The 53802-nt window shown below is 54.4% G+C and carries 66 protein-coding genes and 2 pseudogenes (1 of these 68 cut by a window edge); 55 read left to right on the forward strand and 13 right to left on the reverse strand.

What is annotated here, in order from left to right:
* Nucleotides 1–400: 400 nt before the first annotated feature.
* From HBN68_RS03750 to HBN68_RS03765, 4 genes are all read right to left on the reverse strand, one after another.
* Nucleotides 401–1594 (reverse strand): ATP-binding protein, encoded by a 1194-nt coding sequence (locus HBN68_RS03750; protein ID WP_169962703.1) that lies wholly within the window; start codon nucleotides 1592–1594, stop codon nucleotides 401–403.
* Between the two features lie 205 nt (nucleotides 1595–1799).
* A complete protein-coding gene (locus HBN68_RS03755) occupies nucleotides 1800–1931 on the reverse strand; it encodes a YHYH domain-containing protein (protein WP_095008981.1) in 132 nt (43 codons plus the stop codon).
* Nucleotides 1932–2009: 78 nt separating this feature from the next.
* A complete protein-coding gene (locus HBN68_RS03760) occupies nucleotides 2010–2216 on the reverse strand; it encodes a hypothetical protein (RefSeq protein ID WP_169963038.1) in 207 nt (68 codons plus the stop codon).
* A gap of 34 nt (nucleotides 2217–2250) precedes the next feature.
* On the reverse strand, nucleotides 2251–3018 hold the full coding sequence (locus HBN68_RS03765) for a LexA family transcriptional regulator (RefSeq protein WP_169963039.1): 768 nt from the start codon (nucleotides 3016–3018) through the stop codon (nucleotides 2251–2253).
* 88 nt (nucleotides 3019–3106) lie between these two features.
* Here HBN68_RS03765 and HBN68_RS03770 point away from each other — a divergent pair, with 88 nt between their 5' ends.
* From HBN68_RS03770 to HBN68_RS03830, 13 genes are all read left to right on the forward strand, one after another.
* Nucleotides 3107–3346, forward strand: a complete 240-nt coding sequence (locus HBN68_RS03770) for a hypothetical protein (protein ID WP_047293941.1) — start codon at nucleotides 3107–3109, stop codon at nucleotides 3344–3346.
* Between the two features lie 86 nt (nucleotides 3347–3432).
* Nucleotides 3433–3855: a phage regulatory CII family protein gene (locus HBN68_RS03775; RefSeq protein ID WP_169962705.1), complete on the forward strand. Its 423-nt coding sequence runs from the start codon at nucleotides 3433–3435 to the stop codon at nucleotides 3853–3855.
* A gap of 127 nt (nucleotides 3856–3982) precedes the next feature.
* The gene (locus tag HBN68_RS03780) at nucleotides 3983–4810 is read left to right on the forward strand and encodes a Rha family transcriptional regulator (protein WP_169963041.1); all 828 of its coding nucleotides are present in this window, start codon (nucleotides 3983–3985) and stop codon (nucleotides 4808–4810) included.
* Nucleotides 4810–5766 carry a DnaT-like ssDNA-binding domain-containing protein gene (locus tag HBN68_RS03785; RefSeq protein WP_169962707.1) on the forward strand — a complete coding sequence of 319 codons (957 nt, stop codon included), beginning with the start codon at nucleotides 4810–4812 and terminating at the stop codon, nucleotides 5764–5766. The genes HBN68_RS03780 and HBN68_RS03785 overlap by 1 nt, the downstream gene beginning before the upstream one ends.
* Nucleotides 5767–5831: 65 nt before the next feature.
* Nucleotides 5832–6560 carry a replication protein P gene (locus HBN68_RS03790; RefSeq protein WP_262373442.1) on the forward strand — a complete coding sequence of 243 codons (729 nt, stop codon included), beginning with the start codon at nucleotides 5832–5834 and terminating at the stop codon, nucleotides 6558–6560.
* Entirely contained in the window at nucleotides 6560–6775 is a 216-nt protein-coding gene (locus tag HBN68_RS03795; RefSeq protein ID WP_169962711.1) for a TraR/DksA C4-type zinc finger protein, read from the forward strand. Before HBN68_RS03790 ends, HBN68_RS03795 begins: the two co-directional genes overlap by 1 nt.
* Nucleotides 6768–7586 (forward strand): hypothetical protein, encoded by an 819-nt coding sequence (locus HBN68_RS03800; RefSeq protein WP_169962713.1) that lies wholly within the window; start codon nucleotides 6768–6770, stop codon nucleotides 7584–7586. The genes HBN68_RS03795 and HBN68_RS03800 overlap by 8 nt, the downstream gene beginning before the upstream one ends.
* Complete coding sequence (locus HBN68_RS03805) at nucleotides 7583–7813, forward strand: hypothetical protein (protein WP_169962715.1); 231 nt, start codon at nucleotides 7583–7585, stop codon at nucleotides 7811–7813. The genes HBN68_RS03800 and HBN68_RS03805 overlap by 4 nt, the downstream gene beginning before the upstream one ends.
* Nucleotides 7806–8393: a DUF1367 family protein gene (locus tag HBN68_RS03810; protein ID WP_169962717.1), complete on the forward strand. Its 588-nt coding sequence runs from the start codon at nucleotides 7806–7808 to the stop codon at nucleotides 8391–8393. The genes HBN68_RS03805 and HBN68_RS03810 overlap by 8 nt, the downstream gene beginning before the upstream one ends.
* Nucleotides 8394–8553: 160 nt before the next feature.
* Nucleotides 8554–9156 (forward strand): recombination protein NinG, encoded by a 603-nt coding sequence (locus HBN68_RS03815; protein ID WP_169962719.1) that lies wholly within the window; start codon nucleotides 8554–8556, stop codon nucleotides 9154–9156.
* On the forward strand, nucleotides 9153–9833 hold the full coding sequence (locus HBN68_RS03820) for a hypothetical protein (RefSeq protein WP_169962722.1): 681 nt from the start codon (nucleotides 9153–9155) through the stop codon (nucleotides 9831–9833). Before HBN68_RS03815 ends, HBN68_RS03820 begins: the two co-directional genes overlap by 4 nt.
* Nucleotides 9834–10296: 463 nt before the next feature.
* Nucleotides 10297–10632: an MFS transporter gene (locus HBN68_RS03825; RefSeq protein WP_169962724.1), complete on the forward strand. Its 336-nt coding sequence runs from the start codon at nucleotides 10297–10299 to the stop codon at nucleotides 10630–10632.
* Nucleotides 10622–10966, forward strand: coding sequence for a hypothetical protein (locus tag HBN68_RS03830; RefSeq protein ID WP_169962725.1), 345 nt, complete (start codon nucleotides 10622–10624; stop codon nucleotides 10964–10966). The genes HBN68_RS03825 and HBN68_RS03830 overlap by 11 nt, the downstream gene beginning before the upstream one ends.
* A gap of 47 nt (nucleotides 10967–11013) precedes the next feature.
* Here HBN68_RS03830 and HBN68_RS03835 read toward each other — a convergent pair whose 3' ends face one another.
* Both HBN68_RS03835 and HBN68_RS03840 read right to left on the reverse strand, forming a co-directional pair.
* Nucleotides 11014–11400, reverse strand: a complete 387-nt coding sequence (locus HBN68_RS03835) for a hypothetical protein (protein WP_169962726.1) — start codon at nucleotides 11398–11400, stop codon at nucleotides 11014–11016.
* A 59-nt stretch (nucleotides 11401–11459) separates the two neighbouring features.
* Nucleotides 11460–11666: a hypothetical protein gene (locus HBN68_RS03840; protein ID WP_169962727.1), complete on the reverse strand. Its 207-nt coding sequence runs from the start codon at nucleotides 11664–11666 to the stop codon at nucleotides 11460–11462.
* Between the two features lie 532 nt (nucleotides 11667–12198).
* Here HBN68_RS03840 and HBN68_RS03845 point away from each other — a divergent pair.
* The 9 genes from HBN68_RS03845 (at nucleotide 12199) to HBN68_RS03885 (ending at nucleotide 20085) form a co-directional block, all read left to right on the forward strand.
* Nucleotides 12199–12822, forward strand: a complete 624-nt coding sequence (locus tag HBN68_RS03845) for a putative metallopeptidase (RefSeq protein WP_169962728.1) — start codon at nucleotides 12199–12201, stop codon at nucleotides 12820–12822.
* 31 nt (nucleotides 12823–12853) lie between these two features.
* Nucleotides 12854–13330, forward strand: a complete 477-nt coding sequence (locus tag HBN68_RS03850; RefSeq protein WP_047293917.1) for a DUF2280 domain-containing protein — start codon at nucleotides 12854–12856, stop codon at nucleotides 13328–13330.
* Entirely contained in the window at nucleotides 13305–14627 is a 1323-nt protein-coding gene (locus HBN68_RS03855) for a terminase (RefSeq protein ID WP_169962729.1), read from the forward strand. Before HBN68_RS03850 ends, HBN68_RS03855 begins: the two co-directional genes overlap by 26 nt.
* Nucleotides 14624–16039: a DUF4055 domain-containing protein gene (locus HBN68_RS03860; protein WP_169962730.1), complete on the forward strand. Its 1416-nt coding sequence runs from the start codon at nucleotides 14624–14626 to the stop codon at nucleotides 16037–16039. The genes HBN68_RS03855 and HBN68_RS03860 overlap by 4 nt, the downstream gene beginning before the upstream one ends.
* Nucleotides 16014–17099 carry a minor capsid protein gene (locus HBN68_RS03865; protein ID WP_048375936.1) on the forward strand — a complete coding sequence of 362 codons (1086 nt, stop codon included), beginning with the start codon at nucleotides 16014–16016 and terminating at the stop codon, nucleotides 17097–17099. The genes HBN68_RS03860 and HBN68_RS03865 overlap by 26 nt, the downstream gene beginning before the upstream one ends.
* 82 nt (nucleotides 17100–17181) lie before the next feature.
* Nucleotides 17182–17910, forward strand: a complete 729-nt coding sequence (locus HBN68_RS03870; RefSeq protein ID WP_073842713.1) for a hypothetical protein — start codon at nucleotides 17182–17184, stop codon at nucleotides 17908–17910.
* A gap of 12 nt (nucleotides 17911–17922) precedes the next feature.
* A complete protein-coding gene (locus HBN68_RS03875; protein WP_169962731.1) occupies nucleotides 17923–18885 on the forward strand; it encodes a major capsid protein in 963 nt (320 codons plus the stop codon).
* 46 nt (nucleotides 18886–18931) lie between these two features.
* Nucleotides 18932–19522, forward strand: a complete 591-nt coding sequence (locus tag HBN68_RS03880) for a hypothetical protein (RefSeq protein ID WP_169962732.1) — start codon at nucleotides 18932–18934, stop codon at nucleotides 19520–19522.
* A 59-nt stretch (nucleotides 19523–19581) separates the two neighbouring features.
* Complete coding sequence (locus HBN68_RS03885; RefSeq protein WP_169962733.1) at nucleotides 19582–20085, forward strand: DnaT-like ssDNA-binding protein; 504 nt, start codon at nucleotides 19582–19584, stop codon at nucleotides 20083–20085.
* Between the two features lie 2 nt (nucleotides 20086–20087).
* On the opposite strand, the gene HBN68_RS03890 is transcribed toward HBN68_RS03885, so the two are convergent.
* Nucleotides 20088–20324 (reverse strand): hypothetical protein, encoded by a 237-nt coding sequence (locus HBN68_RS03890; protein WP_169962735.1) that lies wholly within the window; start codon nucleotides 20322–20324, stop codon nucleotides 20088–20090.
* Nucleotides 20325–20399: 75 nt separating this feature from the next.
* On the opposite strand from HBN68_RS03890, the gene HBN68_RS03895 reads away from it, so the two are divergent.
* The 11 genes and pseudogenes from HBN68_RS03895 (at nucleotide 20400) to HBN68_RS22090 (ending at nucleotide 29020) form a co-directional block, all read left to right on the forward strand.
* Nucleotides 20400–20768, forward strand: a complete 369-nt coding sequence (locus tag HBN68_RS03895) for a hypothetical protein (RefSeq protein WP_169962737.1) — start codon at nucleotides 20400–20402, stop codon at nucleotides 20766–20768.
* Complete coding sequence (locus HBN68_RS03900) at nucleotides 20765–21361, forward strand: hypothetical protein (protein WP_169962739.1); 597 nt, start codon at nucleotides 20765–20767, stop codon at nucleotides 21359–21361. The genes HBN68_RS03895 and HBN68_RS03900 overlap by 4 nt, the downstream gene beginning before the upstream one ends.
* Nucleotides 21358–21774: a phage tail terminator-like protein gene (locus HBN68_RS03905; RefSeq protein ID WP_169962741.1), complete on the forward strand. Its 417-nt coding sequence runs from the start codon at nucleotides 21358–21360 to the stop codon at nucleotides 21772–21774. Before HBN68_RS03900 ends, HBN68_RS03905 begins: the two co-directional genes overlap by 4 nt.
* Nucleotides 21775–21845: 71 nt before the next feature.
* Nucleotides 21846–22493 (forward strand): phage tail protein, encoded by a 648-nt coding sequence (locus HBN68_RS03910; protein WP_169962743.1) that lies wholly within the window; start codon nucleotides 21846–21848, stop codon nucleotides 22491–22493.
* 9 nt (nucleotides 22494–22502) lie between these two features.
* Nucleotides 22503–22892 (forward strand): phage tail assembly chaperone, encoded by a 390-nt coding sequence (locus tag HBN68_RS03915; protein WP_095008958.1) that lies wholly within the window; start codon nucleotides 22503–22505, stop codon nucleotides 22890–22892.
* Nucleotides 22893–22945: 53 nt separating this feature from the next.
* Nucleotides 22946–23209 (forward strand): DUF1799 domain-containing protein, encoded by a 264-nt coding sequence (locus HBN68_RS03920; RefSeq protein ID WP_169963043.1) that lies wholly within the window; start codon nucleotides 22946–22948, stop codon nucleotides 23207–23209.
* Between the two features lie 4 nt (nucleotides 23210–23213).
* Nucleotides 23214–26681, forward strand: coding sequence for a phage tail tape measure protein (locus HBN68_RS03925; RefSeq protein ID WP_169962745.1), 3468 nt, complete (start codon nucleotides 23214–23216; stop codon nucleotides 26679–26681).
* 3 nt (nucleotides 26682–26684) lie between these two features.
* Nucleotides 26685–27020 carry a phage tail protein gene (locus HBN68_RS03930; protein WP_047280221.1) on the forward strand — a complete coding sequence of 112 codons (336 nt, stop codon included), beginning with the start codon at nucleotides 26685–26687 and terminating at the stop codon, nucleotides 27018–27020.
* Between the two features lie 12 nt (nucleotides 27021–27032).
* Nucleotides 27033–27785, forward strand: a complete 753-nt coding sequence (locus HBN68_RS03935; RefSeq protein ID WP_169962747.1) for a phage minor tail protein L — start codon at nucleotides 27033–27035, stop codon at nucleotides 27783–27785.
* Between the two features lie 2 nt (nucleotides 27786–27787).
* Nucleotides 27788–28551 (forward strand): annotated as a pseudogene (locus HBN68_RS03940) (C40 family peptidase).
* Nucleotides 28552–28576: 25 nt separating this feature from the next.
* Complete coding sequence (locus HBN68_RS22090; protein WP_262373414.1) at nucleotides 28577–29020, forward strand: hypothetical protein; 444 nt, start codon at nucleotides 28577–28579, stop codon at nucleotides 29018–29020.
* On the opposite strand, the gene HBN68_RS03950 is transcribed toward HBN68_RS22090, so the two are convergent.
* Nucleotides 29013–29267, reverse strand: a complete 255-nt coding sequence (locus HBN68_RS03950; RefSeq protein ID WP_169962749.1) for a hypothetical protein — start codon at nucleotides 29265–29267, stop codon at nucleotides 29013–29015. The genes HBN68_RS22090 and HBN68_RS03950 overlap by 8 nt on opposite strands.
* A 217-nt stretch (nucleotides 29268–29484) precedes the next feature.
* Here HBN68_RS03950 and HBN68_RS03955 point away from each other — a divergent pair, with 217 nt between their 5' ends.
* The 12 genes from HBN68_RS03955 (at nucleotide 29485) to HBN68_RS04010 (ending at nucleotide 38743) form a co-directional block, all read left to right on the forward strand.
* Complete coding sequence (locus HBN68_RS03955; protein WP_169962751.1) at nucleotides 29485–29703, forward strand: hypothetical protein; 219 nt, start codon at nucleotides 29485–29487, stop codon at nucleotides 29701–29703.
* 80 nt (nucleotides 29704–29783) lie between these two features.
* Nucleotides 29784–30371: a hypothetical protein gene (locus HBN68_RS03960; RefSeq protein ID WP_146386659.1), complete on the forward strand. Its 588-nt coding sequence runs from the start codon at nucleotides 29784–29786 to the stop codon at nucleotides 30369–30371.
* 14 nt (nucleotides 30372–30385) lie between these two features.
* Nucleotides 30386–30736, forward strand: a complete 351-nt coding sequence (locus HBN68_RS03965) for a hypothetical protein (RefSeq protein ID WP_169962753.1) — start codon at nucleotides 30386–30388, stop codon at nucleotides 30734–30736.
* 61 nt (nucleotides 30737–30797) lie between these two features.
* Nucleotides 30798–31409: a tail assembly protein gene (locus HBN68_RS03970; protein ID WP_169962756.1), complete on the forward strand. Its 612-nt coding sequence runs from the start codon at nucleotides 30798–30800 to the stop codon at nucleotides 31407–31409.
* A 55-nt stretch (nucleotides 31410–31464) separates the two neighbouring features.
* Nucleotides 31465–35304, forward strand: a complete 3840-nt coding sequence (locus HBN68_RS03975) for a DUF1983 domain-containing protein (protein ID WP_169962758.1) — start codon at nucleotides 31465–31467, stop codon at nucleotides 35302–35304.
* Between the two features lie 4 nt (nucleotides 35305–35308).
* Nucleotides 35309–35698 carry a hypothetical protein gene (locus tag HBN68_RS03980; protein WP_169962760.1) on the forward strand — a complete coding sequence of 130 codons (390 nt, stop codon included), beginning with the start codon at nucleotides 35309–35311 and terminating at the stop codon, nucleotides 35696–35698.
* On the forward strand, nucleotides 35698–36432 hold the full coding sequence (locus HBN68_RS03985; protein ID WP_169962762.1) for a hypothetical protein: 735 nt from the start codon (nucleotides 35698–35700) through the stop codon (nucleotides 36430–36432). The genes HBN68_RS03980 and HBN68_RS03985 overlap by 1 nt, the downstream gene beginning before the upstream one ends.
* 59 nt (nucleotides 36433–36491) lie before the next feature.
* Nucleotides 36492–37040: a hypothetical protein gene (locus HBN68_RS03990; RefSeq protein ID WP_169962764.1), complete on the forward strand. Its 549-nt coding sequence runs from the start codon at nucleotides 36492–36494 to the stop codon at nucleotides 37038–37040.
* The gene (locus HBN68_RS03995; protein WP_169962766.1) at nucleotides 37040–37357 is read left to right on the forward strand and encodes a hypothetical protein; all 318 of its coding nucleotides are present in this window, start codon (nucleotides 37040–37042) and stop codon (nucleotides 37355–37357) included. The genes HBN68_RS03990 and HBN68_RS03995 overlap by 1 nt, the downstream gene beginning before the upstream one ends.
* Nucleotides 37350–37628 (forward strand): hypothetical protein, encoded by a 279-nt coding sequence (locus HBN68_RS04000; RefSeq protein WP_143517914.1) that lies wholly within the window; start codon nucleotides 37350–37352, stop codon nucleotides 37626–37628. The genes HBN68_RS03995 and HBN68_RS04000 overlap by 8 nt, the downstream gene beginning before the upstream one ends.
* A 57-nt stretch (nucleotides 37629–37685) precedes the next feature.
* Nucleotides 37686–38219 carry a glycoside hydrolase family 19 protein gene (locus HBN68_RS04005; protein WP_169962768.1) on the forward strand — a complete coding sequence of 178 codons (534 nt, stop codon included), beginning with the start codon at nucleotides 37686–37688 and terminating at the stop codon, nucleotides 38217–38219.
* On the forward strand, nucleotides 38216–38743 hold the full coding sequence (locus tag HBN68_RS04010; RefSeq protein WP_346010192.1) for a lysis system i-spanin subunit Rz: 528 nt from the start codon (nucleotides 38216–38218) through the stop codon (nucleotides 38741–38743). Before HBN68_RS04005 ends, HBN68_RS04010 begins: the two co-directional genes overlap by 4 nt.
* A 102-nt stretch (nucleotides 38744–38845) precedes the next feature.
* Here the strand turns inward: HBN68_RS04010 and HBN68_RS04015 are convergent, their stop codons facing one another.
* A complete protein-coding gene (locus tag HBN68_RS04015) occupies nucleotides 38846–41470 on the reverse strand; it encodes an SIR2 family protein (RefSeq protein WP_169962770.1) in 2625 nt (874 codons plus the stop codon).
* Between the two features lie 652 nt (nucleotides 41471–42122).
* Here HBN68_RS04015 and umuD point away from each other — a divergent pair.
* The 7 genes and pseudogenes from umuD (at nucleotide 42123) to HBN68_RS22375 (ending at nucleotide 48777) form a co-directional block, all read left to right on the forward strand.
* Nucleotides 42123–42552: pseudogene (umuD, locus tag HBN68_RS04020) on the forward strand (translesion error-prone DNA polymerase V autoproteolytic subunit).
* A 259-nt stretch (nucleotides 42553–42811) separates the two neighbouring features.
* On the forward strand, nucleotides 42812–43030 hold the full coding sequence (locus tag HBN68_RS22095) for a hypothetical protein (protein ID WP_262373415.1): 219 nt from the start codon (nucleotides 42812–42814) through the stop codon (nucleotides 43028–43030).
* A gap of 801 nt (nucleotides 43031–43831) precedes the next feature.
* Entirely contained in the window at nucleotides 43832–44581 is a 750-nt protein-coding gene (locus HBN68_RS04025; protein WP_169962772.1) for a 3-oxoacyl-ACP reductase family protein, read from the forward strand.
* 352 nt (nucleotides 44582–44933) lie between these two features.
* A complete protein-coding gene (locus tag HBN68_RS04030) occupies nucleotides 44934–45281 on the forward strand; it encodes a metalloregulator ArsR/SmtB family transcription factor (RefSeq protein WP_094995355.1) in 348 nt (115 codons plus the stop codon).
* Nucleotides 45282–45430: 149 nt separating this feature from the next.
* Nucleotides 45431–45901: an arsenate reductase ArsC gene (locus HBN68_RS04035; protein ID WP_169962775.1), complete on the forward strand. Its 471-nt coding sequence runs from the start codon at nucleotides 45431–45433 to the stop codon at nucleotides 45899–45901.
* A gap of 12 nt (nucleotides 45902–45913) precedes the next feature.
* Nucleotides 45914–46615, forward strand: coding sequence for an arsenical resistance protein ArsH (arsH, locus tag HBN68_RS04040; RefSeq protein ID WP_094995354.1), 702 nt, complete (start codon nucleotides 45914–45916; stop codon nucleotides 46613–46615).
* A 398-nt stretch (nucleotides 46616–47013) separates the two neighbouring features.
* Nucleotides 47014–48777: a PAS domain S-box protein gene (locus tag HBN68_RS22375; protein WP_169962777.1), complete on the forward strand. Its 1764-nt coding sequence runs from the start codon at nucleotides 47014–47016 to the stop codon at nucleotides 48775–48777.
* 164 nt (nucleotides 48778–48941) lie between these two features.
* On the opposite strand, the gene HBN68_RS04050 is transcribed toward HBN68_RS22375, so the two are convergent.
* Together HBN68_RS04050 and HBN68_RS04055 are read right to left on the reverse strand one after the other, a co-directional pair.
* A complete protein-coding gene (locus HBN68_RS04050) occupies nucleotides 48942–49106 on the reverse strand; it encodes a DUF2986 domain-containing protein (RefSeq protein ID WP_094994430.1) in 165 nt (54 codons plus the stop codon).
* A 116-nt stretch (nucleotides 49107–49222) separates the two neighbouring features.
* A complete protein-coding gene (locus HBN68_RS04055; protein ID WP_094994429.1) occupies nucleotides 49223–49609 on the reverse strand; it encodes a GFA family protein in 387 nt (128 codons plus the stop codon).
* Between the two features lie 116 nt (nucleotides 49610–49725).
* Here HBN68_RS04055 and HBN68_RS04060 point away from each other — a divergent pair, with 116 nt between their 5' ends.
* Nucleotides 49726–49902 carry a hypothetical protein gene (locus HBN68_RS04060; protein WP_169962779.1) on the forward strand — a complete coding sequence of 59 codons (177 nt, stop codon included), beginning with the start codon at nucleotides 49726–49728 and terminating at the stop codon, nucleotides 49900–49902.
* Between the two features lie 130 nt (nucleotides 49903–50032).
* A complete protein-coding gene (locus HBN68_RS04065) occupies nucleotides 50033–50728 on the forward strand; it encodes a tRNA (adenine(22)-N(1))-methyltransferase TrmK (protein ID WP_094994428.1) in 696 nt (231 codons plus the stop codon).
* A 91-nt stretch (nucleotides 50729–50819) separates the two neighbouring features.
* On the opposite strand, the gene proP is transcribed toward HBN68_RS04065, so the two are convergent.
* Together proP and HBN68_RS04075 are read right to left on the reverse strand one after the other, a co-directional pair.
* A complete protein-coding gene (gene proP, locus HBN68_RS04070) occupies nucleotides 50820–52325 on the reverse strand; it encodes a glycine betaine/L-proline transporter ProP (RefSeq protein WP_094994427.1) in 1506 nt (501 codons plus the stop codon).
* A 278-nt stretch (nucleotides 52326–52603) separates the two neighbouring features.
* On the reverse strand, nucleotides 52604–52984 hold the full coding sequence (locus tag HBN68_RS04075; protein WP_169962781.1) for a RidA family protein: 381 nt from the start codon (nucleotides 52982–52984) through the stop codon (nucleotides 52604–52606).
* Nucleotides 52985–53160: 176 nt separating this feature from the next.
* Between HBN68_RS04075 and HBN68_RS04080 the strand changes: the two genes are divergently transcribed.
* A protein-coding gene (locus tag HBN68_RS04080; RefSeq protein WP_094994425.1) for an MgtC/SapB family protein crosses the window boundary here: on the forward strand, nucleotides 53161–53802 show its 5' portion. 33 nt of this gene lie beyond the right edge of the window; the window shows 642 of its 675 coding nt (coding positions 1–642); its start codon is at nucleotides 53161–53163; its stop codon lies off the right edge, out of view.

Raw genomic sequence — 53802 nt, forward strand, 5'->3', positions numbered from 1 at the left:
GAGTCTCCTGCGAAAGCGTTAAGAAGCAAGTCCTTACAGTCTTTTGTAGTTCTACCAGGCTTGATCGTGTGAACAGATAGCAGGGTGGCCTCTATGGACGGTGTTGAGATAAACCGAGAAACCTTATTGGAATTTAGCCATGCATTTACATCTTTAGATATTTGTATGTCTCCGTCGAACACAGCGCCAATCAGGTTATAGTCACCAGTCCGTTTTGCAGATTTTATTGCTTCCACAATCCCTTCTGGGCCTTTGCCCTTGGCGTTTTTTATCGTGACGGAAACTAACGAGTCCCGACCGCAATATATCGACTTCAGGTGTTTGATTAGAGCTTCTTCTGTATACCCTTCAACAGCCATTAAAATCGTGTTGTTAGTACGTCGGATTGGCTTTTTCATGATTAGATATTTGGCACCGCTCCATAAGTACCAGACATGTACTTGGCGTAAAAATTATCATCACTCCTAACTCCACTCATATCGCACAGCCTCCACGCTTCACTGACGCCATTATTTTTTTCAACCAGTAGTATCTGGCATTTTTGTAGCTCATTCAATATTTCTACCGAGTGCGTAGTAAAAACGATCTGCGCATTGTGGGGGTTAGTCTTTGGGTTAAAGAATAAGTCCAAAATGCTGTCTAGCATGTGAGGGTGGAGGTCAGATTCCAGCTCGTCATAAACCATCACGCCACCTTCCTTGAGTACTGGTAGCAATCTACTCAGAAGTACATAAGCAGATTGAGTGCCGCTTGACTCGGTAAGTAGAGGCATCTCAAATGACTCATCGCCAATTGTATGAACGCCAAAAGGCATTGTCATCTCAAACTCTTCACCTTTCTCATCAACATGCTTGAGCTTGGTAAGTTTTATGTCAGATAAGCCCAGGTCCCACTTTTTCAGGCGAGAAACCATTAGCTCACGGTAATCCTCGTGTTGCTCATAGAACTCTGTACCCTCTATAAGGGCATGATAATCGTTTGATATTGCCCTGCCGCTAGCATTTATGTTTGTGTGGAATTTAGAAAAGTAATCCGTCAGCATTAATGCAAATTTATTATCTTGCTGTGCGGCAAAGGATATCAGTGATGAATTTTTCTTTACCTTACTTGCTGTCCGCTTGTCGAAACCAAAACCCTTAAGATTGAAGGAGTACTGTTTTTCCTTGATATTAAGTTCTCTCGAGAAGATGCAGCTCCACTGGCGGCTGGTTTTTTCGTGAAGTGCTTCTTCATGAACCTGTTTTGAATCGATCTTTAAGTTGTATTTGAATAATCTATCATTTACTTCAAAGATCATTTGGAGTGATGATGGTTCGTCCATTTTCAGAAAGTGCTGGCGTGTGTAGGTGCCAGCATCAGGTCGCAGATTTACCGACTTGCATATAAACCAAGAGATAAAAGCAAATGGTTTGATTGCGTTTGTTTTGCCAGCGCCGTTTGCACCTATTACGGCCAAGATTTTACTCGTTCTGCCACCTGCAGCTTTGGATACGCAGCTCTTTTCATTTTCTGCTGCGCGGCCGTCCATGGCGAACGAAACTTCAACTTCCTCCAAAAAGGAATAGAAATTCGAGAAGGTTAGGGAATGCAGCATTTTGACATTGCTCGACAGAATTCAACAAAATTTTGTTGAATATGGGCTGAGTTTTAGTAGAAGTCAACAGCTCAGCGATCTCCGTCAACTCGATAGCAGATCATTTTAGATCAGAGGCGACCCCCTAAAGGTTGCGTTTGAGTTCGTGCTTGGGGTTGGTGAGAGGGTAAGGCGATCTCCTGGCTTTAAATAAACCGGGTAGGGATCAATGACAGTGCCGAGTGCCAGCCTTTTTGTCGTTATGACATCCCTGCTTGTCGGTGCGGCCGCCGTGGGCAATAGCAGATACAGAGGTTATCGCCAGTGCTGCAGCCAGTACCAAAGTGATAATTTTCATATTTAACATCCTGTTATTAATAGAAGTCTTGCTTTTAGAGCAAGCCAGATAACTCGGTCGTTACGGCTTGAGCTGCTCTTAGTGAAGCGTCACAACCCGCCCATTCTCGCCAATCTTGATCCTATCCAGAGCCCGATTTAAAACATCCAGAGCATCGAGCAGAGCTTTTGCCTCGGCTTCACGGCCATTGCCCCAAAGGCGCTCAGCCATTTTGTTCAGCTCTTGAATAGATCTTTCAATATCGGCTGCGGTTACCGTCGCGGTCTGACCAGGCTTTTCGCCCATCATCAATTCGCCTGCAGCGCAACTGCGATACAGCTCAAAGGTCGCCACCTCGCCAAATCACACGGCCGAAAATGCGGTGTTCGTTGATTTCTTCGTCTGAAAGCACTTGGTCCGGGTATTTGAACTTGTCTGGGTTATCGCTGCGGATAATCCAGGCACCGTCCTCCGACCTCACCAGTCGTTTCACAATTTCCCCGTCAAGGTTGCACATAACGAAGATCTGACCGTCAGCCGGATCAATGCATGACTCATCGACGAGCATGACGTCGTGGTCATTGATCGTTGGCCACATGCTGTTGCCGTGGGCATAGATAACCTTGAGGTTTTTTGCTTTGACGCCCTTGGTGCGTAACCATTCGGTTTTGAAGGCAAGGGTGTTGCGCAGAACGACGTGAGGGTTTTCGCAGCCGGTGCCGGCTGCAGCTCGCGCGTCGTACTGATCGATGAATGTGTATAGACCTTCAGTATCGTCTACCAAATCGCACGACATTAGCCCCTGACGTGATGACATCAATTGCGCTGGGGGAGAAGCGGAATGGTTTTTTTGGGGGAGCTCCCCAGGACCTGGCCCTGACCCGTGCTGCAGCCACTCGACAGTAACGTCCAGTGCGGTAGCGAGCGCTAACATCTTGGCAGCGCCAGGAATGGATTCGCCGTTCATCCATTTACTTGCCGCTTTTGGTGTGACCTTTGCCATTTTGGCCAGACGAGCGCCAGCACCCCATTGCGGGATCTCTTTTGCCTCAAGGGCCTTTTTAAGGCGAGCCACGAAGGCCGCCCTCAAATCATCTATATGAACCATAGGTTCAATATCGCATGAGCTTGCATGTACTTTCAGTTCCGACTTAATATGTACCGACAGTTCATATTTAGGGCCGGAGGGCCACGCCATGAGCGCTCTCAAAGAATCAATCACCAAGGTAGGAGGGGTCGCAAAGGCTTCCGCAATTTGTGGTGTCAGCCAGCGAGCTATCTACAAATGGATCGCAGCTGAATCTTTACCTCGCACTGAGTATTCAGGTGAAACCCGCTACGCCCACTTATTGGCAGCTGCATCTTCTGGGCAGTTCACAGCTGAATGGCTCCTGCTGGAACTCATGCCCAGGCAAGCGTTGAGGCTTGCCAGCTAAATCAAGCACTCGCTCTCCGATCCAGTAAGTAAATTCTCGCTCACTCCTGGGCGGGACACTACTGAAACAAAACAGAGGTTTTACGAATGGAAGACTTTCTACGGGCCTGCCAGAGCGCTGTTCTGGATAACGAGGCGAAGACGCTGGCGGCAAAAATGGGTGTTGCGCATGTGAGCCTGCTCCAGCGCGCCAACCCCGACAACGACGCCCACCACCTGACGATTGAGCATCTGTTTGGGATCTTGCTCCACGCCGGGGATATGCGACCACTGGCAGCACTGGCTAATGAATTCGGCTTTGACTTGAGCCCTAAGAGCCCGCCTGAGGCACAGGGGCTTACATCGTCCTTGGCTATCGTCGGCAAGGAAGTGGCTGAGCTGACTATCGCTGTCCATGCGGCTCTCGAAGATAACCACGTCAATAGCCTCGAAAAAAACCTTATTCGCCAAGAGATCCATCACGTCCGGCAGAGCCTGGATGTGATGGATTCGTCGGTTAAGGCTGCCTGATTTTCCGCGCATGCGCGGATCGGTGCCCTACGACTGCGCACTAGTAGATATGCAGAACCAAATCCCAGGCACAAAAAAGCCACCGGGCATGGTGGCTGATTCATTAACACTTTGTGAGGCCGATTATATGCAAACCCAGTCACATATCAATAGCCCCAACAACCCCGCGCCACGTTTTTCGCAATCTGAAAACGTGGCGCGGGGTGTTTCTATGTCCAGTCTTGAGCTGGTCGACTTCATCAATTCGAAGCGCGATAAGAGCGAACCTACCCTGACGCACAAGAACTTGATCGCAAAGGTTCCGCGTGTTCTCGGGGCGGATCAATCGGCTAAATTTTCAGCCGATTACCTCGATACTCGTAGTCGCATTCAAAAGTGCTTCGTCTTCCCCAAGCGCGAAGCCTGCCTTATTGCAATGTCTTACAGCTATGAGCTTCAAGCGCTTGTCTTTGATCGCATGACGGCTCTTGAGGATCGCGAGCGCGCACGTTCGCTACCAAGCAACCCGAAGATCGTCGGCGAGCTGGCAATCCTCGAATGCTTTGATCGTCTGCTGAAACCTGCACCCTCCAGCAAAATGATGATGTTGGCTCAGATCGCCGCAAACAACGGGCTCGACGCCAAGTTTCTGCCGGGCTATGCCATTGATGCTGCATCAGACGCAACTGGTGGCAGCTCTATGCCGACCAAGGCCGTTACCGCATTGATCAAAGAAAACGGCATCAGCAGCACCGCCGCCGCTTTCAATCGCGCATTGGCAGCTCACGGCTTCCTGAAACCATTGACACGCGTGAACTCGAAGCGCGAAACGGTGGAGTTTTGGGGTGTGACTGACAAAGGCCTTAAGTTCGGCAAGAACCTCACAAGCCCTCAGTGCCCACGCGAGACCCAGCCTCACTGGTATGTGGATCGCTTCCTTGAACTGGCCGCATTGGTCGGGAAGGGGGTGAAGTAATGGCCCGTATCCGCACAATTAAGCCAGAGTTCTGGTCGAGTGAGCAGGTCATGGAAAACCGGCCGCTTGCTCGACTGCTTTTCATTGGTCTTTGGAACTTCTGCGATGACGGCGGCAATCACCCGCACGCACCTCGCACGATCAAGGCTCTTGTTTTCCCTGGTGACGACATCACGACTGAGGCAGTCAGCGAGCTACTGGGGGAGCTGGAAGGCACCGGCCTGACCCGTAGCTATACCGTCGACGGCAAGCACTACCTGCATGTGAACGGCTGGAAGCACCAGAAGATCGAAAAGCGCACCTTCAAGTATCCGAAGCCTCCGCAACCAGTCGTCGATGACAAGGGCGATGGTGGCGATGCTGCACCTACAAATCCACAAGAAGTCGTCGACCAGTCGTCGAGTGGTGGGGGAGAAATCGCCGACGACTCGTCGAATGGTCGTCGAGTCCTCACCCCCGGAAGGGATGTAGATGTAGAAGGGAATGGAAGGGATCAACACCACTCTCTCAACGCAGGCGAAGAAACTTCGCAAGCCGGGCCAAAGCAAAAACCAACACCCGAGAAATCCTCGGCAGTTGGGGAAAATCCAACTGAGGCAAAAATTGCCTTGGTTCAGCCCGGTCTTGAATTAACCCCACAACCTGTCGACCCAAAAGCTCCGGTGGAAATGACCCTGGACTGGGAGCCTGACGCCAATCTCCTGAAAACCTACTGCGTTCACTTCGGCGTATCCACCGATCTGTTCACCCAAGAGGCTGTTGCACCATTCACGGCTCACCACGAAACAGCTGGAACCCTGAATACCCAAGCAAAATGGGTATCCCTGCTGGTCAAGTGGGTCAAGGACGACAAGAACCGTGCGAGCAATGTCCGACAGTTCCCGGTTCGCCGACAAGTTAACGGTCCCGACTTTGACGACCTTGCCTGGGCTGACGATTTGGGTGGTGCGCTATGAGCGATAAACCAAAACCACCACGAAGCGCTGCCCGGCTCATGAAGGTTACGGGGGCTGCCGAGGATATGCGTGGTGCCATGGCCGGCTATCAACCCCCACCATCGCCAGTAATCCCGAAGACGCTGGCTCCAGGTACTGCTGGCGTCGTTAACGCCTTGTTCAAAGAGCTGCAGGCTATCTTCCCGGCTTGGAAGCAGGCGTGGCCGACTGACCTTGCCTTGAGCGCAGCCAAGCGCAGTTGGATCAAGGCGTTCATCGTTTCCGGGATCAACACGCTCGAACAGATCCGCTACGGCATTGAGCGTTGCCGCGATCTCGGTACGGACTTTGCGCCGAGCGTGGGTAAGTTCATCAAGCTTTGCCTGCCAACCCCGGAGATGCTCGGCATTCCATCCCACGACAAGGCTTTTCGTGAGGCGCTGGAGAACCTGCATCCAAGTCGGTCGAATGCACGGGTCTGGTCGCATCCCGCTGTGCGTCACGCCGCGCTGCAATGCGAGATGCACAACCTTGGCAGCCTGATCCCCGAGAAGGCCGGCAAGGTGTTCGACCGCGCTTACGACATAACCATTCGCCGTCTGGTGCAGGGGCTGCCTATGGAGGACATCGCTATGGGCATCGCTCACGACGGCCAGAAAAGCGAGCTGGAACGCGCGGAAGAATACGGCAACCGCCGTCAAGCCCGGTTACTGGAAATCCAAGGCATCCCGTCTGCTGGCGGGGCCGCACGCGCCCAGTTGTTGGCACGAATGAATATCAAGCGCGAACCACAGCGCAGCAAGGAGAGTTTCTAATGGCCGATGACGTTGATTTTGCAGAAGAGCGTATTGAAAAAGAACTGGCCTCAGCCCTTGCTGCCCGGGTTGTGTATGCCGGCGAAAGTGCTCATGAGTGCGAGTGTGGCGAAGTGATTTCAGAAGGGCGCCGTCTGGCTGTTCCCGGTGCTCAGGAGTGCATCACTTGTGCCGAGCGTTCTGCTTTGAAAATGCGAGGTGTGCGCCGTGGGTGATCACTCTGAACTGAAGCGGCTAGCCGTCGAATTGGCCGCTGCGAATGATCTATTCAACGAATGTCCGCAGGACAATGAGATTGGCGATGCTTGGAGCTTGGCGAACGACCGCTTTACCGAAGCGGCATCGCCTGAAGTCATCCTGGCCCTGATCGCCGAGAACGAGTCACTGAAAGGTCCGCATGACTGGCTGGCGGAAGACCTGATCAAGGAGCTGGTCGATAATGCCCAAGCGCTTCAGGAAAACTCGGACCTTGGCGAGAGCGACCCGTTCGCCATCGTTCTTCTGGCGGCGGCGTCGAGAATCCGCAGACAGGAAGGGAACATCGACAAGCTCAAGACTGAAAACGAGCAGTTGGCCAAAACCGCCAGCTGCTGGGACAGGCTGAACATCGAGAACAAGGCGCTCAGTGATTCGTTTCGTGCCGAGCGCGACGAGCTCAAGGCCGAGAACGAGGTGCTGCGCGACGATAATGCGCAAAACCAGTACGACGCCAACGCATGGCGTAATCAAGAAGAGTCCGTGTGGATTGAGGTCTTTCACAGCGAAGGCGACGATCCATTCATCAGCGCTATCACCGGCCAGATTACCGTCGAGCAGTTGGCCTTGATCCAAGCTGAAATCCTTGAATATCGGGAGGACTATTTCGAGAAGGGTTCGGGCCTTTACGTTTTCAAGTGCGCCCACTACCAGGCGCATTACGACAACGTAGGCATGAGGGAGCCAGTGCACTGGGAGACTGACTTCGAGTCGCACAGTCCTTTCCCATGGGAAGAAGCCGCCGCCATGGGCAAGGGAGAGCAGTCATGACTCTGGAATCAATCGCTTTGTGGCTTGGCTACGGCCTAATGATCACGGGCGGAATCGTGCTGATTGCGGCGATGCTCTTTGTTATCGGGACCGTACTTGCTGTGATCGCAAACAAGAGCCTTCGCGCACTGATCCGCATCTACGACCTCAAGACCCTGCGCGCAACCATGCGCCAGCTTGAGGCTGAGGGGAAAGTGAGTATGAAGACGGGGGTGAAAAATGGCTGAGGTCGCTCTTATTCGTACCGCCCAAGGCCTCGTGCCAGCCACTGAAGCTGATCGCGAGCTGACCCAGAAGTGGAAGCTGGGCCAGGTCATCCACGGCAAATTCACCAAAATGCGCAACGCAAAATTTCATGGCAAGTTCTTCTCCATGCTGGATCTGGCGTGGGAGTATTGGGAGCCGGTTGGCGGCCTGATTCCTCGGCAAGAGCTCCGCGGGATTCAAGGGTTGGCCAAGTTCTTCGAAGCGCAAAGCGGTAAGCCTGGGCAGCTGTCGGATGCGGTGGCTGCGTATATCTCAGGCCTTGAGTCTTCGCGCGCAGATCGTTTTCCGGCAGTGGACAAAAGTCGTGAAGCATTTCGCGAGTGGGTGACGATCGAAGCAGGACACTTCCACCTGGTGCACACCCCTGAAAGTATCCGCAAAGAGGCCAAGTCGATCAGTTGGTCGAGTATGGATGATCTGGCGTTTGAGCCGCTGTATCGCGACGTTTTCAACGCCTGCTGGCGGTTGGTGTTGTCGGCGCACTTCGAAACGGAGCAGGACGCCTTGAGTGCTGCTGATCAGATCGGGAGCTATGCATGAGCCCCTCAGATCAATTCTGGATAGTTATGTTTCTTGTCGTCCTCCTCGGAGTTATTGCAGGCCACTTCATTGATCGGCGTCGCCAGCGCTCAATTGAGTGCTATGAGCGGAAGCGCCGAGAGCGTAAAGCTGAAGTTGAGCGTGCTGCAAGGAAGGCTCTATGACCATTGCCCGAAAAACTCCAAAGCCGAAAAAATGCAGAGTTGCATCTTGCGGGGCCTCATTCGCCCCCGTGCGTCTTGGTCAAGCAGTATGTAGCCCGGCCTGCGCAGTTCTGGATGCTCCAAAGAATCTCGACCGGGCGCGCAAGTCGCTGGCTCAGGTTGAGCGCCGGGAGATCAAGGTCCGCAAGGAGAAGCTGAAGAGCAGGGCGGATCACCTGCGCGAGGCTCAGGCCGCAGTGAACGAGTATGTGCGCCTGCGTGACGCGCACCTGCCGTGCATCAGTTGCGATTCGACGCCGAACGATAACGACCTTATGACCGGCAGCCGTTGGGATGCCGGGCATTACCGATCTGTGGGTGCCTGCCCTGAGCTGCGATTTGAGCCGCTAAACATCCATCGGCAGTGCGTAAGGTGCAACCGCAACCTGTCGGGCAATGCTGTGGAGTATCGCATTCGTCTGGTACAGCGCGTCGGTGTCGACAAGGTTAATTGGCTGGAAGGGCCTCATTCGGCCCGCAAGTACACCGTAGATGAGATCAAGGTCATTAAGGCCGAATACCGAGCAAAGACCAGAGAATTGAAGAGGGCGGCAGCATGAACTATCAAAACGTCATTTCTGCAGTCGTCCGCGCTCTGGCAGCGGAAACCATCAACTCTGCTGGCGGCTGCGACTTTGAGCCTAAGGTGCAGTGCGCTAAGCAGAAGGGGGAGATCGTAGGCAAAGAGGCGGCTCTGCTTGCTGACTGCATCGTGCACAAGCTTCTGCATGCCCAGCTCAGTCCGCGCCACTGGAACGCATTGGTGGCCAAGTACAGCACCCACCGTGGACGCAAGATCGACTCCATCGGTCGGCTTGTCGCAGTTGTGTCTTCGCCTGCGCCACTGCGCTTTACTCAGCAGGCGGTGTTGGTCTGGGCTGTGCCGCAGCAGTCAAAGGGCATACAGCGTACGGCGGTCGAGGTCAAAGCACCGAAGCACCGGGAGAACAAAGAAAAAGGGCAGTGGGATTGGCGCAACGCTGCGGCTGACGCGGACGTAGACCGAGCCAACAAGCACGCCAAGTCAGTGGCCGAAACGAAGCCGGGAGAGATGATTGTCCTCACTGGGTCGAACTACGACATGACCAACTGGGATTCCCAGGGCCTGACGGAGCGTACCTATCAGCGCTGGAACAAGACCATCAAGGGGGCATTGGAATCGATGGTGGATGAGGCTTTGGTCGATGCGCAACACATGCTTGAGGCGGTTGGAGTGCTGGAGTGCGAGGCGGCGTGAAATAGCCCCTCAAAAGGGCTTGCAAGATCATGTCGCTATGTCGCATTATTTACCCATCCTGTCATTCCTGCGTGTGTAGGAGTGAGCCGAAAAAGCCTCGCCAGAGAAATCTGCCGGGGCTTAGTCGTCTTCGGCCTAGGAGGATTTATGCCAAGAGCACAACGTCGACACGACACATCACGCGTCAAGGCTCGCTTCTATAGAAAGCAGCGACTTCATGCCTGCTGGACGACTAACCAGCGCAATGCCGGGCTATTCGCCAACCACGGCAAGGTCTGCTCCTGTTGGATGTGCGGCAATCCGCGCAAGCAGGGTGATCTAACCATGCAGGAGAAGCGCGCAAACCTGCATAGCCTTGACTGAAGCAGCCCGGCCCTCGCAAGGGTTTTATTGCTAGTAATTTCTCAAGCCTCGCCTTCGTGCGGGGCTTTTTCGTTTAAACATGCCCCACGGAGTCGAGCGCATGGATTTTCTGCACCGCCTTCTCGACAGGCTCGACCTCCTGATAGCGGGTCTGTTTGGAGTGATCGTTGCCAGCTGGTGGCATAAAGACGACCTGACCGATTGGTGGGCTTGGATGATCTTCTTGATCACCGGGGTTTCCTGCTCTCTGTACCTGACGGGAATGGTTAGTGCCTACCTAGGCGTAACTGAGCCGAGCATCGTTGCCGGCATCGGCTTTCTGCTGGGCACCTTCGGCGGCTCACTCCTCGCAGCAATCAACCGAGCCATTAAAGCGGCCGACCTTTGGGCGCTTATCCGTCAGAGGTTCGGGGGAGGCAGAAGCGATGAGCCTTGATCTGATCAACTCCATAACCAGCGGCCTGATTGCCTTGTGGGCGTTCTGGTGCGTGGTAAGCGGGAAGGTGCGAGATGGCATCCTTGGCAAGCTGATCTATTCGGTCATTGCCATCAGCGGCTTCGTCGTGATGGCGCGCAACCAGAACATCTTCCTCGCGCCGACTACCGCAGGCACGACACTTCTTGTGTTCCTGGCTCTGGCCGGTCTACGCCATATCTTCATGGTCATGTACTGGCAGCGAGTAAAAGCCTGGCTGTGCCGGACGCTGAACTGCGAGCACTGCCTGCACTGTGATAAGGCGCCCGGCGGTATCGATCGACGGAGCAAGTAATCCGCGCCACGTTTTGGAATGCGCCAGATTGTGGTGCAGTTCTTAAGCTAAGCGTTTTTCTTGAGGGATCCTTGAATATTGTGAAGCGCGTACGAAAGCTCGTGCTCTACCTCGTGAAGTCCCTGGTTCCACTTTTCGCTATGTGGACTCGTATCGGTTCTCATTCGAAAGTTCGCGGACGTGCTCCTAACAGCTGGGCCAAAGAAGAACTGTTCCAAGTCCGTTTTTGGTGCTTTCCTGCGCGATAGCGTTTCGTGTTTGGCCGCGTCTTTGATCTCATCCTTCAGTTTGGTCAGCCGGGTTTTTAAAAGGTCGACGCTGTTTGGCGAGAGTCTTGATTTATCGGCGACATCATCAATCAGGCTCCAGGCTTCGTCATGCCATCTCTGTAGTTCGGCAATAATTGCCAGAGCTTCGTTGTGGTCCAGTTCCATTTGTTCTTCCATCGTGTGCGCGGGGTAGGTGTGCCGCAGGTGAGTGCGGCACTGGCAGGTCACTTCACTTTCAGCGCTTCCTGAATGCGGTCGGCGTACTCTGACAGCTTCCCAATTTCGCGATCAAGGTTGGTTGCATCGGCGCCAGATGCCTTGGCAGCAATAACTTCAAGAGCTGCCGCTACGGCGTAGGCGCGTTTTTCCGCCTGATCAATCCTGCGGCTCTCGCCAGCACTTGTAACTGCGTTGAAGATTGTCTCGGACATGCTGTATTCCTTGCGTGTGAGTTGAATTACACAAATACCGGCAACCTGCCACTATTTCAACGCCAGCCTTAACTCCACTTGAGACAATTTATGACAACCAAGCCTCCCGACTGGGAGGCGATCGAACGCACCTCTGTCGGGCCGCTGTCAGATGCCTACAGACTGAGGTGCTTGAAGATGCACGGACCAACAGGTTGACCATAGGCTGCGCATTCGGCGTGGATCTCGGTTAACCCCTGAGCGAAGCTTCCAATACACAGCCCTAAAAGTGCCGCAATGATGACATAGGCCCAGACACGATCAGTTGGCATCGGCTGACGCTTCATCCACGAATCTGCTACAGGGCAATAAGCACAGCGACGCCGATTGCCGAGTAAAAGCCCAGCGAAAAGATACTGAGCGGTTTAAGAAACTCCATTGCACATCTCCTTTTTAAAGTGAGGCTCGATTGAAGCACTCTGACATCTCGCCCGCCACTCAACTGCGTGTAGTTACTAGCGCTCGTGTAGTTTGATCACAGGACGCACACCAAATGCACAGGCCGATGCCTCCTGCGTCACCGCTTGAGCTTTCCGACCTATCCGAATTCGGCATACGCTTGACCCCAGCCCCCGAAGTGCGGGAATGGCTCCAGGCCGAGATCCTTGCCAACACCGGCAGCATCCACAACCCAGACCATGCCCACCTATTGGACGCAGACATCCAGATCATGTGGGCATCGTCGAGCTTCGAGAAGCAAGGCCGCACAGTCCTCGGTCAGGCCGAACAGGTAGCGTTCCGCGCCGGTGGCTGGCAGAAAGCCCGGATGGAGCAACAGATGCGTGATTGGTTCGGCGATGTGCCGGCCTTCATCATCACCTTGGCTGCTGACTACTGCGCCCAGTGCAGCGACCTTGAGTTCTGCGCCCTGATCGAACACGAGCTTTATCACCTGGCTCACGCGACCGACAAGTACGGTCAACCAGCATTCACCCAAGACGGTGCACCGAAGATCAAGCTGCAGGGCCACGACGTGGAAGAGTTCGTTGGTGTTGTCCGCCGCTATGGCGCAAGCCCTGATGTTCAAGCGATGGTGGATGCTGCAAACAAGCCCGCAGAGGTGGGTAAATTGAACATATCGAGGGCCTGCGGAACCTGTCTGCTCAAGTCGGCCTGAGGTTAGACAGCAATAGACGGAATCCAAACCTATGGCAGCCCTGAGCAGCGAGGTGAAGGCCTTTATCGTTCAGGCACTCGCCTGCTTCGATACACCCTCCCAGGTGGCCGAGGCCGTCAAGCGTGAATTCAGTGTCGAAGTGAGCCGCCAACAGGTGGAATCGCACGACCCTACGAAGCGATGCAGTAAGACCCTGGCCAAGCGCTGGGTGGAAATGTTTCACGATGCCCGCAAGCGCTTCCGTGAAGAGACGGTAGAGATACCGATCGCCAACCGTGCCTATCGACTGCGCGCTCTTGGTCGTATGGCCGAGAAGGCCGAGAACATGAAGAACATGGCGCTGACTGCTCAGCTACTGGAGCAGGCCGCTAAGGAAGTCGGCGACGTGTACGTAAATCGCCGCCTTGAACCTGAAAAGCCTCTTGGCTCCCACGCGGACCAGCAGCACGCCATTGCTGAGTACACGCTGGAGCCTGATGAGCATGTCCCGACTTCCCCACACCTTTGATCCTCCGGTCAAGCTGACGCCCAAGCAGGCGAACATTTATTGCTGGGGCTTCCAGCCTGAGGCGCGCTTTCGCGACGCGGTGTGTGGGCGCCGGTTCGGTAAGACATTCTTGGGCAAGGCCGAGATGCGCCGTGCTGCTCGTCTCGCGGCCGAGTGGGGTGTAAGCGTCGAGGATGAGATCTGGTACGGCGCGCCGACGTTCAAACAGGCCAAGCGCGTGTTCTGGCGGCGCCTGAAGCAAGCCATCCCTGAGGCGTGGCGTGCGCACCGCCCGAACGAGACCGAATGCTCTATCACCCTCAAGTCCGGCCACGTCATGCGCGTGGTGGGGCTCGACAACTACGATAACCTGCGGGGCTCCGGCCTTTTCTTCGTTCTGGTGGATGAATGGGCGGACTGCCCGTGGGCCGCGTGGGAAGAAGTGCTGCGGCCGATGCTCTCGAGCTGCCAATACACGATTCCGGGTATCGGAGTGCGCAAGGGCGGCCATGCGCTGCGGATTGGCACACCTAAGGGCTTCAATCACTGCTACGACACGTATCTGGACGGCAAACCAGGCGGCGAGCCTGACCACAAGAGCTGGCAGTACACGTCATTACAGGGAGGCAATGTTCCTCCTGAAGAGCTGGATGCGGCCCGCCGCAAGATGGACCCTCGGACGTTTCGGCAAGAGTACGAGGCCGGTTTTGAGAATTACGCTGGCGTCGTTTACTACACGTTTAATCGTGCTGAATGCCGCACCAGCGAGCGGATCAAGCCGGGCGAGGCTTTGCACATTGGCATGGACTTCAACGTCATGAAAATGAGCGCCGTGGTTTACGTGGTTCGCGACGATCTGCCGTTGGCTCTGGATGAGTTCCACGCTGTGCGTGACACGCCGGAGATGATCGAAAAGATCAAGGTTCGCTTCTCGGGACACAACATTGCCGTTTACCCAGATGCTAGTGGCCAGAACACCAGTAGTAAGAACGCCAGTGAGTCAGATTTGTCGCTGCTTAAGAAGGCCGGTTTTTCAGTCATTGTTGATTCGACAAACCCGGGGATTAAAGACCGTGTGAATGCGGTCAACGCCATGTTCTTGAACACCTACGGTGAGCGCCGCTTAAAGGTCAATGTCGATCAGTGCCCGCAGCTCACCTTGTGCCTAGAGCGTCAGACTTATACCGACAAGGGAGAGCCTGACAAAGACCCTAAGAAGGGCCATGACCATATGAACGACGCTGCGGGCTACTTCATCGCCAAGCGTTACCCAATCAAAACGGTTGTCACCTCTATCAAAATGGGATTCGCCCGATGAGCAACGACGTCTCCTACAAGCGGGCTGACTACACCGAAGTGCTGGATCGCTGGGCCACCGTGCGCGATGTTTGCGCTGGCCAGCATCGTGTTGTCTCCCGGCTGCCTTATATCAACTCGCACGACAAATCCCCAGAAAATGCTGATCGCAACAAGGCTTACCGTGAACGGGCGGTGTTCAAGAATGCCACCGGTCACACTCGGAACGGTTTGCTTGGCCTGGCATTCCACAAAGACCCGACGCTGACTGTGCCGAAGAAGCTGGAGTACCTGCAAGACAATGCCAACGGTTCTGGCGTCAGCATCTATCAGCACTCGCAAGGCACGCTGGAAAAGGTGCTTGAGGCCGGGCGTCACGGGCTCTATGTCGACTATCATCAGGATGAAGGTTTGGGCGGGCACTCGGTGATCCTTTCCTACTGCGCGGAAGACATCATCAACTGGCGCACCGGGATGGTTAACGGCCATAACGTGCTGACGATGGTGGTTCTGCGCGAAGCGCCAGAAATTGAAGACGGCTTCGGCTTCAAGGTGGTCGAGCAATATCGGGAGTTGGCGTTGGAGCCGGAGGGTTTTGTTTGCCGTGTCTGGCGCAGGTCGGGGCCCAGAGGTGGCGGGCCATTGGAGGTAGTCGAGGCTTTTGCACCCACAGGCACAGGTGGTCGCCTCAAAGAGATCCCGTTTACCTTTGTCGGCGCGCAGAACAACGACCCGACCATCGATGAGTCACCCCTGTACGACATCGCTATGATCAACCTTGGCCACTATCGAAACAGTGCCGATTATGAAGACAGCGTGTTCTGGTGCGGCCAGGCCCAGCCCTATATCTCAGGCCTTGATGAGCAGTGGCGCGATCACATGGAGAAGAACGGCATGTATGTCGGCTCCCGGGCGCCTATGTTGCTTCCGGCGGGCGGTTCTTTTGCTTACGCGCAGCCGTTGCCAAACACCTTGGTCAAAGAGGCCATGGCAGACAAAAACCAGATGATGATTGAGCTGGGCGCTCGTATGGTGGTGGCTTCGGTATCGTCCAAGACTGCCACCGAGGCCCGCGGCGACCAGTCAGCATCTACTTCAGTGCTTGCGGGGTGTGTGGCAAACGTCAGCGAGGCGTATACCCGGGCCATCATGTGGTGCGGCGCTTACATGGGCATGACTGACAAGGTCGCGTACCAGATCAATCAGGAATTCGTAGAGCTGACAGCTGATCCGCAGATGATCACTGCCCTTGTTGGGCTGTGGCAGAACGGCGGTTTCGCCAAGGCTGACCTGCGTTCGTATTTGCGTAAGCTGGGGTTAATCGCACCAGAGCGCACTGACCAGCAAATCGACGGCGAACTGGAAGAGCAGGGCGACGGCCTGGGCCTAGACGACGAGGACAAATTAGATGGCGGCAAATCAAGCAGTCCTTGACGCCACGATTCGGCACGCGGTCTTCCTCGAAAAGCTGAAGGCAGGTGAGGTCGGCAAGTTCGCTCCCTTCCTGAAGGAGATCGACCGCTCAATCCGCGACCGGCTTACCCAGTCGGATCTGACCGAATACAACACGAAGCGCCTGGAAGCGTTGCTGAAGGAGGTCGACAGCCTGCTGCTGGGTATCTTCGACCGCTACAGCCTGCAACTGAACCTCGACCTGATCGATATCGCCAACTACGAGGCTGAATTTGAGGCGTCGAGTCTGGTCCGGTCAGCGCCGGTGGGCGTCGCGCTGGATGTGGTCGCGCCGACGGCAGTGGCTATCCGCACCGCGGTGTTGACCAATCCCCTCAGTGTGCGCGGCACCGGCGGCGGCAAGCTGATGAAGTCATTCATTAAGGGCTGGACCATTGCTGAGCGCGAGCGCGTCACCGGCACGATTCGACAGGGCTTCTTCGAAGGGCAAACGAACTTCCAGATCATTCGCAACATTCGCGGCACCAAGGCGGCAGGCTACAAGGATGGAGTTCTCGCCACCACCAACCGCAATGCCAGCACGGTCGTGCACACCGCGATTCAGCATGTGTCGTCCCAGGCGCGCATGGAGGTGGCCAAGGCCAATACTGATGTGGTGCTTGAGATCCAGATGATCGCCACGCTGGACAGCAAGACCAGCCAGCTATGCCGCTCGATGGACAAGCGCCGGTTTCCGGTGGATTCAGGCCCAAGGCCGCCATTCCACCCGAATTGCCGAACCACGTTCATCTTGCTGACCAAGCTCAGCGCGATGTTCGCCAAGGGCGCAACGCGTGCCTCGGTGGGTGCTGATGGCGGACAGCAGGTCAGTGCTGCCCTCGATTACTACCACTGGCTCCAGCAGCAGCCTACTTCGTTCCAGGACGTCGCCATCGGTCCTGTCAGGGCCAAGCTGTTCAGGGAGGGTGGGCTGACCGTCGAGCGCTTCGCCGAGCTACAGCTTGATCGCAACTTTGCGCCGCTGACTCTGGTGCAGATGAAGGGGCTGGAGCCGCTGGCCTTCGAGCGAGCAGGGATCTAACCGAACACATTCAATCAACCGCCTCCGGGCGGTTTTTTATTGCCTGCAAAGCGGGCGAAACATACCCAAGGGGTGCATCAACGTGGCAGAAGAAAACGAAATCGACCTGGAAAACCCGGCAATCAAGGCCGCTATCGCGACTGCCGTTGAAGCATCCGTTTCCGGTTTGAAAACCAAGAACTCGGAACTGCTGGGCAAGCTGAAGGAAACCTCCGGCAAGCTGACCCAGTTTGAAACACAGTTTGAAGGCATCGACATCGACGCAGTCAAAGGCCTGCTCAGCCGCGCCGGGCAGGATGAAGAAACCAAGCTGCTGACCGAGGGCAAGGTGGACGAGGTGTTCAATAAGCGCACCGAGCGCCTGCGTGGCGAGCACGACAAGCAACTGAAGACGCTCGCCGGTCGCGCTGAGAAGGCTGAAGCCTTCGCCGCGAAGTTCCAGGGCAAAGTCCTGGGCGACTCGGTACGCGGTGCAGCACTGAAAGCCGGTGCATTGCCGGAAGCAACCGACGACATCATCTTGCGCGCCAAAGGCGTGTTCTCACTGAATGAAGAGGGCGAAGCGGTCGCTGTTGACGAGAATGGCCAGACCATCCTCGGCAAAGACGGCAAGACCCCTCTGACTCCGCTCGAATGGGCCGAGTCTCTGCGCGAAAGTGCACCCCACCTGTGGCCAAGGGCTTCAGGGACACATGCCCCGGGCGGGGGCGGCGGCCAGGCTGCATCGAAGCGCTCCGAAATGACCTCCGAGCAGAAGCGCGATTTCCAGCGCAAGCACGGCCAAACCGCATACCTCGCATTGCCCAAGTAAGGGGAAAGACCCATGGCTACAACTGTCAACAGCGACCTGATCATCTACAACGATGAGGCGCAAACTGCTTACCTGGAGCGCATCCAGGATAACCTGGACGTTTTCAACGCCTCGTCCAATGGCGCGATCGTCCTCGACAACGAACTGATCCAGGGCGACTTCCGCAAACGTGCTTTCTACAAGCTCGGCGGCGGTCTGGAACACCGCGATGTCAACTCCGACGGCAAGGTCATCGCCAAGAAAATCGGCGCTGGTGAAGCTGTAGGCGTCAAGGCGCCGTGGAAATACGGCCCGTACCAGACCACTGAAGAGGCGTTCAAGCGTCGCGGCCGTGCCGTAGATGAGTTCTCCCAGATCATCGGCGCCGACGTAGCTGATGCGACCATCGAAGGCTTCATCGAGTACGCCACCGGCGCGCTGAAGGCTGCTATCGGTTCGAACGCCGCAATGGTGGTGTCTGCCAACATCGAAACCGACGGCAAGAAGACCCTGACCCGTGGCATGCGCAAATTCGGCGACAAGTTCGGCCGCATTGCGCTGTGGGTCATGCACTCGTCTGCCTATTTCGACATAGTTGATGAAGCGATCGCGAACAAGGTCTACGAAGAAGCTGGCGTCGTGATCTACGGCGGCCTGCCTGGGACCCTGGGCAAGCCGGTGCTGGTGACCGACAAGGCGCCGGTGGATGCGATCTTCGGCCTGCTGCCGAATGCCGTGGTGATCACCGAGTCCCAGGCCCCGGGTTTCCGTTCTTACGACGTGAACGACGAGGAAAACCTGGCTATCGGTTACCGCGCCGAGGGTACCGTAAACATCGATGTGTTGGGTTACAGCTGGAAGGAAACCACCGGCGGCACCAACCCAACCCTTGCGGCCGTCGGCTCCGCGGCGAACTGGGTCAAGCACTCGGACAGCAATAAGGTCACCGCCGGCGTGATGATCAACCTCACCACCACGCCACCAGTCGGCGGCTGATAACCACCCCAGGAAGCGGCCAGCGATGGCCGCCACGGAGATTCCGATGGAACTCGTTTATACAAACCAGTTTGACGGCTTTGAGCCTGGCAAGCGTTACCGCGTCCCGGGCCTGTTCCGCAGTATTGAGCGTGATGCAACGGCAGTGACCGTGGTAGGTGACTATCCCGAAATCGTCACGGCATACGAAGATACTGGCGTCGATGTTGAGGTGGTTGCGTTGCCAGAGCTTGTTGTTGTCGGCGCGCAGGCGGTCGCATCTGGAGAGCAGTCCAAGTTGCTTGCCGACCTGCAGGCCGAGAGTGGCGCAATGGTTCTGCTGATCGACGGCCTGGAGGCTGGTGAAATCCATCGTCCAGATTCCGGCGAGCTGGCGTTGCGCTTGTTTGATGTGCTGGGCACCATTCATGCTTCGGTTGGTGAGTTGACCACTGAACGTGACGGCCTGGCCTTGACTGTCGACGCGCTGCGCGCCGAGGTTGAAGCGCTGAAGAAGTTTGCTCTCACGCCGCCAGATGATGAGACCGGTGAAATCTCGGCGCTGAAAGCAAAGCTCGACGAAGCCAAGATTCAGTATAGGGCCAACGCCTCCAAAGAATCCCTGGAAAAGCTCGTCGCCGAGCTGACCAAGGAGTAATACTGCTGGCTGTCGGTCACCCGGCGGCCAATCTACAAACCATTCCAGCGAGTTGACGCATGACACTCATCATCGAGGACGGCAGCGGCAAGCCTGACGCCGAAAGCTACGCGAGCGCCGAGGACCTGGCCATGTATGCAGTGAAGTTCGGCACGGTCATCCCTGCCGGGGTTCCTGAGCAGGAGGCGCTGCTGCGTCGGGCCGCCTTGGCGATGGATGGCATGAGCTGGAAGGGGCGCAAAAGCGCAAGTGAGCAGTCGTTGTCCTGGCCTCGCCGCGAAGTGCACCTGGATGGCGAGAACAAACCAGCCAATTACCTTCCCGCGCGTATTCAGTACGGGCAGATGGCGCTGGCTGCTGAGATCCATCAGGACGATATCGACCCGGTAGAGAAACGTAAGGGAGCGGTGCTGCTGGATCGTGTTGAAGGGGCGGTGACCCGGCAGTACGCGGCGATTCCCAACACCAGCCCCCGGCTTCTGCCAGCTGCACCGGACCGGCCAAGCGCTACGCAGTTTGCTGATTACTTGCAGAGGCGTGGGTTATTTGCGGTACGAGCTTAGTATCAGATCGCAGCGGTCATACGCATTATAAAATCAAAATCACGATAGCCGGGTGTGAAGTCTAGATGGCACTTTTCTAGCATGAAATCCTTCGCTACTACGCTTGGCGTCAGAGAACTGATTTTCGCCTTGATCGTTACCCTATATTCGTCAGGAAGCTTGTAGCGGCGCACCACGAAGTTGGCGATCTGTTCTTTAGCCGTTTTTTCTAGAGCTTCGATTTCGTCCTGAGGGAGCATGGCTCGTCCTTTGAGAGAGTTAATTGGGCGCTAAGAATAACTGAATTGTTTCTTATCACAAATTCTGGAGCCGCCATGGCTTTCTACGACGAAATGGCCGTGATGGCTCTGGATATGATCGCAGAGTTTGGCCAGCCCGTGACCATCAGCAAGACGGAGCCGGGCGAGTACGATCCTGAAACAGGTGGGGACTCACCGGGTGCCACCATCGAGCAGACCGGCCAAGGCATCCTGCGCGACTTCACTGGCCTGGAGTTCCAGAACAACAGCCTCATCAAGCAAGGCGACAAGAAGCTCAAGATCGCTGCCCAGGGACTTGAGTGGGTGCCCGGCCTGCTCGACAAGGTGGTCGTCCAAGGGCGCACCTGGTCAATCGTTCCGCCACTGAAAGAGGTTAACCCCGCTGGCACGCCGATCCTGTATGAGCTGGCGGTGCGGTCGTGAGTCGGTCGGGCGCCGGCCAATCCGGCAGCTTCGCCCTGAGCTTGGCTGCATTCGCCGCTCAAGCCAATGAAGCCATCGACGCAAGCGTGCGCGAGATCATCATCGAAATCGGTAATAGCCTGATCAAGATGTCGCCTGTGGGCAATCCGGAGGTTTGGGCTAAAAACGCTGTAGCAACTCAATACAACAAGGCAGTGGACGAGCACAATTCAGCTCTGCGCAGTGATCCGCAAAATTTGAACAAGGCCGGACGCCTCAAGCCAGGGCGCAAGCTGCATGACGGAATGGATATTGCTGCGCCTGCTGGCTATGTCGGCGGCAGGTTCCGCGGTAACTGGATGTTCAACATTGGTACGCCAGATAGCACTACGACCGAAGAGGTCGATCCCAGCGGCGTTAAATCCATGGCGCGCATCGTCGGCGGCGCTATTGAATTCAACGCGGGCGATACCTGCTTTATCACCAACAGCCTCGGCTATGCGATCCCGCTGGAGTTCGGCCATTCCAACCAGGCCCCCGGCGGCATGGTCAGAGTCACCGTGGCTCGTTTCCAGCAGATCGTGCTGGAGGCCATTAGGAGTAATCAGGTATGAGTCACGCAATCATCGCCTCGATCTACGAGGCAAAGCTCATCGCTTGGAACGCTGCCAGGGCGCAGAAGCTGAAGATCGGCTTTGAAAACATGGCTTATACACCGGCGGTGGGGGAAACTTACCTTCGCGCGTTCACGATCCCGGGCGATACCGCGAGCAACACCCTCGGCGGTGATCACCGGCTGTACACCGGCGTATTTCAGATAAGCATCATTGCCCCGGCGGGAACCGGTAAGACCGAAACCAATCCACTCGTGTCTGAGCTGACGAGCTTATTTCCGCTCTATGCCAGAAGCACGAAGGACGAAGTTACGGTGATCACCATGTCGCCTGTAGATCCGGGCCCAGGCATCACGGGCGATTCCGTTTACACGGTTCCCGTTTCGTTTTCGTATCGCGCCGAAACCAACTAATCCCGCCCACTGGGCAAACCCCCCGAACCCGCCTTGAGCGGGTTTTGTCATTTCTGAGAGAGGTAAAAGCCATGGGCTACAAACTCCCCAACGGCGGAACATTCCAGCATGCCGCCACCTATGCCGCTGCTCTGGCGTTCACTGCGATCAGTAACGCCACTGAAGCCGTGGCAACAGTCGCAGGCGCCGATTTGGAGGTGGGCGATATCGTGCTGGTTGAGTCCGGCTGGAGCACCCTCAATGGGCGTGTTGTACGTGTTAAGGCCGCAACAGCGGTGTCGATCACTCTTGAGGATATCGATACCTCGGACACGCAAAGCTTCCCGGCAGGTTCCGGTGGCGGGACCCTGAAGAAGATCGAAACGTGGGTGCAGATTCCGCAAGTCACTGACGTGGCGTTTTCCGGCGGCGAGCAGCAGTACACGGACGTGGTTTTTCTGGAAGACAAACAAGGTCGTCAAGTGCCAACCGACAAGTCGGCAGCGAGCATGGCATTGACCATTGCCGATGACCCGGGCAAGCCATTCGTGAAAGTACTGGAGGCCGCTGACGCAGGTCGGAAGGTGGAAGCTGCGCGCCTGAACCTACCCGGCAATGACACCATTTTCTACGGTGCCTATACCTCGTTTTCTAAGCAGCCGACGGTCTCGCGTAGCAACGTGCTGACCCGCACCGTTAACTTGGCTTTGCAAGCCGAACCGACCCGTTATCTGGTGTAAGGAGCACTCATGGCCAAGTTCAAAATTCAGCAAAACCCAACGTTCAAGATCACCGTTGAAATCCCTCGCGTTGGCGCTGAGCCCGACAAGGTACCTTTCGAGTTCAAGTATCGAGACCGCAAGGCCTTGGCTGCATTGTTCCTGTCGTGGCAGGAGGCTTTCAAAGCTGATGAGGTGCGATTTAAGGAGATGGGCGCCGAGTTGACCATCGTTGCGCTGACTGAGGCCAATATCGAGCACCAGGTGAGTCAGGTCGAAGCCTTGGTTGTTGGCTGGGGCTATGACGTCAAACTCAGCCAAGAATCCATTCGGGCGCTGGTGGAAACGTCAGCGGGCGCTGGGGATGCAATCGTTAAAGCCTATCAGGGTGCATTCGAAGCGGCACGCCTGGGAAACTGATCGAGGTCGGTCGCGCACTGTACGAACCTTCTGCGTCATCCGAGCAGCTCAGTCTGTTCGGTCTGACCTCGACAGACTACGTCGACACCGTTGAAGTCTGGGCAGATAACTGGCAGGCATTCCGGCTTTTTGAAGCCCTGTCGACGCAGTGGCGCACCGGCGCGTGCGGGGCTACCGGCCTTGATTATTCGGCGATCTACGACACCGCCAGCCTCTCGGGCTTTACCAAAAAACACACAATTAAGCTCTTCCCTGACCTTCGGGTTTTGGAAGCCGAAGCCATGCTCGTCATGTCTGAGCAAATGAATAAAGGATGACGGCATGAGTGGCGATATTGCGAGCCTTGGGATTGCCGTGCAGACCGGCGAAGTCACCAAGGCCAATAACGAGCTGGAAAAACTCGTTCAGGTTGGTGAAAAAGCTGAAAAGGCAGCAGCAGGGATCAGTGATGGTTTCGACAAGGCTTCGGCGGCGGCTTCTGGTTTGTCGAGCGCAGAAACCAAACTGGCTGAAACCACGGAGGATGCCAAGGCTCGCCTGCTTGCCATGGCCAAGGCCTCCCTGGACTCAAGTGAGTACCTGAAGAGCCTCGCTTCCAGTGTGAACTCCAGTACTTCCGCCATGGACGCGGCACGGGCCACGACCACAGACTTTGCGGCGCTCAATCGACGGCTTAAGGCGGATGCTGATGCTCTGGTCGGGACTGTTGAGCAGCAGGCGCAATCTACGCGCCAGGCAGCGGCAGCCACCGGCGTTCAGGCCGATGGTTTGGCTAAGCTGCTGGGTCAGATCAACCCGGCTGTTGCGGCACTGGCGCGTCTTGATGAGCAGCAGACCAAGTTGGAGCAATATCGCAAGACCGGGTTAATCGATGCCGAAACTTTCAAGGACTATTCGGCCCGTATTGATTCCACGCGCAAGAGCTTGAGTGGTTTTGATGATGGCCTGTCGAAAACGGGCATCAGTGCCAGGCAAACCGAACAAGCGCTGCGCCAACTGCCTGCGCAATTCACTGACATCTTCACCAGCCTGGCTGGGGGTCAGAACCCGCTGATGGTGCTGATTCAGCAGGGCGGTCAGATCAAAGACTCGTTCGGCGGGGTTGATAACACCCTAACGGCATTGAGGGACAAGTTCCGATCTCTGTTCTCGGGTGGAGAGGGTGTTGCTGACTTAGGGGCTTCCCTGGCTGGCGCAGCGGCAAACTCCCAAGACTTGGCAGAAAGCGCAGGCGAGGCGGGCGACAGCCTTTCCGATCTGGCAGAAAGCTCGAACACCGCCGCCGAAGCGGCTGAAAATGCCCAGCGCGCGGTAGGTGCAATTCGGCCTGTGGTTAGTGCAGCATCACTCGGTTTTGTCGGCATGACGGCAGTGATAGCGGGCGCAGCCGCGGCGTTGGGTATTCTAATTTATGGCTACTACCAAGGAAGCAAAGAGGCCGACGAATACAACAAATCTTTGGTGTTGACTGGCAATTATGCCGGTACCAGTGCTGATCAACTGGCAGATTTGGCCCGACAAATCAGCGCAACAAATGGTACTACCAGCGAGGCTGCTGTATCACTTGCCAAGCTGGCGAGTAGCGGAGTGATTGCAAAAAGTAGCTTCAAGGGAATAGCCGATGCTGCCGCTGCGATGGAAGACGCCACTGGAAAGTCTGTCGACGCGACAATTGCTGAATTTATAAAAATCGCCAAAGATCCTGTGGCAGCTGCAAAGGAACTCAATGATCAGTATCACTTTCTGACTGCTTCGGTTTATTCGCAAATTGTGGCGCTCAAGGAGCAAGGCAATACCACAGCTGCTGCTGACCTTCTTACCAAGAGCTACGCGGAAACCGTTCAGGAACGGTCACAACAGATAACTGACAATCTCGGAACCATAGAGCGAGCATGGAAAGGCATCAAAGATGCTGCCGCTGGTGCGCTTGATGCAACGCTCAACGTCGGTCGCGCACTTACGATGGAGCAGCGAGCTCAAGAAATCCGAGACCGCCTTGCCACCAATAAGGGACGCGGAGGACGAGCAGCATCGCTTGGTATTGAGACCAGAGACATTGCTAATGATCAGCGTGAGCTGGCTTATCTCGAGCTTCAAATTGATGCGGAGAAATCCAAAAACAGCTATCTCGGCGAGCGAAACCGAATACAAAAAGAAGGTATAGATGCCGGGCAGCGGCTGAAGCAAATTAGTGATGCCAGCCTTACAAATGCAGAAAAGCGCGACAAACTCACCAAGGCTTATCTACGTGATGTAGAAGTGCTGAAGAAGGCCAATCCGGACGATCCTCTGGTCCAGGCAGAGTTTGTGGCTAAATCCCTTCAGAACATCAAAGACAAGTACAAAGACCCGAAAGTCCCAAAAGGAGCGGTCGGCGCCGTAGACCTGACGGAGTTCAACGCCTCTCAAAACGCTATCAAAACAATCCTCGCCGAGTACACCAACGCCCAAAAGGAGTTGGATGCACTGCAAAAGGCTGGCTTGGTTTCGCAGGAAGAGTACGGCTGGAAGCGCGCAGGCCTGATAGGCAATGAGAAAGACGAAATCACCGCGGCGTATGAGGCCGAGATAGCAGCGCTTGAGTCGGCCAAGGCCAGAAAGACCACATCAGCCGCGCAAGCGGTCGAACTGGACAAGAAGATCGCCGATGCTCGCACCGATATGGTTAAGGCCCAGCAGGACGCTGACAGCCAGTTAAAAGTATTGGCAATCAATCAAGAGGGGCGCCTTAAAAAGCAAACCTTGGCGATCAATAACTACACCGATGCGCTGAGTCGGCAGAATCAAGCGTTGCAGCAGGCGGGGCAGCGGGCCGCGCTCGGCGTTGGTCAGGGTGACCGTCAAAACGCCCTCAACGGTGAGCTGAATGGCATTGCTGACCAAGCCAACCAGCAGCGCCTGGATCTGGCCCGGGACAAAGCCGACGCCGCGCGCAACATGAGTGCGGACGAGTACAACCAGAAGCTCGCTGCCATCAATAAAAGCGAATCCGACCTTGCGCAGACCACGCTCAGCAATTATGAGCAGATGTCGGCCGCTCAAAGTGATTGGCGCAACGGGGCAACGGCCGCTTTCCAGAACTACATGGACAGTGCCCGGGATGTGGCAGGGCAAACAAAAAGCCTGTTCAGCAACGCGTTCAGCTCGATGGAAGATGCGGTCGTTAACTTCGCCATGACCGGGAAGCTTTCGTTTGCGGACTTCACCAAGTCGATTTTGGCGGACATGGCGCGCATTGCATCACGGCAGGCAGCCTCAGGGATTCTAAGTTCTCTGGTAGGGGTTGGCGTCTCGGCGGCTGGCGCTTATTTCGGCGGTGGTACTGCATCCGCCGGATCTACTCAGGCCGGATACAGCCCTGAAATCATGGACGGTTGGTCAGGCATCCAGCAGGCCAAAGGCGGGGCTTGGCATGCGGGCGTACAGATGTTTGCTGATGGCGGCGCCTTCACTAACTCCATCGTTAGCAAACCGACCGCGTTCGGTATGGCCAACGGCAAAACCGGGGTCATGGGTGAAGCAGGGGAAGAGGCCATCATGCCGCTGACCCGCACCGCGAGTGGCAAGCTCGGTGTTATGGCGGTTGGTGGCGGCAGTGGAACTTCGATCAGCCTCAATATCCCCTTAATGGTGATGACCGACGAAGAGTCAGGCCGCCCGGATGGGGCTGAACTCGATACCGAAGCTTTCCAGCGCAACATGCAAGACCGGATGCGCGTCGTAGCCAAGGAAGAAATTGCCAAGTCGTGGCGCCAAGGCGGGGTCAGCAGCCGAAACGTAAAAGGATGATTTATGGCAATCGAAACATTCACCTGGCAAACCGAAAAGGGCGAAGGCGAGATCAAACAGCGCGTGCGCACCAAGCAATTCGGCGACGGCTACGCGCAGACGACTACGGACGGGATCAACAACAAATCCCAGTCCTGGCCGTTTATGCACACCGGCCCCAAGGACCGAATCAAGGCCATTATGGCGTTTCTGGATCGGCACCAAGGGGCGAAAGCCTTCCTCTGGACACCGCCACTGGGCGAGCTGGGTCTTTACAAGTGCAACGGTTACAAGCCTTCACCCCGTGGCGGGCTGACCTACTCCCTGTCGGCCACCTTCGAGCAAGTGTTTCACCCCTAAGGTAATCCTCACATGGCATTAATCACGGACATCCAGAAACTGGAACCCGGCGGCGAAATTCGCCTGTTCGAAATCGACGGGACTGAATACGGCGCGGATTACCTGCGCTTTCATGGGCATGCCATTCCACATACCCCGGATGAATTGCTGGCCTATCAAGGCTCTGACGAAGATCTGCCTGCCAAGTCGATTTTCTGGCAGGGCAACGAATACGCTGCGTGGCCCGTGAACATTGAAGGAATTGGCTCTGACAGCGACGGCACAGCCACTCGGCCTACGTTCATAGCAGGCAACATCAACGGCCGGGTGACGGCGCTGTGCTTGGCTTTTGAAGACCTCCTCAAGTTCAAACTCACCGTACGCGAGACACTGGCGCAGTACCTGGATGCCGAGAACTTCCCCGAAGGCAATCCCACGGCCGACCCGACGCAAGAAGCACTGGAAATCTGGTTTATCGACCAGAAAACCGGTGAAGACGGCGAACAGGTGCAATGGGAACTGTCCTCGCCTGGCGAAATCGACAACCACGGCTTGCCCGGGCGCCAAATGACGACTTTCTGCCATTGGGTAATGACCGGCGGCTATCGTGGCCCGAACTGTGGCTACACCGGCAGGCAGATGTTCGACGACGAGGACGTCCCGACCGATGATCCCAGCAAGGACATCTGCAAAGGCTGCCTGTCGTCCTGCAAGTTACGCTTCGGCGAAAACGAAGAGCTTCCCCACGGTGGATTCCCCGCTGTGTCCCTCATAGCCCGGAGCTGATCATGCGCAAACACATACTGAGCGCGATTGCTGCGCATGCGGCTGCCGAGTACCCCAAAGAAAGCTGCGGTCTGCTGCTGGCAGTTGGGCGCAAGCAGCAGTACTTCCCGTGCCTGAACATTGCCAGCGAGCCAAACGAAGAATTTCGCCTTGATCCTGAGGACTACGCGGCTGCGGAAGACTTGGGCGAAGTAATCGGCATTGTTCACTCCCACCCGGACGCTACCAGTCGCCCGTCTCCGCGCGATCTGGCCATGTGCGAGGCCACTGCCTTACCCTGGCACATTCTGTCGTGGCCGGAGGGCGACATGCGCACGATCACGCCAACGGGCAGCACGCCGCTGCTCAAGCGTCCGTTTGTTCATGGGGCCTGGGACTGCTGGCAGGTCTGTGCAGATTGGTACAAGCGTGAATGGGGGTTGGAGTTCGAGGCATTCCAGCGCGTAGATGGCTGGTGGGAGAGTGCGGAGAACACCAGTCTTTATGAGGCCAATTATGAGGCGTCTGGCTTTTTGCGGGTCGATCAGCCGCAGCGCGGAGATTTGATAATTATGGCGATTGGGCGAACGGCTCACCCGAATCATGCCGGGGTTTACTTGGCCACTGATCCGGCGCTACGGGTGAAGAGTCAGGCGCATTTGGCCCTGGGCCATTTCTGCTGCACCACATGTACGGCAGGCCTTCCGAGATCATCGTCTACGGCGGCCCTTGGCATGACCGGACGCGCCTGATCCTCAGGCACAAAGACGCAAAACAACCAATATGACGCGGCAGGGCCGCTGGAGCTAGGCATGCAAACCTCGCAACGCTACATGCTGACTATTTACGACCTTTTCACCATTGGCGATGGCGGTATCTGTGGGGCAGATGCGGAAGTGGCCATTCTGGATGGCGGCCTTGAGATTGATCGCATGAAATTCTCCGGCAAGTGCCAGAGCAAAGAAGGTTACAGCCGCGCCTACAGCGGAAAGCTTGGTCTCACTGCGCAGCTGTTATCTGGGCCCGAAGGAATGAGCTTCGCATGGGGCAAGGCTGAAGTTTATCCCTATCAACCGGTCATTGCCTGGCGGCGCCGCTTAAGTAGCCCCCCCGACAGGGATCCGGCCGAACTGGATGTTCAGGATGGGCGCGCCGAGTACTTGCTCAGCGGCCCGTACAATCTTTCCGAGGGCGGTAAAATCGAAGTTGTCGGTGGCAAGCTTCTTTTTACCGGCAGCAGTATGAGGATCAGTTGATGTGGTGGAAGGCCCTATCGAAAGTGCCGTCGCCGAAGTAGTTCAGATTATCAGCCAAGATCAGTGCATACCCTGAGCCAATGCTTTTGAGCGCGTTGAAGATTGTCCCAAAATCAGACTCTGACAAAAAGGTAATGACACCGCACCCCACTTCAACACCTTTGTATGCGAATTTCTCCGCCACAGGGATGTAGTCGTCTTTCGAGGTGACGATGATGTAGGGGAAGATGGTTTGTCCTTCGTTCACATTGACCTCCAGGTCATAAACGCGCCGATATTGGCGCAGTCCCAGTCCCAGTCCCAGTCCCAGTCCTTGGGCTTGCAGGCGTGGGACTGGGAAATCCTTGCGTGTGGCAGGAGGCTACTATCTGAATGGATTGCAGCGATACTGGCATTCCATCCACGCTGGATGCCTGGCCAGGTCACGTTGCTGGGGGCTTGCATTGGTGCTGTGTCGATGCACTATGATGAACCCGGATCCGTCCATAGAACTGAGGCTGAAAATGACAAAAGACAACGAATTAGTGATTGTTAACCCGTTCCTCGGCACACCGTTTAAGGTTGCCCCAGATGGGACGCCCATGGAGGGTCTGACGTTTAAGACCCGAGCCGAAATGGATGCTTTTGTCGCGGAACACTGGCCTGGCGGCGTTGTTGAAATGGTAGAGGCCCCAGTAAAGTGAGCTATAGCCCAGCCCCGCGCTGGGCTTTTTGCATTCGCCCCCTCAGTGCTACAGTCCCGCCAAACCAAAGAGGGAACGACATGAAATTGATTGTGGGAGCTGTTGCGTTAATGGCCTTGGCTGGGTGCCTGGATCAGGGGAAGGTGCCGGAAGGGCTTGTTCAGGCAACGAAGGAAGCTAAGGAGCTGAGCATTGCCAATAACTCCCCCGACCTAACGGTGAAGTCGTGGTGGGCAGCCAAAGACGCTGCCATGCGCCTTGATAGCCAAATCTGCTTCGAATATGTGCGCTTTCAGGCTCCCGCAAGCGAGAAGCTGTACAAACTTGCTACCTCAGATATCCCGATCGACAGACCGTGCGATGGCGGTGTATTTATTTTTGATCGGGTAATCACTAGGGTCGAAATCCAGTCAGACACCAGGGCGGTAGTCAAAGCGACTATCAAAAATGCGACACCTCCAGAGGCTGGCGCCGTCCTGGATGACAGCGACATCAAAGCGAAGGCCGAGGGAGAACCATACCTGTACACGCTCGAGCGGAAGGATGCCGACAGTGGGTGGGCTATATCGCGAATCGATAGATTTCCCTCGTATGCCAGGGACTGGGAAAAGGCTTATGACAAGCCGCAGCCATCTTCCAATCGGTTTGTCTATGAGCAGTACCAATGACGAGGCTGAGCGACATGAAATTATTCATAGGGGTACTGGTCTTGGTTGCGCTGGCGGGCTGTATGGCGCCGACGATGAATGAGGCGCGCCAGGCGGGGCCGTATAAGGTACTGACCTCGAAGAAAACCGACTCCGCGCTGGCTAGATGTGTCCACTATGAATGGCAAAACCAGCCGATCTTCGGAGGCACGCCTGGGGCAACTCTCCAGCCAGGTCGCGATATCGGGTATACGGTTTTCACTGAGGGCTCGCAATACTTCGTTGATATCCAGCCAAAGGGCTCTGGATCGGAGGCAAAATATTACGTGGTGGTTGGTAACTGGATCGCCAATAAAAGACTGTCTGCGCTGCAAGGCTGTATGTAGAGATACATAAATTCATTCAAGGCTCGCTTCGGCGGGTCTTTTTATTACCTGGAGAAAACACATGGCCGCACTGGCGATCAACTATCAACCGCTGACCACGATTCTTCTCTATGGGCAGCTTCGGCAATTCGGGCGTTCTTTTAGGCTTTCTGTTCGAACCCCTGGCGAGGCCATCAAGGCGCTCTGTGTGCAGATCCCTGGTTTTGAAAGATTCCTTTCTAACGCAAAGTCGCGCGGGATCGAGTTTGCAGTTTTCCGGGGCTCGAAAAATCTCGAAGAGAAAGAGCTTGGATTTTCCGGGGAAGGGGATATTCGTATCGCGCCAGTCATCACCGGCAGTAAGCGCGGCGGGGCGCTGCAAACCATCATCGGAGCTGTACTGATTGTTGTCGGCCTAGTCATCACTGGCGGCACTTTCGGCGCTGGTGCGCCTTTCGGCTCGGCACTGATCATGATGGGCGGCTCAATGGTGCTTGGCGGCGTAATCCAAATGCTCAGCCCCCAAGCCGGCGGCTTGAAGACCAGCGCAGCGCCTGAGAACACCCCCGGCTATGCCTTCGGCAGCGCCAAAAACACCACAGCCTCCGGCAATCCGGTCTCACTGTGCTACGGACGCAGACGCTGGGGCGGTGCGATCATCAGTGCTGCGATTTACGCCGAAGATCAGATGTAGAAACCACCGAATGCCGCACCGCCAATTGGCGGTTTTTTTTCGCCTGGAGGAAAGCATGGGCGCAGCACAGTTAATTGATGTCCATGGCGCCAAGGGCGGATCAGATAAGCCGAAGGCGCCAACAGAAGCACCTGACAGTCTGCGCTCAATCGCCTTGGCGAAGATGCTGATTGCAGTGGGTGAGGGCGAGTTTGACGGCACGCCAACAGCTCGCAACATTTTCCTCGACAACACCCCGCTGCAAGATGAACAGGGTAACTACAACTTCCCTAACGTGAAGTGGGAGTGGCGCACCGGCTCTGTTGAGCAGCCGTACATCCGCGGCATTCCTTCGGTCGAAAACGAAACAACTTTAGGCATCGAGTTGCGCAGCGGGACGCCGTGGGTTCGGGCGATCAGCAACACTCAGCTTTCTGCTGTACGCGTGCGCTTCGCGTGGCCAGCCTTGCAGGCGGTGGATGAGAGTAACAACATTAACGGCTATCGAATCGAGTACAAGATCGAGGTGGCTACAGACGGAGGCGCTTACAAAGAGGTTTTAAGCGAGGCTGTTGACGGAAAGACCACCAGCACCTACGAGCGTACCCGTCGCGTTGACCTGCCCAAGGCGGCAACGGGTTGGTTGCTGAAAATTACCCGTTTAACTGCAAACCAAGGCAAGAACAAAATCGCCGATACGATGCAGATCGCGGGCTTCACCGAAGTCATTGACGCCAAACTGCGTTACCTCAACACAGCGCTGCTTTATATCGAATTCTCTGCTGAGCAGTTCCGTAACATCCCGGCAGTCACGACCGAATGTGACGCACGCAAGATATCGGTACCGAGCAATTACGACCCGCGCAAGAAGTCCTATACCGGGATCTGGGACGGAACCTTCAAGCAAGCCTGGACCGATAACCCGGTTTGGATGACCTACGACATCACCGTTAATGACCGCTTCGGTCTCGGCCGCCGGATTAAGCCGTGGCAAGTCGATAAGTGGGAGCTGTACCGCATTGCTCAGTACTGCGACCAGCTGGTCCCGGACGGGAAGGGTGGCCAGGAGCCGCGCTTCATCTGCAACTTGAACCTGCAAGGCAAAGCTGACGCCTGGACGCTTCTGCGGGATATCTCTGCGATTTATCGCGGCATGACCTATTGGGCACAAGGGCAAGTGTTCTCGCTGTCAGACATGCCGCGCGCGACAGACTTCGACTTCGCCTATACGCGTGCCAACGTGATCGACGGCAAGTTCTCGTACGGCAGTGCCTCAGAGCGAACTCGCTACAGCCGCGCACTTATCAGCTACGACAACCCGGCCAACAACTATGACACTGATGTCACGGCAGTCACCGACAGCAAGCTGCAACGTCGCTATGGTGACAACCCACTGGAGATTAGCGCTATTGGTTGCACCCGCGAGTCTGAAGCTCAGCGTCGTGGTAAGTGGGCGCTGCTGACCAATGCCAAGGACCGCACCGTTTCTTTTCGAACGGGCTTGGCCGGTCGCATCCCTCTACCCGGGTATGTGATTCCGATTGCGGATGAGTTGATCGCGGGAAGGCCGGTGGGCGGGCTTGTGTCCGCAGTCAAAGGGAAGGTCATCACCCTGGACCGTGACACCTCGGCCAAACCGGGTGATCGTCTGATCGTGAACTTGCCGGACGGTAAATGCGAAGGCCGTACCATTCAGTTGGTCAGCGGCCGAAAGGTCACGGTGACCACGGACTATTCCGTCGCGCCCGAGCCTGAGCTGGTGTGGTGCCTGGACGCGTCTGATTTGGCGGTACCGCTTTATCGTGTCACCAGCGTGTCACGGCCCGAGCCAGGTGTTTTTGAAATTACCGCTGTGCAGTACGACCCAAGCAAGTTTGCGCACATCGACACCGGCGCGCGTTTGGAAGAGCGTCCCATCAGCGTAATTCCGATTACCGTCGTGCCTGCGCCGGCGAGCGTTACGCTCAAGTCCAACTCAACCGTCGCCCAGGGCTTGGCGGTGACCACTATGACCATCGCATGGGATTCGGTCCCCGGCGCTGTCGCCTATGACGTGGAGTGGCGTAAAGACAATGGCAACTGGATCAAGGTGCAGCGCACCGGCTCATCCAGTGTTGAGGTACCTGGTATTTACGCTGGAGCTTATTTGGCTCGGGTGCGTGCGGTCAGTGCGTTTGAGATTTCGTCCATCTGGAAAAACTCGCAACTGACGCAATTGAAAGGCAAGGAAGGTTTGCCACCGGCCATCACACACCTGACCACAGAAAGCCTGGTCTACGGCATCCGCCTGAACTGGGGTTTCCCTCCGGGCGCCGAAGACACCCAGCGCACCGAACTGTGGCAGAGCACGGCCAACAACTTGGCAGGCGCTACCAAACTCGGCGACTACGCCTACCCGCAAGCCCGGCACGAACTGCAAAACATCGTGCCCGGAACCAGCCTGTTTTTCTGGGCGCGGCTGGTGGACCGCACCGGCAATGTCGGGCCGTGGTTTCCGGAGAAGTTCGGGGTCAATGGCCAGCCGAGTTCTGAGCAGACGGAGTACGAGAAGTATTTCCTCGGCAAGATTCAGGAGTCGGCGTTCGGTCAGGCGTTGCTCGACAAGATCGGCAAAATAGAACTGATCGACGGTGATGGCCCGGGTTCTGTGAATGAGCGGCTCGATGCGGCCAAGCAGGAACTGGCAGAGCTGATCAAGGAAGTTACCGACGCGCTGGAATACGACAACGCCAAGCCTTACGCCTCGGGAGATGTGGTGCGTTTGGGTAACCGGCTGTTTCAGGCCATTGCAGCCACCACAGGCCATGCGCCGCCCAACGCTACTTATTGGGTGGACATGGGCACCTTGGCCGAAACGACCAATGCCCTGGTGCTGCAAGTGCAAAAGAACTCGGCCAGCATCATCGAGCAGGACGGCAAGATCACCGCGCAGGGCAAACAGATCAGCGCTATCGATGCCAAAGTCACCGACCCGAAAACGGGGCTGGTGGCTACGGCTAACGGGCTGAACTCGCTGACCAGTACTGTCGAAACCCTCGACGGCAAGATCAAAGCCACATCGGAGAAAGTGGACGGCGTGTATGCGCTGGTCAAAACCGACTCGGCGGGCGACACCAGCGGCAGCGCGGGTGACTCCACGTCATCGGCCGGGGCGTGGTCGATCATGTCGGCCGTTGCTGAACGCGACTTTGCACAGTCAGTGCGCACCGATACCGTCGAAGCCAAGGTGGCGGACAATGCTGCGAAGATCATCGATGTCTCGACGGCCGCCGCAGACGCCACCTCAGCTGTGGCCACTCGCGTCACCCAGCTCAGCGCCAAGGTCGACAACAATGCAACCACCTTCAAATCGGAAACCACAGCGCTCGCAGACGCGGACAAGGCGCTGGGCAGCCGCATCGAAACGGTGCAAGCATCAGTCGGGGATGTAACGGCGTCGGTGCAGCAAGTCAGCCAAGCCGTTGCGGACGTGAATGGCAAGGTAACCGCACAGACCACCATCAAGGCCCAGACCACGGTTGACGGCCGCAAGGTTATGGCCGGGCTGTCGGTAGCGGCGGGTGACACCTCTGAAATTCTGGCGTTCGCCCAGCGCTTCGCCATCATTGACGAAGTAACGGGCCAGCTCCGCGCGCCCTTTATCGTGCAGGGCGGTCAGGTGTTCATCAACTACGCCATGATCGATACGGCGTTCATTCAGAACCTGGTGCTGGGCATGACGTTGCGGTCCAGTGCGGTCAACGCCAAGGGCCAGCCGCTACTGGAAATCAACATTCCACAAGGGATGCTGACCCTGCGCAGCTCCGGAGCGGGCGGTTCTACGACGCTCAACAACAACGGGCTGCTTGTGCTGGATGAAGCTGACAGTGTTCGCCTGCGGGCCGGGAATCTGGCGCTACTGAAGTCTGGGAGCTGATGTCATGACGTATGGGTTAGAAGTGCTTGATGCGAAGGGCGTGCAGACGTTGGGGATGGAGGATTTCACCCTTCAAAGACTGGCTACCATGACCATCCCCGCAAATCGTGGCAGTGGCGCAGGTACGAGAGGTGATTACATTCTCATGAATGTAGATGGATATAGCCCCGCCACGTGCTTCGTGACCATAACCCCGAAAGCCTACTCGCCGTACCCGCAAGGTGCCGGGCATGTGTATTGGGGTTGTGTGCCGACCTACAAAGACCTTGGCGGAACGCAAATAGGGATCATCACCTACTGCAATTACTATGAAGTCGACTATAAAGGTGATTGGATATTCAAGTGGAAGTCCGAAGTAGTTGAGAGCATCGTTGAAGTAGTGAGGGTGATTTAATGAGTTATGGACTGTCTGCAACCAACAATGGCGGTTCCGTTGTAATCAGCAGCGACTATAAAATCTTAGTGTTTTCTGAAAGGGGGAGTTTCCAGATAGTATCGCGCTACTCTGATGGTGAGGGATATGGCTCTGTTACATTCATCAAGCCAATAAACACGCTAGAGGCGCCGCAAATATTTGTTAGGTGTGTTTCAGCATCCCACTCGGCGCTATCTTTTTATACGAGGGTTCTCGGAAGTCCCGGTAACTGGACAGGCTTTAGCGTAGTGAGTTCGGCTCTTGGTGGTGGGGCGCTTCAAAATTTCAATCTTGAATATGTATCTTGTAAGTATTCCGATAAAAAGAGCATCGACCCGTACGGGCTTGAGATATACGATCGTCAAGAAGGGATCGTATATACATCGAGCGACAGGGTGGTGAGATACAGTAAATTTACCAAGCGTTGGTCGTACGTGCCGCCGCAAATAGCTTACGGTCGAGTAGCTGTATTTAATAGCAATTTGGCTATTGATAATGATGACTTTATTAGTATATCCAGTATTGATCGTGGTAATGCGTGGTTTATGGGGTCGGCGGATTATGCGGGGTTAAGGATAAGGGAAGGTGGCGCCCCCACGATTAAAATATTGATCAATTTAAATCGTCCCTATATTGGGCTGTACCAAGGTACGGCAGGTGCCGCCTTTTCAATACCGGTGTGTAAGTTTCCTATAAGTAGGTATTACAACTAAGTACAAGTTTAACTAACGTGCGCAGCGGCATCGCATCGCGGATTTTTTTCGGAGAACACATGGCACGACAAGAAATCATCTTGGGCGCATTACCAAACGGCCTTGGCGGTGATCCACCGCGAACGGCTAGTGAAAAAATCAATTACATGACCAAGGAGTTGTACGATAAGAATGCAGCGTTGGGGACGGCGGCATTTGCAAACACGCTTGGTTCAGTACTTAATGGGGCTATTATAGAAAGAGGGTCGAACGCCAATGGAGAGTTCGTAAAGTTTGCAGATGGAACAATGCTAACTTGGGGCGCTCAATCTGCATACACCGATCTTCCGCCCGGCCAGGCAATCTCTTGGGATGCTAACAATTTGAGTCTTCAGCCAGCCGCATTTGTAGGGAGGTGGGAGTCGGTAGTAAATTATGGATTGTATAACTCGTCAGGTGTGGCCATATACACAAATAACTTTATTTATGCGAGCCCTTCGGGTGATTTGATTTTTGCGGGGTTTAATACAGGCAATAGTCCTGCTTATGCTCATCCTTCTTTTACCACTGGAACGCAAATTGCTAAAAGTTATGTTGCGCATTTTCAGTCTGTTGGGAGGTGGAGATAATGGTGATTAACTTTAGACCCATCAGGACAGATGCAGTAGTTAGATACTTCGTTATAGGTGATAGCTTATTCGTCGATGATGTAGGATTTGATCTATCAAAAGTGGAAGAAGGAGACATTCTTCCCCATGCCGCTATTTCTTCAAAATGGTTCGCAGGTGATGTGACACGTGCGGGAGGTGAAATAGAACTGACCCTTAGCCTGCCAAACCCTATCAACTACAGCCCAGAACAAGCTTTTCCAAAGGCTGTTCACATGAAAACGGACGGATTGGTTCCACAACCGCTCCCACTGCCTGCGGAGAATGCCCGTGAGTAATATCGATTGGACGAAATTGAGAAAAGCAGCCGATATTGAAACCGAGAAAGAAGACGCCCGGCTTTGGCCTTTCATCAATATTGAAAAGCAGTGGGCCGAGGAAGAACGCCGCTACGTGAGCGAAGTACTTGAGGCCATTGAGGACGGTGGCGACGATGCTCCGTTAGGCACCGAACGCGAGTGGCGCGACTACCGCATTCAGGTGCGCGCATGGAAGGAAGGGGCCGAAGGCTATCCCGATTCAGAGAACCGCCCCGTTCGCCCCGCCTAATTATCCAGTAACACCGAACCCCGCCATGTTCGGGTATTTTTTTGCCTGGAGAAAACCATGCCCATCACCACGCAACAACTGCTGCAGATCCTCCCGAACGCCGGCCATGTTGCCGGCGTTTTTGCACCTGCCTTGAACACAGGGATGAACCGTTACCAGATCGTCGGCCTGAAGCGTGTCGCCGCCTTCATCGCCCAAATTGGTCACGAATCGGGCCAGCTCAAATACGTCAAAGAAATCTGGGGGCCTACCACTGCTCAAGCCCGATACGAAGGCCGCGCTGACCTGGGCAACACTCAGCCGGGTGACGGCTCCAAGTTTCGCGGCCGTGGCCTGATCCAGATCACGGGCCGCGCCAACTACAAAGCGTGCGGCGAAGCACTGGGCCTGGACCTTATCCGCCAGCCCGAGCTGCTGGAGAAACCGCAGCACGCGTGCATGTCAGCAGCGTGGTTTTGGGCGAGCAGGGGGCTCAACACCATGGCCGATGCTGGCCAGTTCGACAAGATCACGCAACGCATCAACGGTGGTCAAAACGGTGCGGCGGATCGTCAGGCGCTGTACGCCCGCGCCCTCAAAGTGTTGGCGTGAAGCTCGATGCGGTGAAGTGGGCCGGGGCACTGCTGTTGATGCTCTGCCTCATGGCTGGCAGCGCGTGGGCCGCATGGGAGTGGCAGTCAAACGCCTACGGCCAGCAGATTGCCGAGCAAAAAGCCGCCCACCAAACCGCGCTGACCGACGTGGCCAACGCCAACTCAGTGCTGATCCTTGCCGAACAGAACAAACGCTTCGCCCTGGAACAATGGCTGGCAGCCAGTGACCAAGCCCATTACCGAGCCCTGACCGATGCAAAAAACAATCAAGACCGCCTGCTCGATCGCATTGCTACTACTGAGCTACGGCTGTCAGTCCTACTCGATACCACCGCCGCAAATGGTAGTGACGGAATGCAAACCGCCACCGCCACCGGCTGCGTGGTTCATGGAGCCACGAGAGCCCGACTTGACCGAGCGCATGCTCAACGAATTATCGGAATCATCGGTGACGGCGATCAAGGACTGATCGCGCTGAAGGCCTGTCAGGCTTACGCCCAAGAAATTTCAGCCGCAAAATGAAAGGTGTGGCTAAAGCTGGATGCGTTTGCATCCAGCTCATTTATCGTTTTTTTTATCTATAAAATTCTAGCAGTAATTAATTTGGTAATGGTTAATATGGGATTATGCGACTTCGGTTTTTTCAGCCTCTGCTGGGAAGCACTCTTCGCTGAGAGCTGGCCAGCGTTTATATTTAAATATTAGTCCGGAGTCCATAACCAATTTTTTCTTAATTAAGCGTTTAGCGTCATGTGATTGATTAAGCAAAGAGAAAGCGCAGATCTTCACATCATCCATGCTGCTCTGAGCAATCATGTTTCGAAGGATTAGCTCGCTGTATGATTTATGTTTGGTCTTCTTTGCGGCAAATTGTATGTTTATCATTATGGTGTCAGATTCACAGGCGTCAAGCCGTGCGGAATGTCGTGAGGCAAGAGTGTTGATTTGGTTGTATTCTTCAGTTAGTAGTAAAAGGTATGTCTTGCTCGCCATATAAGATTTGAATGACATTCCTTCTTTGTAGGCGGTTTCTAAATGTTGATCGGCAAGCGCATAGTCTTTTTTGAGCAAGTGAAGATCGCTCAAGGTTTCGAAGTAATAGTTTTTGAATAGGTCTTGTTTATTTACTTCTAGTTTTTCTATGAGCTGGTTGAGAACAGATTTGGTGAAGTTCATCGGTAGCTTAAGGATGTCTACTATAGCCGAACCTATATGTTTTCGCTTTAGCAGTGCTTCAAGTTCAGCTGTTGCAAGTTCATTGTCTGGCTCTACAGAAAGCCAGTATCTGATTTTGGTAAGGCTTATAGATGTGCTCTTATGGTCTGAGTCATTATGGTTCTCTACGAAAACTTTAAGGTCGCTTTTTAAGGATGCGTTGTCTTCAATGTCATAAATATGCTCAAAACTTCTTGCGATCACAGAGTTTATAATTCGGCATTTGGCGGTGGAGGACTTTTTCTTAAGCTCAGTCAGTAGTTCTAGAAAGCCTTTGAGATCAGTTTTTTCGCATGATATTCTGAGCTTCTCCTCTGTGATGTCCAAGGTTTGTGGGTGCTCAGGATTGCGAGTTCTAGCGAGTTTTATATGTTCGCTTATATCCGTTTTTAGTCTGTTTTTTTCATCTTTGTCATTGGATCTGAAGTAGGTTAAGCTTAGTAACTCCATTTTTAAGCTCCAAGCTGAATTATCTAAGCTTGGATTTATCATTAGGCTTCTTTCTAAGTGTGAATACGTAGTTTCTAGGTCGTCGTTTACTTTGAAAGTATCGTCCATGCGTATTTTTCGTATGAGATTAGCTGCAGTCGCATTCAATAATGAAACGCTATACTCAAAAGTTTTTAACGTATGTGAGAGATATTCGTTTTTATCGGAAGGGCTTTCTATAGATCGAGACTTTTTTAAATGATACTCAATATTGTGAGGGTCTATTTCGATAAGCTTATCGCACCAGTAGCTAACCTTGGTGTTGAATCCTAATTTTTGGTATATGTCAATATATTTTTCAATATAAAATTTCTTATCGTCAGGTTTAACTGCTGACTCATAGTACATGCTGCATGTTTCTTCTGCCTTGGTTAGATCTGAGCTTTCTATAAGAGCATCGATCTCAAGTAAATTTCTGACCTCTTTCATTCCTAGCTTAGATGATTCGTTGGAACTCGAGATTTGTTTTACAAACTCTGATATGTCTTTGGAGTTGCCGTCACTTTTAATTGAAGAAATTTCTCGAGAGATTATCTTGTTGCTGGCAAGTCCATAGGTGTCTCTAATTATATTTTGGATTGTTTGATGTAATTTGGATTGCCTGTTGTTTGAATTTAACTTTAGCTCCCCTAATACAGTTTGTGCATGGATTTCGGCAAAAAGCTCATCAAATCCATCAATTAATACTGGATATACTTTGTCTTTCCAGATTAGGTTTCTTAAAGTGTGACAGACTTTGTCAGTACGTCTTAAACACCAGTAGACCCCGTTTTTCAAATAGTTCTCTTGCCTTGCCAGGAACTCAAGAACATCCATGATGGATCGATCGCTCCCTGAGTATCCTACTACAATTAATCCATACTCTTTGCAAAACTCTACAAATTTTTCTTTGGTGTTGTGTTCCAAAGATTCTGTTTCTCGTAGAGTGCTTTTTATGTCGTCAAATAAATAATCTCCATGGAGTTTGACGACTTTCGGTCTTTTTGATGTGATACTTATTGAGTGAATAGATGAATCGTGCGCACAGACAATAGGTCTAGTGTTTGAAAATAGGTAAAATGCCTCATTGATAAGGTCGTCGAAATTTGTAGTGAAAACAGTATTAAAATAATTTTTGTCAACAAGAGATGCTAGATAGGCATAGCCAATGGATGGGAATTTTTGATCAACTTCCTGCTCTACGAAACGTCTGCGCTGCGTTGGAAGATCGAATTTTTTTTCGAATAAAGACGAGTAAGGGTTGTCTGGGCTGTACCAGCTAGAGTGTTTGAGTTCAAAATATTGTTTTGCGATCTCAGCACTTTCAGCTTTCTGCCCATCATTAAATCGCTCATACAACTCTGTAGCCCATTCATCGATTAATTGCGTTGCTGTTCTAATTCCGGATGTGACCGAGGCGCCCGCGCCTAAAAAAATACTATAGTTTGCTGGGCTACTATGCTCTTTTGTTTTTATATGCCTAATTAAATCTGCTGTTGTACGCAGCTTATGGGATAGTTCTCCATTTTTTCCATCAGCAGTACTAAAAATATCTTCGGCCTTCACGGTATACTCCTTTGAATTATCGATCGGCGCACAAATTAGGCTTTTTGCGCCAACTTCAGAATAATCTTGGATAATGGCAATTTGATGGCTATTTGTCTATGCCAGAAATGCCGCTTTTCGCTCCCCTTAGCTGCGCAGATCCACACACCACGGAGGAGATCAATTATTTATTTGGAGAGGGTTATGTACGTCGTGTGAAGCCCTGAATGATAAAAGGTTGTCGAAGGCCATCAGAACGGTGCAGAAGATGCAAATGATTTTCTGAGAAACATTCTTACTTTGGCATAGAGGAGCTTGCCATCGCTATGGAGAAAAGTCTCAGCTGAAACGTAGTACATTTCACTCGTATGAGGTGCTAGATGACAGGGGGGGGCTTAAAGCGCCCTTTAAAACCCAGGTGCCTTAACTAAGAAAATTTCGGTATGACCGCCGGCGACCAATCTTTAGATGCCCAGCACCTTAAGATAATCCGCAATGCTCTGATACTGTACAAATCGACCACACATCCTGATGACCTATTGGCTATAGAACACCGCTCTAAGCTTAGCCCGCATCAGTCCCCCCTTCGTCGAAATTTCTTACAGAAAAATTGACTGGAAATCTCCTATTTATTTAACTGTATGTTTATACAGTTAAATAAAAGTCGTGCGTCATGAGCTTCACTTCTCTGGATCCAATAGCCGAAGGCGGCGTGCGCCTGCCCCTGTGTTCTTTCAAAGTGCCCGCAGGCTTTCCCATCTCCGGCGGCGGATCACATTGAGAAGCAAGTTTCTCTCTACGAGCTTCTGAGTAGTCGTGCGCCGAGCGTGTGCCTGGTCAAGATTGATGGCGCCAGCATGCAAGGAGCTGGCATATTTGCAGGCGATCTGGCTGTGCTGGATCGTGCGATCGAGCTTGCACATGACTACATCATCGTTGCGTTTCTGAATAACGACCCGCTGTGTAAGCGGCTGGTGATTCGTGGGAAGTCCTTGATCCTAAAATCAGAGAACCCGAAGTATCCGGATCACCACATCATGGAAGGGGATGATTTCTCAGTCTGGGGTGTGATCACGTACACGGTGCGAAGCCATTTACGATAAAAGTTTGGGGGGGGGGGGGCGGGCGTTCGGCAGAATGCCGGAGGAGGTTGAAGAGCCTCAGTGACTTTTCGAGTGATATCGTTACTCGTTGTCCCGCAGGGTGGGGCATCGTTGCAGCGAGCGCCGGTTGCTGGGGTCCCGTATTTACTGGCGCCTAGTAAGTCCAGCTTGAATGAGGTGCTAGGCGGTTAGGGGCATGCCGTTACATTTCAGATCGTGAACTAGGCTTCTACAAATCCAACTCTTTAGGACGAATGTCATGTCATCTCACTCCGAGTCTACTATTGTCATGGCAGATGCTCTGACATTGATACTTCACAACCAGCATGCGCTAGCGGCGGCGGTAGAGGAGGTCACAAAATGGCTTTCGGACAATGGCATACAGAGTGTTGCAGATAGCGCACTCGCCGCCATGGAGACACTGGATACAAATGCACAAGCGATTACAGATGCGATTACGCGACTCCGAAGGTTTTAGGGGGTGATTACCCTGGAGCTTTTTCAACCAGCAGAGCGCTGTTAAATCGATGTTTTTTGGGTCCATAACCTAAGGCCGAGCCTAGACAGAATGCGGCCTGTAAGACATAGGAGGTTTGCTACTAATGGAACACCAAACAGCCTACAGGCTACGGTTATAAAGAACTTCAGTCCCGGCTTGCAAATCCGCCCACGCCGGTTCGATTCCGGCCTCGGCCTCCACATTCGAAAGCCCCGCAGATCAAGGTCTGCGGGGTTTTTTATTGGCTACGATTTGACGATCGCTTCCGCATTTTTTTGGGTTGCTTCCGCAATCAGCCTCTTTATTCCGTAAGCTGGAGCCTTGTGACGGAGGGCGGGGGTGTGCTTTTTTCCCTATAGTCTGGGTAGTCTGCTTTCGGCCAGTAGCGGCCATTTTCTAGAGATCTACTTCAACTCAAAGCCGACACCCGTAACCCTGGCTTAACTTCCTGCTGATATCTCTTCGCTTCCACTTTGCTTGCCATCATGCCGCTGGTGGGCAGCCATCGGTACCCTGAGCACCTTTTCGTTGATAGATACAACTTGCCGGAGTCTGGCGGATGGGTGGGTCGATTAACGGCAGTGTCTGGTTTTATATTCCTAGTTAATGCGATGCCGGTTAACGGCTGCTGCTAAAGCCAGGAATAGTCGATGGCCAAGAGTTCCGCGCACTGCGCCTGGATGAACTGAGTCAGACCATGGCTATGAAGGCTAAGGTCCTCGGCCTTAGGGTGCTGATACCGATGTCAACTAACTTAATTTCTTGTAATGGAGATACACCATGACCTCTACCCAAACCCTGCAAGGAAAAGTGGCTTTCGTCCAAGGCGGCTCTCGCGGTATAGGCGCGGCCATCGTCAAACGCTTGGTTCATGAAGGTGCTCAAGTGGCTTTCACCTATGTATCGTCTGCCGAGCGGGCCAATGCTCTGGTCAGTGAAGTGATTGCCGCTAGTGGTCAAGCCCTTGCCATAAAGGCTGACAGTTCTGATGCAGCAGCCGTGCAGCAGGCCATTCGCACCGCAGCCGAGCACTTTGGTGGGTTGGATATTTTGGTCAACAACGCTGGCGTGCTGGCCTGGGGCAGCACCGAAGAACTCACCCTGGAGCAGCTTGACCACACGTTGGCGATTAACGTGCGCAGTGTGTTCGTAGCCAGCCAGGAAGCTGCAAGACATATGATCGACGGCGGGCGCATCATCAACATCGGCAGCACTAACGCCGAGCGTATTCCGGTTGCCGGCGGTGCACTGTACGCCATGAGCAAGTCGGCGCTGGTCGGCTTGGCCAAGGGCATGGCCCGCGACTTGGGGCCTCGAGCCATCACTGTAAACAACGTGCAACCCGGCCCGGTGGATACCGAGATGAACCCGGCCGACGGTGAGGGCGCCGAGTACCTGAAAGGTCTGATGGCACTGGGGCGCTACGGCAAAGCTGATGAAATTGCCGGCTTTGTCGCCTATCTAGCGGGTCCAGAAGCAAGCTTCATCACCGGAGCCAGCTTGACGATTGATGGTGGTTTCTCAGCCTAGTTCTTTGCGACCCGATGCTAGCAATTCGCTCGTTTCGGGTTACCTCCGTTTTCGGCGCACTTGCTGAATGGCTCAAATTGGCCGATTCAGTTGAAAAAGTTGGCCATGCCAGATTGCTCACATACGGGCTGCACAAAGCGCCTTATGTGCGCGCTGCTACGTGAAATCTCAGCCTGGCAATCTTTCCGTTGAATAAAGGTTTCAATCTCAAGCGCGTACTTTACTACTGCGCAAAGCACGGGGACTGTTTCAACAAGTCGTCCGATAGCAGGCTCACCTGCTTGATAAATAATTTGCATTGCTAATATGGATATACGTATATTCGGTTTTTCATATGTAAATGGTCATGGTCATGATTGTTCCTCCCGATGTGTTCAAGAGCTTGGCTGACGAAACCCGCGTCCGCGCTACCTTGCTTATCGCCAATCAGGGTGAATTATGCGTCTGCGAACTAATGTGTGCTCTGGACGAGAGCCAGCCGAAAATCAGCCGCCACCTCGCCCAGTTACGCAGCAGTGGCCTGCTGCTGGGGCGCCGCCAGGGGCAGTGGGTTTATTACCGTCTCAATCCGGATCTTCCAGCCTGGGTGCACGAAATGCTGCAAGTGACGTTGCAAGCCAACATGCAGTGGCTGCAAAACAACACTTCCCGCTTGCAGAACATGGACGGTCGCCCTGTGCGTGATGTGGCCTGTTGCTGATCATCTACACCAACATCATCAGCTACAACCTGAGCCCGTATATCACCCCGATTTGCAGTCTTGCCACAACACTGTTGTTGCGGCATGCGCTGCTACGGGAGAGCGTGTGTTGGCGCCATTGAAATCTGCAAAAGTTTAAGGAGCAATCCATGCGAGTTCTGTTTATGTGCACGGCCAATAGCTGCCGCAGCATTCTCTCGGAAGCGCTGTTCAACCACCTGGCACCGCAGGGATTCGAAGCGGTGAGTTCCGGGAGTTTTCCAAAAGGGCAAGTGCTGCCTCGTAGCCTGACCACCCTGCAGCAGGCCGGTATTTCCACTGAGGGATTGAGCAGCAAGAGCAATGACGCCTTTGTGGACAGACTGCCGGATATCGTCATTACCGTGTGCGACAAGGCCGCTGGTGAAAACTGCCCGGTGTATTTCGGGCCTGCGCTGAAATCCCATTGGGGGCTGGAAGACCCCTCCGATGTAGTGGGGGACGAAGCTGCCATCGACATTGCCTTCCTCACCACCCTGGCGCGCATCGAGTTACGCTGCAAAGCCTTCCTTGCGCTTCCCTTTGACAGCCTTAGCCGCGACGAACTCAAACGTGAGCTGGACAAAATCAGCAGTCTCTAAGCAGGAGCAGATATGACAGATCTCTTACCTAACCTTGACCTTTCCCTGTTCGAAGACGCGCAAACAATGCCGCGAGAAAGCGAACACAAGCCTCGCATCTTGCTACTTTTCGGTTCGACCCGCGAACGCTCGTTCAGCCGGCTGCTGGTGGAAGAAGCTGCGCGGCTGCTGGAGCACTTCGGCGCCGAAACCCGCCTTTTTGATCCCTCGGGCTTACCGCTGCCCGACGATGTTCCCGTCGACCACCCCAAAGTGCAGGAGTTGCGCGACTTGGTGCTGTGGTCCGAAGGTCAAGTGTGGTGCTCGCCAGAGCGGCATGGGGCAATGTCGGCCGTGTTTAAGGCCCAGATCGACTGGATTCCCTTAGCTCTTGGCGCAGTTCGTCCGACACAGGGCAAGACACTTGCGGTTATGCAGGTCTGTGGTGGTTCGCAGTCCTTCAATGTAGTCAACCAGCTGCGTGTCCTGGGTCGCTGGATGCGCATGTTTACTATTCCGAATCAGTCTTCGGTGCCAAAGGCCTACATGGAATTTGACGATGCTGGCCGTATGAAACCCTCGCCGTTTTATGACCGAGTGGTCGATGTAATGGAAGAACTGGTGAAGTTCACTCTACTGTTGCGCGACCGAAAGGCGTTTCTGGTCGACCGGTACTCCGAACGCAAGGAAAGTGCCGAACAGCTCATGGCACGTGTAAATCAGCGTTCAATCTGAGGTGGCCATGTCGATCGAAAATCCTAAGGGTACAGCTTGAAGAGGCTTCATCAATCCAAGCTGTCTAGGCTCTCGTCGTTACCCAAGCAGCGAGCTCTCTTTAAGGGGGGGGCTCAACCGTCGAAGAGAGAGGGCAGCGCATCGCGGCAATCCTGCGCTTATCCGTATTTGGTGGCGATTCGGGAAAACCACGTTGCCGGTTCGCGTATACCAGCCAGCACCGGGCGCGCGCTGCGCAAGCCGCTTGGTTTCCGACATATCGGCACTTACTCGAAGGTCGGTAACATCGGGAACCTGAGAGGTTCGGGGCGATTCAAACAGCCTTTTCTGCATTCAAGATTATATTAAGGCAGCCGTTATTATGAGGGCTGAAACTTCATAGAGCCCCAGGGGAAATCATGTTCAATCTGTTCCGCAAGAACCGTGCTTTCGATGTCATTGAGGCAATTGAGCAGACACAGGCCGTGATTGAATTCGATCTTCAAGGCAAGATTCTGCGCGCGAACAAGAACTTCCTTGATCTCCTTGGTTATTCCCTGGAGGAAGTGCGCGGGCGGCCACACAGTTTGTTTACGCCTCCCGAATATGCTAATAGCCTGGAATACCGTGCGTTCTGGCAGGATCTGCGAACAGGGAAACCTCACACCGGTGAGTTCCGGCGCATTACCAAAAGCGGAGCCCCTGTTTGGATTCAAGCGACCTACACGCCCATCGTCCGCGCAGGCAAGGTCCAACGCATTGTTAAGTTTGCTACAGACGTGACAGCACAAGTGCGTGAGCACGCGCGCAATCAGTCACAAATTACAGCAATCAACCGTGCTCAGGCGGTCATCGAATTTAGCCCTGATGGCACAATTCTCGATGCAAATGAAAACTTCCTGACGCTCATGGGCTATTCACTTACTGAGATATGTGGTGAAAAGCATCAGATTTTTGTGCCGCCCGCAGAGCGGAAATCGAGGGCTTACTCTGATTTTTGGCAAAAATTGCGTGCGGGTAAATTTGAGACGGCGGATTACCAAAGAATCACTAAACGCGGTAAATCAGTCTGGATTCACGCCACTTACAACCCTATCGTCAACCCGGAAGGCGAAGTCGTCAGAGTTATAAAGTTCGCAAGTGACATCACGGCGCAAGTACTGTTAAACCAAGAATTCAAGCTCTTATCGTTGGTGGCGAATGAAACAGACAACTCCATCGTCATCACTGACAAAGAAGGCCATATCGAGTACGTAAACCAAGGTTTTACAAAGCTCACGGATTACACATTGGATGAGGTGCGAGGGAAAAAGCCGGGGAGTTTTCTCCAAGGAACAGCGACAGATCCAAAAACAATTGAACAGCTCAGGGAGGCAGTGCTGAATCGCCGTCCAATCTACACCGAGATTCTTAACTACAGAAAATCGGGAGAGCATTACTGGATTTCACTGGCTATAAACCCTGTTTTCAATGATGCCGGTGAGTTGGAACAATACATTTCGATCCAGGCCAATATCACTGGTACGAAGGAGCTCTCGCTTGAGTCGGATAAAAGGTTCAAGGCGATTAGTGTCAGTAATGGCGTGGCGGAGTGGGAAACAAATGGCCAGATGAGTTCTGCGAACGACTACTTGGTCCACCACCTGGAACATGCCGATGCCAAAGAATTACTGACCCGTAAGCACAGCTTGCGAACAATTCTCGGTGAAGACGTATTCGCCAAACTGCTTAAAGGTGAGCAGTTTGCAGGTAGCTTTACCATACCTGCAAAGGACAACCGCCCAATCCTGTTTAGCGGAGCGCTCTGCCCAATCACGGATTCAATCGGTCACATCAAGCGGATCGTGAGCTACGGGGTCGACGAGCAGGCGAAACATGATGCATCACAGGTCACTGATCGTGAAATGCGCCTTGTGCAAGAGTCCAGTCAACGGATTGCGAACATCATCAGCAGCATCAACTCCATAACAGAGAAGACCAACCTACTGGCCTTAAATGCTGCTATCGAAGCTGCGCGGGCGGGGGAGTCTGGTCGAGGGTTTGCAGTCGTGGCAGACGAGGTGCGTACGCTTGCTAAGCAGTCAGCAGTATCCGCTAAGGAAATCACTCAACTTGTGAATGAAAGTACGGGGCGTATCGATCGTTTGAGTGCATCACTCAATACCCTACTGTCTTCAACATAAGCCAACCAAGCGTGCTGGTGACACTCGGCAATAGCCCCAAGCCAGCGTTTGGCCTAGGCTGAGCCGCGAGCGGCCGAGTGCACCTGCATCTTGCATTAGCGTATACATCCCATGAGCCAGTGACGCGTCGGCCCCACTGATTTTTCCTCGTCAGTGGACCTTGTTCACTCTTGAGCAGCAGTGGCGGTCAAGTCACTGCCGGATTCGGCGGCCATTTTTAAGCGGTCCGCTTTACAGATGTATTTAGGTTTGTTTTTGGGTGCCAGTTTGGCGCTGGCTTTTTTGGCGTTAGCTTTTAAGATTTGGTTGATTTTTTTACGACGATTCATAGGTTTTGCTCAGTGTGTCAGTGTTGAATAGGTCAGTCTTCACGGCTCAAGTGCTTTCCTTTGGAGGATGTACGCGCTGCCCAGGGATAGGTGTGTATTTCTGCCATGGTTAGCCGTTATTCTTGAGGCGCCTCGAACCAGATTGCTGAGTCGCCGGTGTAAATATGCTTCTGTTTACTGGGCTTGAAAGGTGTGTCCAGTGTCCCGAGTGCTACGCAAATCCATCCGGCGGCTTCGCCTTGGGAACATTTCCAGAACAACGTCGACCCGCAATGCCTGCAAAACTCCCGGAGAACCGATTCTGACGAGCGATAGGCCTTGAGGTCTTCTGCGCAGCTGAGTAAGGAAAACGCGCTGCAAGGCACGCTGCCATAGGACGCAAACGCGGCACCATGGCCCTTACGGCATTGGCTGCAATGGCAATGACTGACTGCTTTAGGCTCATCCAGCAGTTCGTAGCGTACGGCAGCACACAGGCAACTGCCCTGATAGACCTCAGTCATGCTCGATGGGCCTCAAAAAACGCCAGCTTAACGGCCCGCGTCGCGAGAGTCGACTGGCCCTTACTTGCCCGCAGGTTTTATCATGCGCCGAAATTTGCACAACTGGACCTGAACCCATGAATAAAGCCTTTCGCAATCCGCTCTTTCTGGTCGGGTTCGCGCTGATCATTTGCGGAGGCACTTTTGCCCTTAACGGCTTGCTTACCGAGCGCACATTCCTTTACATGGCTCCCGGTCTATTGATCCCGGGTGTCACGTTTATGCTGACGGCCTGGAAACAGCGTAATCGATAAGTTCGTTTGCTTCTTCACCGCCAAACGTCGCTTTGTCATAGCAGTGGTTGCCCTGCGTCGCTGCGCAAGCATGCTGGCGCCCTCTGATAAGTGCCGTGCAGGTCAGGCATTTTTTTTAAAGGAACACACGTTGAACCCACACACATTGTCCATGCGCCTGGAGCGCGTGGCAGCGCATGTTCCGGCGAACGCCCGGTTGGCTGACATCGGCTCGGACCATGCGTATTTGCCTGTTGCACTGATGCGCCGGGGCGCTATCGCGCACGCAGTGGCCGGGGAAGTTGCGCTGACGCCTTTCACTGCGGCTCAGCGTACCGTCAACGAGAATAATCTGGCCTCTCTCATAACTGTACGCCTGGCCAATGGCCTGATGGCGATTGAACCTGAAGACCGGATCACCGCGATTACCCTGTGCGGCATGGGAGGAGAAACCATCCGGGACATTCTTGAACAGGGCAAGGTGCGCTTGAGCGGGGAAGAGCGCTTGATCTTGCAGCCCAATGGCGGGGAACAGCCGCTGCGCCAATGGTTGATGGACAATGACTACCGCATCCTTGATGAGGAACTGCTTCGGGAAAACCGTTTTGACTACGAGATTATTATTGCTTCGCGCTCCGGCAGGGTGATGTACAGCGCGCAGGAACTCTACTTTGGTCCGCTGCTAATGAAAGTGCGCAGCCCGGCTTTCCTTGCCAAGTGGCAACGTGTGCTGTCTCGCAAGCGCAAAACATTGGCCAGTTTAATGGGCGCGCGGCACGCAGTTGCGCAGGCAAAACTGCAAGACACAGCCCGGCAAGTACGCTGGATCAACGATCTGCTGGCGTAGGCGGGAGGTAGCGACACGCCACCAAGGCCCAGAAAAAATCCCGCAGGATGTGTTCATCACAACCTGCGGGATTTTTACATCCGGGTTCGCATCACTCGTTGATGCGGGGATGTTGCTGCACCAAGTTTTTGCGTTTGGCTTCCAGCTCGGCAATTTCGGCGTCGATGTCTTCGATTTTCTGTTCGATGTTGTCGTGGTGTTCCTGAAGCAGCTCCTTGGCTTCTTCAATATCCGAAGCCGCTGGCGCGGCCCCGCGCAACGGCTTGTTGGCGGTTTCTTTCATGGTTACGCCGGTAACCAGACCGACGATCGCGATCACCATCAGGTAGTACGCTGGCATGTACAGGTTATTGGTGCTTTCCACCAGCCAGGCCACCGCCGTCGGCGTCAGGCCCGCGATCAATACCGAGACGTTGAACGCACTGGCCAGCGCACTGTAGCGAATGTGCGTCGGGAACATCGCAGGCAGGGTTGATGCCATGACGCCGATGAAAAAGTTCAGCAACACGGCCAGCATCAACAGCCCGGCGAAGATCAGTCCCAGCTTGCCGCTGTTGATCAGGTAAAACGCGGGGACGGCGAGGAAGAACAGACCAACACTGCCGCAGATGATAAAGGGACGGCGGCCGATCTTGTCACTGACAAAACCGATCAGGGGCTGCACGAACAGCATGCCGACCATGATGGCAATGATGATCAGCACACCATGGTTTTCACTGTAATGCAGGTTATGTGACAGGTAACTCGGCATGTACGTGAGCAGCATGTAGTAGGTCACGTTGGTCACAGCGACCACGCCGATGCAGGTCATTAAACTGCGCCAGTGTTTGGTGGCCACTTCTTTGAACGAAACCCGCGGTCCGCCTGCGAGGCCTTCGCGATCACCTTGCTCCAGTTTTTCCACGTGTTGCTGGAAGGCGGGTGTTTCTTCCAGCGCATGGCGCAGATACAGCCCGATCATCCCCAGCGGTAAGGCTAGGAAGAACGGCACGCGCCAGCCCCATTCCAGAAACTTTTCTTCGCCCAGAAGTGTGGAGATCAGTACCACCACACCAGCACCAAGCACGAACCCCGCGATGGAGCCGAAGTCCAACCAACTGCCGAGAAATCCCCGCTTGCGGTCAGGTGCATATTCAGCAACGAAAATCGATGCGCCAGTGTACTCGCCGCCTACCGAAAAGCCTTGGGCCATTTTTGCCAGTAACAACAGGATGGGCGCCCAGATACCAATCGAGGCATACGAGGGGATCAAACCGATAGCGAAGGTGCTGAGCGACATGATGACGATGGTCGCCGCCAAGACTTTCTGTCGCCCGTATTTATCGCCCAGTGCGCCGAAAAATAACCCGCCCAGCGGCCTGATCAGGAAGGGGACCGAGAACGTGGCCAGCGCCGCGATCATCTGAACGCCGGGAGACACATCGGGGAAGAACACCTTCCCGAGCACATAAGCAACAAAGCCGTATACGCCAAAGTCAAACCATTCCATTGCGTTGCCTAATGCCGCGGCGGTAATCGCTTTGCGCATTTTTGCGTCGTCGACAATGGTGATGTCCTTCAATCCGATTGGATTGACCTTTTTCTTACGAGATCTCATGCAAGCCCCTTTATTAGCTGATCTATCCTTTTCAAACCGCTAAACCCAGTCGTACGAAGGGTAGACGCGTTTCTACGGCGCGGGATGCTATCGTTCTGATGGCACGCGCTCTTCGGGATCTGATACATGCGGATACGAAAAAATTCACTGAGGGGGTGTATTTTTTTGCAATCAGGGTTGTGCAGAGGGATGCGCAGGGAATTGAAATCCAACTGTCTTTCAACCGTACAGAAGCGGCCTGCATGAGGGCCGCTTCTGTCGGCAACCGCTATTAGGCGTTAGCCTTTAGCTGCCATCGCGGTGACTTCAACTCGCATACCTTCGACGGCCAAAGACGCGACCCCGACAGCGGCACGAACCGGCCACGGCTGGCTGAAGAAGCGTTTGTACACGTCATTGAACGCCGCTCGATCTGCCATGTCGGTCAGGTAGATGGTCAAGTGCATGACGCGGTCCATGGAGCTGCCCGCGCGTTCCAGCGCAACTTTTAACGCTCGCAGCGTGCATTCGCTTTGCTCGGTGATGTCGCCCAGTTCGAGACTGCCATCTGCGCGCGTAGGAATTTGCGTCGAAACCATTACGCCACCGAAGCTGGCGACGTCAGACGAAATGGATTCAGGATCAGGGTCGGGGGTAAAAGTCAGTTCGTTATGTGCCATGAACATCTCTGCTTAACAAGTAAGGGGGGTGGCGTCTAACACAGCCACGGCGCAGGCGTGCAGTGTACAGACCTGGACGTTTTCTAAAAACCTGATCGGGCACACCTCTTAATCCTTAACTATGCTCGCCAGTGCTTGCTTAAACACGTCACAGGTTATTGCCGGGAAGGGACTGAATGATTTCTGATTGGGAAATGTGCATACGGCTGCTGTTGGCGGCTTTTCTGGGCAGCTTGATTGGCGTTCAGCGTGAACACCTGTTTTGGACGGCTGGCTTGCGCACTCACATGTTGGTGTGTGCGGGGGCGTGTTTGGTGATGATTGTGTCAGCGTTTGGGTTTCAGCAGGCGCTGACCATGCCGGGCACGCAGCTGGATCCTTCGCGAATTGCCGCACAGGTGGTCTCGGGGATCGGCTTTCTGGGGGCCGGATCGATCCTGATGCGCGGTGAGGTCATCAAGGGCCTAACTACGGCCGCCAGCTTGTGGGCGGTCGCAGCCATCGGCCTGGCAGTAGGAGGCGGACTGTATGTGTTGGGCACTGCGGCAACGTTTCTGATTTTGATCATCCTGATCGCTATCCGGCCCATGGAGCGCGTGCTCAGGGACATTGTGCAGATCCAGGTGGTCAAACTGGTTGCACCGTCTAATACGTTGTCGTTAAGCCAGTTGGAACAGTTGCTGGGAGAACGGTCCAAAAAAATCAAGCAATTCATCGTCGAGCAAGGGCCGGTGAAAGATACCGAAACAGTCACGCTTCAGTTCCGGGGGGTCACTCGTGTCGTAGCGGATCAAATGATCAAAGAGATACTCGCTGTT

It is taken from the genome of Pseudomonas sp. WS 5078 (assembly GCF_012985745.1).
Lineage (GTDB): Bacteria > Pseudomonadota > Gammaproteobacteria > Pseudomonadales > Pseudomonadaceae > Aquipseudomonas > Aquipseudomonas lundensis_A.

Excerpts from the sequence above, each read along its gene's own strand:
- HBN68_RS03915 (WP_095008958.1), top strand. The coding sequence starts at position 22,503 with ATGGCCAAGTTCAAAATTCAGCAAAACCCAACGTTCAAGATCACCGTT.
- HBN68_RS04005 (WP_169962768.1), top strand. The coding sequence starts at position 37,686 with ATGCCCATCACCACGCAACAACTGCTGCAGATCCTCCCGAACGCCGGC.
- HBN68_RS22095 (WP_262373415.1), top strand. The coding sequence starts at position 42,812 with ATGTCATCTCACTCCGAGTCTACTATTGTCATGGCAGATGCTCTGACA.
- HBN68_RS03750 (WP_169962703.1), bottom strand. The coding sequence starts at position 1,594 with ATGCTGCATTCCCTAACCTTCTCGAATTTCTATTCCTTTTTGGAGGAA.
- HBN68_RS03880 (WP_169962732.1), top strand. The coding sequence starts at position 18,932 with ATGGAACTCGTTTATACAAACCAGTTTGACGGCTTTGAGCCTGGCAAG.
- HBN68_RS03955 (WP_169962751.1), top strand. The coding sequence starts at position 29,485 with ATGATGAACCCGGATCCGTCCATAGAACTGAGGCTGAAAATGACAAAA.
- arsH (WP_094995354.1), top strand. The coding sequence starts at position 45,914 with ATGACAGATCTCTTACCTAACCTTGACCTTTCCCTGTTCGAAGACGCG.
- HBN68_RS03845 (WP_169962728.1), top strand. The coding sequence starts at position 12,199 with ATGCACAGGCCGATGCCTCCTGCGTCACCGCTTGAGCTTTCCGACCTA.
- HBN68_RS03990 (WP_169962764.1), top strand. The coding sequence starts at position 36,492 with ATGGCACGACAAGAAATCATCTTGGGCGCATTACCAAACGGCCTTGGC.
- HBN68_RS03755 (WP_095008981.1), bottom strand. The coding sequence starts at position 1,931 with ATGAAAATTATCACTTTGGTACTGGCTGCAGCACTGGCGATAACCTCT.
- HBN68_RS03875 (WP_169962731.1), top strand. The coding sequence starts at position 17,923 with ATGGCTACAACTGTCAACAGCGACCTGATCATCTACAACGATGAGGCG.
- HBN68_RS04060 (WP_169962779.1), top strand. The coding sequence starts at position 49,726 with ATGAATAAAGCCTTTCGCAATCCGCTCTTTCTGGTCGGGTTCGCGCTG.
- HBN68_RS03785 (WP_169962707.1), top strand. The coding sequence starts at position 4,810 with ATGGCCCGTATCCGCACAATTAAGCCAGAGTTCTGGTCGAGTGAGCAG.
- HBN68_RS03910 (WP_169962743.1), top strand. The coding sequence starts at position 21,846 with ATGGGCTACAAACTCCCCAACGGCGGAACATTCCAGCATGCCGCCACC.
- HBN68_RS03775 (WP_169962705.1), top strand. The coding sequence starts at position 3,433 with ATGGAAGACTTTCTACGGGCCTGCCAGAGCGCTGTTCTGGATAACGAG.
- proP (WP_094994427.1), bottom strand. The coding sequence starts at position 52,325 with ATGAGATCTCGTAAGAAAAAGGTCAATCCAATCGGATTGAAGGACATC.
- HBN68_RS03815 (WP_169962719.1), top strand. The coding sequence starts at position 8,554 with ATGACCATTGCCCGAAAAACTCCAAAGCCGAAAAAATGCAGAGTTGCA.
- HBN68_RS03985 (WP_169962762.1), top strand. The coding sequence starts at position 35,698 with ATGAGTTATGGACTGTCTGCAACCAACAATGGCGGTTCCGTTGTAATC.
- HBN68_RS03760 (WP_169963038.1), bottom strand. The coding sequence starts at position 2,216 with ATGGGCGAAAAGCCTGGTCAGACCGCGACGGTAACCGCAGCCGATATT.
- HBN68_RS03850 (WP_047293917.1), top strand. The coding sequence starts at position 12,854 with ATGGCAGCCCTGAGCAGCGAGGTGAAGGCCTTTATCGTTCAGGCACTC.
- HBN68_RS03810 (WP_169962717.1), top strand. The coding sequence starts at position 7,806 with ATGGCTGAGGTCGCTCTTATTCGTACCGCCCAAGGCCTCGTGCCAGCC.
- HBN68_RS03975 (WP_169962758.1), top strand. The coding sequence starts at position 31,465 with ATGGGCGCAGCACAGTTAATTGATGTCCATGGCGCCAAGGGCGGATCA.
- HBN68_RS03860 (WP_169962730.1), top strand. The coding sequence starts at position 14,624 with ATGAGCAACGACGTCTCCTACAAGCGGGCTGACTACACCGAAGTGCTG.
- HBN68_RS03855 (WP_169962729.1), top strand. The coding sequence starts at position 13,305 with ATGTCCCGACTTCCCCACACCTTTGATCCTCCGGTCAAGCTGACGCCC.
- HBN68_RS03820 (WP_169962722.1), top strand. The coding sequence starts at position 9,153 with ATGAACTATCAAAACGTCATTTCTGCAGTCGTCCGCGCTCTGGCAGCG.
- HBN68_RS04030 (WP_094995355.1), top strand. The coding sequence starts at position 44,934 with ATGATTGTTCCTCCCGATGTGTTCAAGAGCTTGGCTGACGAAACCCGC.
- HBN68_RS04050 (WP_094994430.1), bottom strand. The coding sequence starts at position 49,106 with ATGAATCGTCGTAAAAAAATCAACCAAATCTTAAAAGCTAACGCCAAA.
- HBN68_RS03765 (WP_169963039.1), bottom strand. The coding sequence starts at position 3,018 with ATGGTTCATATAGATGATTTGAGGGCGGCCTTCGTGGCTCGCCTTAAA.
- HBN68_RS03770 (WP_047293941.1), top strand. The coding sequence starts at position 3,107 with ATGAGCGCTCTCAAAGAATCAATCACCAAGGTAGGAGGGGTCGCAAAG.
- HBN68_RS03965 (WP_169962753.1), top strand. The coding sequence starts at position 30,386 with ATGAAATTATTCATAGGGGTACTGGTCTTGGTTGCGCTGGCGGGCTGT.
- HBN68_RS03960 (WP_146386659.1), top strand. The coding sequence starts at position 29,784 with ATGAAATTGATTGTGGGAGCTGTTGCGTTAATGGCCTTGGCTGGGTGC.
- HBN68_RS03895 (WP_169962737.1), top strand. The coding sequence starts at position 20,400 with ATGGCTTTCTACGACGAAATGGCCGTGATGGCTCTGGATATGATCGCA.
- HBN68_RS03825 (WP_169962724.1), top strand. The coding sequence starts at position 10,297 with ATGGATTTTCTGCACCGCCTTCTCGACAGGCTCGACCTCCTGATAGCG.
- HBN68_RS03795 (WP_169962711.1), top strand. The coding sequence starts at position 6,560 with ATGGCCGATGACGTTGATTTTGCAGAAGAGCGTATTGAAAAAGAACTG.
- HBN68_RS03905 (WP_169962741.1), top strand. The coding sequence starts at position 21,358 with ATGAGTCACGCAATCATCGCCTCGATCTACGAGGCAAAGCTCATCGCT.
- HBN68_RS03790 (WP_262373442.1), top strand. The coding sequence starts at position 5,832 with ATGCGTGGTGCCATGGCCGGCTATCAACCCCCACCATCGCCAGTAATC.
- HBN68_RS03890 (WP_169962735.1), bottom strand. The coding sequence starts at position 20,324 with ATGCTCCCTCAGGACGAAATCGAAGCTCTAGAAAAAACGGCTAAAGAA.
- HBN68_RS03805 (WP_169962715.1), top strand. The coding sequence starts at position 7,583 with ATGACTCTGGAATCAATCGCTTTGTGGCTTGGCTACGGCCTAATGATC.
- HBN68_RS03885 (WP_169962733.1), top strand. The coding sequence starts at position 19,582 with ATGACACTCATCATCGAGGACGGCAGCGGCAAGCCTGACGCCGAAAGC.
- HBN68_RS03925 (WP_169962745.1), top strand. The coding sequence starts at position 23,214 with ATGAGTGGCGATATTGCGAGCCTTGGGATTGCCGTGCAGACCGGCGAA.
- HBN68_RS03980 (WP_169962760.1), top strand. The coding sequence starts at position 35,309 with ATGACGTATGGGTTAGAAGTGCTTGATGCGAAGGGCGTGCAGACGTTG.
- HBN68_RS03780 (WP_169963041.1), top strand. The coding sequence starts at position 3,983 with ATGCAAACCCAGTCACATATCAATAGCCCCAACAACCCCGCGCCACGT.
- HBN68_RS03830 (WP_169962725.1), top strand. The coding sequence starts at position 10,622 with ATGAGCCTTGATCTGATCAACTCCATAACCAGCGGCCTGATTGCCTTG.
- HBN68_RS03935 (WP_169962747.1), top strand. The coding sequence starts at position 27,033 with ATGGCATTAATCACGGACATCCAGAAACTGGAACCCGGCGGCGAAATT.
- HBN68_RS04075 (WP_169962781.1), bottom strand. The coding sequence starts at position 52,984 with ATGGCACATAACGAACTGACTTTTACCCCCGACCCTGATCCTGAATCC.
- HBN68_RS22375 (WP_169962777.1), top strand. The coding sequence starts at position 47,014 with ATGTTCAATCTGTTCCGCAAGAACCGTGCTTTCGATGTCATTGAGGCA.
- HBN68_RS03995 (WP_169962766.1), top strand. The coding sequence starts at position 37,040 with ATGGTGATTAACTTTAGACCCATCAGGACAGATGCAGTAGTTAGATAC.
- HBN68_RS04035 (WP_169962775.1), top strand. The coding sequence starts at position 45,431 with ATGCGAGTTCTGTTTATGTGCACGGCCAATAGCTGCCGCAGCATTCTC.
- HBN68_RS03840 (WP_169962727.1), bottom strand. The coding sequence starts at position 11,666 with ATGTCCGAGACAATCTTCAACGCAGTTACAAGTGCTGGCGAGAGCCGC.
- HBN68_RS03930 (WP_047280221.1), top strand. The coding sequence starts at position 26,685 with ATGGCAATCGAAACATTCACCTGGCAAACCGAAAAGGGCGAAGGCGAG.
- HBN68_RS03835 (WP_169962726.1), bottom strand. The coding sequence starts at position 11,400 with ATGGAACTGGACCACAACGAAGCTCTGGCAATTATTGCCGAACTACAG.
- HBN68_RS03970 (WP_169962756.1), top strand. The coding sequence starts at position 30,798 with ATGGCCGCACTGGCGATCAACTATCAACCGCTGACCACGATTCTTCTC.
- HBN68_RS04055 (WP_094994429.1), bottom strand. The coding sequence starts at position 49,609 with ATGACTGAGGTCTATCAGGGCAGTTGCCTGTGTGCTGCCGTACGCTAC.
- HBN68_RS04025 (WP_169962772.1), top strand. The coding sequence starts at position 43,832 with ATGACCTCTACCCAAACCCTGCAAGGAAAAGTGGCTTTCGTCCAAGGC.
- HBN68_RS22090 (WP_262373414.1), top strand. The coding sequence starts at position 28,577 with ATGCAAACCTCGCAACGCTACATGCTGACTATTTACGACCTTTTCACC.
- HBN68_RS03865 (WP_048375936.1), top strand. The coding sequence starts at position 16,014 with ATGGCGGCAAATCAAGCAGTCCTTGACGCCACGATTCGGCACGCGGTC.